This window comes from Rhodopseudomonas sp. (assembly GCF_013377015.1).
In the GTDB taxonomy this organism is placed as follows: Bacteria; Pseudomonadota; Alphaproteobacteria; order Rhizobiales; family Xanthobacteraceae; genus JARJEH01.
Genome location: NZ_JACABA010000002.1, coordinates 1348445 through 1404458, shown reverse-complemented (window position 1 = coordinate 1404458; position 56014 = coordinate 1348445). Strand labels below are relative to the sequence as shown.

Below are 56014 nucleotides of genomic sequence, written 5' to 3'. Positions count from 1 at the left end.
CATCTCGGTCTTCTGCAGCCGGTGGAACAGGATGATCTCGTCGACCCGGTTGAGGAATTCGGGGCGGAAATGCGCCCGCACCATCCCCATCACCGGCTCGCGCACCGCTTCGGTATCCTCGCCTTCCGGCTGGTTGACCAGGAACTCGCTGCCGAGATTCGAGGTCATGATGATCAGCGTGTTGCGGAAATCGACGGTGCGGCCCTGACCATCGGTCAGCCTGCCGTCGTCGAGCACCTGCAGCAGCACGTTGAAGACGTCCGGATGGGCTTTTTCGATTTCGTCGAACAGCACCACCTGATAGGGCCGACGCCGCACCGCTTCGGTGAGCGCGCCGCCCTCGTCATAGCCGACATAGCCCGGAGGCGCGCCGATCAGCCGCGAGACCGAGTGCTTCTCCATGTATTCGGACATGTCGAGCCGGACCATCGCGGTCTCGTCGTTGAACAGATATTCGGCGAGCGCCTTGGTCAGCTCGGTCTTGCCGACGCCGGTGGGCCCTAAGAACATGAACGAGCCCATCGGCCGGTTCGGATCCTGCAGACCCGCACGCGAGCGGCGCACCGCGGTCGCCACCGCATGGACCGCCTCGAACTGGCCGACCACCCGCTTGGCGAGCGAATCTTCCATCCGCAGCAGCTTGTCCTTTTCGCCTTCCAGCATCTTGTCGACCGGCACGCCGGTCCAGCGCGACACCACCTGCGCGATGTGGTTGGCGGTGACCGCCTCCTCCATCATCTCGCCCGAGCCGTCCTGGGCCTCGATGTCGGCGAGCTTCTTCTCCAGCTCCGGAATCCGGCCATAGGCCAGTTCGCCGGCGCGCTGATATTCGCCGCGGCGCTGCGCGTCGGCGAGTTCGATGCGCAACCCGTCGAGCTCGCTCTTCAGCTTCTGCGCGTTCGACAGCTTGTTCTTCTCGGCGCTCCAGCGCGCGGTCAACGCCTGCGACTTCTCCTCGAGCTCGGCGAGTTCAGCCGACAGCGTCTGCAGCCGGCTCTTCGAGCCGGGGTCGGTTTCCTTTTTCAGGGCTTCCTGCTCGATCTTGAGCCGGATGATCTCGCGATCCATCGAGTCCAGCTCTTCGGGCTTGGAATCGACCTGCATTTTCAGCCGCGCCGCGGCCTCGTCCATCAGGTCGATCGCCTTGTCGGGCAGGAAGCGGTCAGTGATGTAGCGGTTCGACAGCGTCACCGCCGCCACCAGCGCCGAATCGGAGATCCGGACGCCATGGTGCTGCTCGTACTTGTCCTTCAACCCGCGCAGGATCGAGACGGTGTCCTCGACGCTCGGCTCCGAGACGAAGATCGGCTGGAACCGGCGCGCCAATGCGGCGTCCTTTTCCACGTGCTTGCGGTATTCGTCCAACGTGGTGGCGCCGATGCAATGCAGTTCGCCGCGCGCCAGTGCCGGCTTCAGCAGATTGGAGGCATCCAGCGCGCCGTCGGCCTTGCCGGCGCCGATCAGCGTGTGCATCTCGTCGATGAACAGAATGATGCCGCCTTCGGCCGAGGTGACCTCGGAGAGCACGGCCTTCAGCCGCTCCTCGAATTCGCCGCGGTATTTCGCGCCGGCAATCAGCGCGCCGAGATCGAGCGACAGCAGCTTCTTGTCTTTCAGGCTCTCCGGCACGTCTCCATTGAGAATCCGCAGCGCCAAGCCTTCGACGATCGCAGTCTTGCCGACGCCAGGCTCGCCGATCAGCACCGGATTGTTCTTGGTCCGGCGCGACAGCACCTGGATGGTTCGGCGGATTTCCTCGTCGCGACCAATGACAGGGTCGAGCTTGCCATCACGGGCGGCCTGGGTCAGGTCGCGGGCATATTTCTTCAGCGCGTCGTAGGCGTTCTCCGCCGTCGCCGAATCCGCGGTACGGCCCTTGCGCAGCGCGTTGATCGCGGCATTGAGATTTTGCGGGGTGACGCCGCCCTTGCGCAGCAGCGCGCCGGCCTCGGAATCCTTGTCGAGCGCGAGCGCGAGCAGCAGCCGTTCCACGGTGACAAAGCTGTCGCCAGCCTTCTCGGCCGCCTGCTCGGCGGCGTCCAGCGCGCGCGCGGTATCGGGAGCCAAGTAGACCTGGCCAGCGCCTGCGCCCGAGACCTTGGGCAGCTTGTTCAGCGCCGTCTCGGTGGCGGTCAGGATCGCGCGGGAATTTCCGCCGGAGCGGTCGATCAGACCGCCGGCAAGGCCCTCGCTGTCGTCGAGCAGAACTTTCAGGATATGCAGCGGCGAGAATTGCTGATGGCCCTCGCGGACGGCCAAGGATTGCGCCGACTGAATGAAGCCGCGCACGCGTTCGGTGTATTTTTCAATGTTCATTTTTGAAGTCCCTCAGCCTGCCGCTCCGCCCCGAAGGCACGCAAACAGCATCTTCAATGGGTTTCCGCCGGCCGTGTTGACATTTCTCAACCGGAGACGGTCTTTCGCCGGTTGCAGCACCGGCTTGAGGCAAATGTGGGCATAGGCGTCCCGGAACGGAAGAGGCGCTTTCACATTTTCGTGCGGTGGCCGTCGCCGCCGGAATCCCTTAAGAATGAGCGATGATCGCCCCCGCAGCCACCATCGCCAGCATCTATCGCTATCCCGTCAAAGGCCTCACGCCGGAATCGCTGACCGAGGTGGCGTTACAGGCCGGGCAGACGCTGCGAGGCGACCGGGCTTACGCGATCGAGAACGGACCCTCCGGCTTCGATCCGGCCAATCCGGTCTGGAAGGCCAAGACGCATTATCTGATGCTGATGCGCAACGAGCGGCTGGCGGCGCTGCGCACGCGTCTCGACGACGCCACCCACACCCTGTCGATCAGCGCCGGCGGCGTCGAAGTGGCGCGCGGCGACCTCGGCAGCGCGCAAGGGCGCGCCGCGATCGAGGCGTTCTTCGTCGCCGGTTTCGCCGACGAATTGAAAGGGCCGCCGAAGCTTTTGGTCGGGGCCGGCTACAGCTTTTCCGACGTCGCCCGCAAGGTGGTGTCGATCATCAACCTGTCGAGCGTCGCCGCGCTGGAGCAGGTAGTCGGACGACCTATCCATCCGCTGCGGTTTCGCGCCAATCTTTACGTCAGCGGCTGGCCAGCCTGGCACGAATTCGACTTGCTCGGCCAGACGCTGGCGATCGGCGACGCCCGGCTCAAGATCGTGAAGCGAATCGTCCGCTGCGCCGCCATCAATGTCGACCCCGACACCGCCGCCCGCGACCTCGAGATCCCCGCAACGCTGCAGCGGTCTTATGGCCACGCCGATTGCGGGGTCTATGCCGAGGTGATCGACGGCGGCCGCATTGCCGCGGGCGATGCTGTCGAGGTCGAGGAAGCAAGACTGCTGTAGGACATCGTCACCCCTGCCCTCCACGCCGTGCATTGCGGCTGCGGCGATTAGCTGCAAGTCTGGCAGCTATAAATCGCCCGCCGGGAGACCCTTGAAATGCCGTTCGCCACCACTCCGGATCATGTAAAGCTGTATTATGAAGAAGCGGGCAGCGGCACGCCGATCCTGTTCCTGCACGAATTCGCCGCCGACTATGCCAGCTGGGAGCCGCAGCTGCGCTACTTTTCGCGCGGCCACCGCTGCATCACCTATTCGGCGCGGGGCTACACGCCGTCGCACGTTCCCGACAATGATTCCGACTACAGTTTCGAGCACATGCGCGACGACGCGCTGGCGTTGCTCGATCATCTGCAGATCCCCGCGGCGCATTTGGTCGGCCTGTCGATGGGCGCCTATTCGGCGCTGCAGGTCGGCCTGCACGCGCCGTCGCGCGTGCTATCGCTGACGCTGGCCGGCTGCGGCTCCGGCTTCGAGGCCGAGCGCTTACAGGCGTTCCGCGACAAGTGCCGCGCCGACGCAGAGGAATTCGACCGCGGCGGCTCCGAAGGGGTGGCGAAACTGGCCGGCCTGATGCCGGGCCGAATTCCGTTCCTGGTCAAGGACCCGCGCGGCTTTCGTGAATTCCACGACGCGCTGGCGCAGCACGACGCCGCGGGCTCCGCCCGCACCATGCGCGGATTCCAGGGCGCGCGCCCGCCGCTGTCGGAATTCGCCGGAGCGTTGCAGAAGCTCGCGCTGCCGACGCTGATCATCGCGGGCGACGAGGACGACGCCTGCATCGAGTCGAGCCTGTTCCTGAAGAGCCACATCGCCACCTCCGGACTGGCGATGTTTCCGAAGACCGGCCACGTCCTCAACCTGGAAGAACCTGCCCTGTTTAACGCAACGCTGGAACGCTTCCTGGCGCTGGCCGAAGCCGGCCGCTGGGGTCCGCGCGATCCGCGCTCGATCAGGGTGTAGCGCGGCTACGTCACCCGAGTCATTCAGGGGCGCGAGAGCGAAGCTCGCGCGAACCCGGAATCTTGCGGCATTGCCGCGTGGCGAGATTCCGGGTTCGCTTGCAAGATGCTCGCGCCCCGGAATGACGACACATGATCCGCTCGCTCGCGGTGCCAATTACGGACGATGATCGGCCTCGCCCTTCTTCTCCGCCCGGCTGAGCAGGAATACGCCCTGCTCGCCGAACAGATTCCAGAACCACCACGGCGCGTTCAGCCGCAGCGGCCGGCCGTAGCGGTCGAGCGCCACCGCGCGCTCCATCTTGACGTCGATCTCGCCGCACAGCAGCACGAAGTCCTTGATGGTACAGAAATGGATGTTCGGGGTGTCGTACCACGTCGCCGGCAGGTTTTCGGTGCGCGGCATCTGGCCGTTGATCAGCAATTGCCACCGCATGTTGACGTAGCCAAAATTCGGAAACGAGACGATGGCGCGGCGGCCGATCCGCAGCAGGTTTTCCAGCACCGTCTTCGGCTGTCGCGTCGCCTGCAGCGTCTGCGACAGGATCACATAGTCGAACGCATCGTCCGGATAGTTGACGAGGTCGGTATCGGCGTCGCCCTGCACCACCGCGAGGCCGCGGGAGACGCAGCGGTTGACGCCCTCGCGCGACAATTCGATACCGCGACCGTCGACGCCCTTGGTCTCCAGCAGTTGCAGCAGGTCGCCCTCGCCGCAGCCGACGTCGAGCACCTTGGAGCCGGCCTCGACCATTTGCGCCACCAGCAGATGGTCGGCGCGATACACCTTCGGCATCGGCGACGCGGACGGGCCGAACGGCAGGGTCTCCTGCACCGACATGTCAGCGCCCCGCCGGGGTCAGGCCGCGCACGGTGCCGGCGGAATGCAGGAAGGCGCGGGCGATATCGATGAATTCCGGCACGTCGAGCAGGAAGGCGTCGTGGCCGCGATCGGTTTCGATCTCGGCGAACGACACCCGGGCGCCGCCGGCGTTCAGCGCATGCACCACGGCGCGGGATTCCGAGGTCGGGAACAGCCAGTCGGAGGTAAACGACACCACGCAGAATCGGGTCGTGGTGCCGCGAAACGCTTCCGCCAACACGCCATTATGGTCGGCGGCGATGTCGAAATAATCCATCGCGCGGGTCAGATACAGGTAGCTGTTGGCGTCGAACCGATCGACGAAGGACGACCCCTGATAGCGCAGATAGCTCTCGACCTGGAAATCGGCGTCGAACGAAAACGTCGGCAGGTCGCGATCCTGCATCCGCCGCCCGAACTTGCGATGCAGGGCCGCGTCGGACAGGTAGGTGATATGCGCGGCCATCCGCGCCACGCCGAGCCCGCGGTGCGGCGTGGTGCCTTCCTCGAAATAGCGGCCGTGGCGCCAGTCCGGATCAGCCATCACCGCCTGACGGCCGAGTTCGTGAAAGGCGATGTTCTGCGCGGAGTGCCGGGTCGAACAGGCCACCGCCAGCGCGGAAAATACCCGATGCGGATAGGCCACGCTCCATTGCAGCGCCTGCATCCCGCCCATCGAGCCGCCGACCACGCAGAACAGCGTGTCGATGCCGAGACGGTCGAGCAGCATCGCCTGCGCGCGGACCATGTCGGGAATGGTGACGACCGGAAAATCCAGTCCCCATAATTTGCCGGTGGCGGGATTGGTGGAGGCCGGGCCGGTCGAGCCCATGCAGCTGCCGATCACGTTGGAACAGATCACGAAATAGCGGCTGGTATCGATCGGCTTGCCGGGGCCGACCAGGGTCAGCCAGCCGCCGGGCTTGGCGGTGATCGGGTGCACATTGGCGATGTGCTGGTCCATCGTCAGCGCATGGCAGACCAGGATGGCATTGGATTTGTCGGCGTTGAGCTCGCCATAGGTCTGGTAGGCAATCTGGAACGGCGCCAGATCGACGCCGCAATCCAGCCGCAGCGGCTGGTCGGCGCCGAACAGCGCCACTTGCGAACTCGGATGATCGGCCTCGTGCGCGCGCTCCTCGCTGGCAATCATCTGGTTCTTCACCGGTTGAACATTCATCATCTCGAACCCGGCCTCGTTGACGAGGTCACGCAGATCAACACTGGAATCGGGTCACAAAAAAACCCGGCCTGAACATCGTTCGGCCGGGATCAAAACTGTCCCCGGCCTGTTTAGCGAGTTGTTTAACGTGGCTGCAAGCCGGCCGGCTCAAATGACCACGGAATGGGTCATGAACTTAATATCCAGCCGGCGGCCCGTCAAGACGAGCATCCGCATTCGCCCGCAACCCGGAGCACCCCGTCATTCCGGGGCGCGTGAGCGAAGCTCGCGCGAACCCGGAATCTTGCTCCAGGCACTTACCCGGCCGCAAGATTCCGGGTTCGCTCGGCCTGCGGCCTCGCGCCCCGGAATGACGGCGCTTTGCGTTCGACCGCAGCCGGGCGATCTGGCATCGCAAACTGATAACGTTTGCTTTGCATTTGCCCGGCGCCTTACCTAATCAAGGCGCGCGGTTAACCGTCCGTGCGACCGCCGCCCCACCTTGCTTGACGGAATTCCACCATGTCGCCACCGCCCCCCTCGCCTCCGTCGCTGGCCGAGCTGCGCCGCGAAATCGACGGCATCGACGAGCAGGTCCACAATCTGCTGATGCAGCGCGGCGACATCATCGACCGGCTGATTTCGGTGAAGCAGACCCAGGAAGTCGGCTCGGCGTTCCGTCCGGCGCGCGAGGCCGACATGATGCGCCGGCTGGTGCAGCGGCATCGCGGCATCCTGCCGCTCGACACCGTCGAGAGCATCTGGCGCGTCATCATCGCCACCTTCACCTACGTCCAGGCGCCGTTTTCGGTCCATGCCGACCAGTCGCTCGGCGAATCCGCGATGCGGGATTCGGCGCGATTTCATTTCGGCTTTACCGTGCCCTACGTCCCGCATTTCAGCGCCTCGGCCGCGGTCGAGGCGGTGGCGCGCTCGAAAGGCGATCTGGCGCTGGTGTCGGCGACCTCGAGCAGCAATCCATGGTGGATCCCGCTGGAGTCCGCGGGCGTGCCGAAGATCATCGCCCGGCTGCCGTTCATCGAGCGCGCCGACCATCCGGCCGCCTTGCCGGTGTTCGTGGTGTCGCGGGTCGCCGACAGCGCGATGGTGACCGAAGTCGAAATGTGGAGCATCCGGGTGTCGGGCTGGAACGCCGAGATCGCCCGCGCGGTGTCGCCGCTGGCCGAGGTCGTCGCGGTGCCCGATACCGCTTTCGACGGCGCGGCGCTGCTGATCTCGATTGCGAGCACCAGCACCCTCGATGGCATCAAGGCTGCCCTGATCGCTGCGGGGGCCTCGGTGCGCTCATCGGCCCTCGTCGGCAGCCACGCGAAGCGCTATACGGTGCCCCCGACCGGCGCGCCGCGCGCCTGAACTGCCCGTTGATCCGGAGTTGATGATGTCCCGTCCCGTGCCGAAGCCCGGCATTCTCGATATTGCGCCCTACACCCCGGGCAAGAGCCCGGTCGCCGAACCCGGCCGCAAGGTGTTCAAGCTGTCCGCCAACGAGACCCCGTTCGGGCCCTCGCCGCGCGCGATCGAGGCCTACAAATCCGCCGCCGACCATCTGGAGGATTATCCGGAGGGCACCTCGCGGGTGCTGCGCGAAGCGATCGGCCGCAGCTTCGGGCTCGACCCGGACCGCATCATCTGCGGCGCCGGCTCCGACGAGATCCTCAACCTGCTGGCGCACACCTATCTCGGCCCCGGCGACGAGGCGATCTCGACCGCCCATGGCTTCCTGGTCTACCCGATCGCCACCATGGCGAACGGCGCCAGCAATGTGGTGGCACCCGAGGTCGACTTCACCTGCGACGTCGACGCCATCCTGAAGGCCGTGACGCCGCGCACCAAGCTGGTGTGGCTGGCCAATCCGAATAACCCGACCGGCACCTACATCCCGTTCGACGAGGTCAAGCGGCTGCGCGCCGGGCTGCCGCCGAACGTGCTGCTGGTGCTCGACGCCGCCTATGCGGACTACGTCTCGCGCAACGACTACGAATTCGGCATCGAGCTGGTGGCGACCACCGACAACACCGTCGTCACCCACACCTTCTCGAAGATCCATGGCCTCGCGGCGCTGCGGATCGGCTGGATGTTCGGGCCGGCGCAGATCGTCGATGCGGTGAACCGGATTCGCGGGCCGTTCAACGTCTCGACGCCGGCGATGCTGGCCGCAGTCGCGGCGATCGAGGACACCGCGCATCAGCAAATGTCGCGCACCCACACCGAGAAGTGGCGCAACGTGCTGACCGATGAAATCGGCAAGCTCGGCCTCAAGGTAACCCCGAGCGTGACCAATTTCGTGCTGATCCATTTCCCGACCACGCCGGGCAAGACCGCCGTCGAGGCCGACGCGTTCCTGACCAAGCGCGGCCTGGTGCTGCGCGCGCTCGCCAACTACAAGCTGCCGCATGCGCTGCGCATGACCATCGGCACCGAGGAAGCCAATCTGCTGGTGCTGGACGGGCTGCGCGACTTCATGGCGCAGCCGTGACCGCCACTACGCAGACCGCGCCACTGTTCAAGAGGATCGCGCTGATCGGCTTTGGCCTGATCGGCGGATCGATTGCGCGCGGCGCGCGGATTCAGGGGCTGGCCTCCGAGATCGTCGCCACCGCGCGTTCGGCGGCGACGCGCGCGCGCGTCGCGGAACTTGGCATCGTCGATCGGGTGCTTGAGAGCAATGCTGAAGCAGTCGCGGGCGCCGACCTGGTCATCCTGTGTATCCCGGTCGCAGCCAGCGGCGACGTCGCCCGAGAAATCGCGCCGCACCTGGCGCCGGGCGCGATCGTGTCCGACGTAGGTTCCGTGAAGGGATCAGTGCTGCGCGCGATGGCCGAGCATCTGCCCGCCAATGTGCATCTGATCCCCGCGCATCCGGTGGCCGGCACCGAGAATTCCGGCCCTGATTCCGGCTTCGCCGAATTATTCATCAACCGCTGGTGCATTCTGACGCCGCCGGACGGCGCCGACGCCGACGCGGTGGAGAAGCTCGCCGCGTTCTGGCGCGGGCTCGGCGCCAATGTCGAGATCATGACCGCCGATCACCACGACAAGGTGCTGGCGGTGACCAGCCATCTGCCGCATCTGATCGCCTATACAATCGTAGGCACGGCCGAGGAGCTCGAAGGAGTGACCCGCTCGGAAGTGCTGAAGTTCTCCGCCGGCGGCTTTCGCGACTTCACCCGCATCGCCGCGTCCGACCCGACGATGTGGCGCGACGTGTTCCTGACCAACAAGGACGCGGTGCTGGAAATGCTCGGCGAGTTCCAGGAGGACTTGTCGAAGCTGACCCGCGCGATCCGCCGCGGCGACGGCGAGGCGCTGTTCGACCACTTCTCCCGCACCCGCACGATCCGCCGTGGCATCGTCGAGATCGGCCAGGACGAAGCGGCGCCCGACTTCGGCCGCAAGCACGCGGCGCTGCAAAGGCCGGCGGAGTAACGTGGCTTCATAGCGCGGAAGAAGAAACCGAAGAAGAAGTGAACGGCTGCGCAATAACGAAGCGTATCGTGCAGATCCAAAGGCGGATTTCGCTGCGCTATTCCACACTCCGTGCTGGGTCGTGAGTGTCGGGCCTGCCAAAGAGTGGTCCTCCGCATCGGATCGTTGGGTTGCGCGCTAACGCGCCAACCCAACCTACGGAATCTCTTCGCTACATCACATCTCGACATATTCCGCGATGCTGGTCGGCGGCGGCACGGCGAGGCCGTCGGCTTTGAGACCTTCGATGTGGAACCGGATCGCATCGCGAATTTCGGTTTCGACCGCAGCGACCGTATCACCGGTGGCAACACAGCCCGGAAGATCCGGCACGTAGGCGGAAAAGTTTCCGGCGGCTTTCTCAATGATGATTGCGTATCGCATCAACGTCGTTCCTTCAGACCGGATTGCTTCAAGATACTGTTCAATGTGCCTGGCGCAAGGTCATCGGAAAGTTTGCCGGCGACGGTGACCCGACCCGGATGAACCGGATGCTTGAATTGCCGGTGACTGCCGCGCGTCGCAACCAGAAACCAGCCTTCACGTTCCAACAATTGGACGATGTCCTTGACCTTCATCGCAATGCCGTCTGCGCTTCATCCCTGCCGTGTCCGCGAGGCGCAGAAAACAACCCTACAACCACTTCTTCCACTTGAACAACAGATACGGCCCGACCGCGGCGCAGAGCATCATCACCAGCGCCATCGAGTAGCCGTGCGGCCATTCCAGCTCCGGCATGTTCTTGAAGTTCATGCCGTAGATCGAGGCGATCAGGGTGGGCGGCATCAGCACGACGGCCATCACCGAGAACAGCTTGATGATGTTGTTCTGCTCGAGATTGACCACGCCCAGCATGGCGTCGAGCGTGAAGGTGATCTTGTTCGACAAATAGCTGGCGTGGTCGGTCAGCGAGACGACGTCGCGCTGCATGGTCTTGAGCTGCGCGCGCATCTCCTTCGACCATTTGACGCCCTCGACCTCGGCGGTGACGAAGGTGACGAGGCGGCCGATCGAGACCAGGCTTTCCCGCACCTTCGAGACCAGATCGCCCTTGCGGCCGATGGTGATCAGGATGGTGGAATAGCGTTTGGCGTGGCCGGTGCGGGCGGCGCCCTCGGGCTCGAAGATATCGCGGCTGACGTCGTCGACGTCGGAGCCGGCGCGCTCCAGGATGTCGGCGCAGCGGTCGATCACGGCGTCGAGCAGTTCCAACAGCACGGTCTCGCCATTGGCGCCGGGCGCGATGCTGCGCGCCAGCTTGTTCTCCACCAGCAGGAACGGCCGCGGCGCGTCGTAGCGCACCGTCACCAGCCGATGGCTGGAGAGGATGAAGGTGATCGGGCTGATCCGCGGCGAATCGGTGTCGGCGGCGCACATCAGACTGGCGGTCATGTAGCGGGCGCCGTTCTCGATATAAAGCCGGCTGGAAATCTCGATCTCCTGCATGTCCTCGCGGGTCGGGATCGCGATCCCGGACAATCGCTCCACCGCGCGGTCTTCCTCCGGGGTCGGCTTTTCGAGGTCGATCCAGACCGCGTTGTCGGGCAGCGATTCGAGATCGACCGCGCTGGCCTTCTTCAATGCGGAATCGGCGAGGGCGAAGATCGAGATCATGAAGAACTCCAGAGGATCGGCGGTCGGCGGGAAGGCGGCCAACCTCCAGTGCGCAACTCCGCGGCGTTTGGCAAGCCTGCCGCCGGCATCGGCGTGAGGTATCCGTTTGCGGCGACGGCGTGGCGCCGGCGTGGCGAGGGTCCGCAGGCGCGGCAGAGGTGCCTGCAAATTAACCGCTGGATGCAAGACCTGCGGTAAAATTGCCACAGGCGGAATGCTGCGTAGCGAAGCAGTGATCTAAGCACTGGAAAAACGACGGATTTCAGCGATACTAAAGGCCAAGAATCGTAGTTTTGCGATGCACGGCTGTGCGCCTCGGGCGCCGGATCTCGATTGGAACTTTTTATGGCGTCTTTTGCAACGAAACTGGGATTACTGGCCGCAGGCGTGTTGCTGTCGGGTTGCATGCAGACGACGTATCAGGAGACGTCGCAGACCGTATTCAAGCCCCGCGACAAGGAACTGCTGGCCAAGGTGTCCTACGTCAAGACCCCGGTCGCCGAGCCGTTCCGCCGCGCCATCGTCGACTACCACCGTAAGGAAGCGCCCGGCTCGATCGTGGTCGATTCCGACAATCATTATCTTTATTTGGTGCAGGACGGCGGCAAGGCGATCCGCTATGGCATCACCGTCGGCGAGGAAGCGATGGCCTGGTCGGGCATCGCCAAGATCGGCGCCATGACGGAGTGGCCGCCCTGGCATCCGACCCCGAGCGAAATCTCCCGGCTCGGCGTGCCGAAATTCGTGGCGCCCGGTCCCGACAATCCGATGGGTTCGCGCGCGCTCTATCTCTATTCGGGTGGCAAGGACACCTTGTTCCGGATTCACGGCACCAATCAGCCGGAATATATCGGCGCGTCGATTTCGTCGGGCTGCATTCGCCTGACCAATGAGGACGTGATCGACCTCTACAACCGGGTCAAGCAGGGCGCGATCGTGGTCGTGCTGGAACCCAAGCACGGCGACTCGCCTTACAATTCGAAGATGGCCCTGCAGGGCGGCGGCAGCGCGATGCAATAACCGCGACGTCGCGGTCGTGAGTTTCAAAAGCGCCGGTTAATCCGGCGCTTTTTTGTTGCCGGCGGATCGGCCGGCCGTTCCATATCGGCCGGGTCGATGTCGTCTGGCTCCGCCTGCTGCGGCCCGGCTGGTTTGGCGGCCGGCTCGGCCGCTTCCTTGGTCGCTTCCCTGACGGCAACCTTTTCGCGCGGAGGCGCCTGCTCCGGCCGATCGGCCGGCAGCAACGGCGCCACCTGTGGCAGCGGGTCCCAGACGTGCCACTGGCAGATCCGGTAGTCGCCGCGCCGCAGCGCCAGATCGAGATGGATGTGGTCCTCGTGATACCAGTCCGATCCCGGCCCCAGCACCGTGGTGAACCGCGCGCACACCGATTGCAGCACGCTCTCGCGCAATTCGCGCGAGACGCCGCGATCGGTCAGCGAGATCGTCTGTCCGTTGCCGAGCTTGAGGCCACGGACATCGATCGCATTGGCGCGGCCGTGCTCCGACAATTTCGCGCCTTTGACGCGGTTGCGGCCGCGGCATTCGTAGGAATCGAAATTATCCAGATTACTCAGCGTGGTGTCGAGCGACGCCGCCAGCGGCGCGAGATCCGAGCGGACCCAGTCCGCCAGCGCGCTCGCCATCGTGCAGCGAAGGATCGCCGCCGGCTTCACCGCGACGCGGCTGTGGTCCGCCAGCACGATCGCTTCGAGCCGTACCAGGTCATCGCCGCCGCAGCCGCCGTCGCCCTTGATATCGGCGATACTGGGCGCGATCGCAACGGCGTCGGTCAGCGCCAGCCGGCAGGCCGATGGCGGCGGCGGCTCCGACTTGGCCGCCGCCTCGGCCGGTCTCGGCTCCGGAATCGGCGGAGTCGCCGCGACCGGATCGGAATGGCTGGCCGCCTCGGTCGGTTTGGCGGGCTCCGCCGCCGCGGCCGGCGCTCCGGCGGGGCGCGGTCGCGGCACGGCGGCGACGCGCTTGGCGGCGCGGCGCGGCGACCGCGAATCCTGAAACAGCGCATCCCAAGGCATGCTAATTCCGCTCCGCGCGGTGCGCGCCGCGGCCGGCGCTGAAAAAAGCATCAGCAAAACCGCGACGACGGTAACCATTGACGCTTCGCCGCGGAGCAAATCGCCACAAGACCATTTCCGGGCGGCCTTCGCCGCGCTAAAGTTGCCGCCAATCCCTGAGGGATAACAATGAGGAGGAGCGTTCGCATGCTTGGATTGATGCAAGATTGGCCTTTGCTTTGTCACCGGATTATCGAGCACGCGGCCCAGGTTCATGGCAACCAGGAGGTCGTGTCGCGCTCGGTCGAGGGGCCGATCGTTCGCACCACCTATGCGGAAATTCACAAGCGGTCGCTGAAGGTGAGCCAGATGCTGGACCGCGCCGGCATCAAGCTCGGCGACCGCGTCGGCACCATCGCCTGGAACACCGCGCGGCACCTGGAGTGCTGGTACGGCATCATGGGGATCGGGGCGATCTGCCACACCGTCAACCCGCGGCTGTTCCCGGACCAAATCGTCTGGATCGTCAATCACGCCCAGGACCGGGTGATGATCACCGACCTCACCTTCGTGCCGGTCCTGGAAAAGATCGCCGACAAGCTGCCCAGCGTCGAGCGCTACATCGTGCTGACCGACAAGGAGCACATGCCGCAGACCACGCTGAAGAACGCGGTCGCCTATGAGGAATGGCTGAAGGAGGCCGACGGCGACTTCCAGTGGAAGACCTTCGACGAGAACACTGCGGCGGCGATGTGCTACACCTCGGGCACCACCGGCGACCCCAAGGGCGTGCTGTATTCGCATCGTTCCAACGTCCTGCATGCCCTGATGGCCAACAACCCGGACGCGCTTGGCACCCGGGCCCAGGACACCATGCTTCCGGTGGTTCCTTTGTTCCATGCCAACAGCTGGGGCATCGCATTTTCCGCACCCTCGATGGGCACCAAGCTGGTGATGCCGGGCGCCAAGCTCGACGGCGCATCGGTCTACGAGCTGCTGTCGACCGAGAAGGTCACCCACACCGCCGGGGTGCCGACGGTGTGGCTGATGCTGCTGCAGCACATGCAGAAAGAAAAGCTGACGCTTCCCCACCTCAAGATGGTGGTGTGCGGCGGCTCGGCGATGCCGCGCTCGATGATCAAGGCGTTCGTCGACATGGGCTGCGAGGCGCGCCATGCCTGGGGCATGACCGAGATGAGCCCGTTGGGCACACTGGCCACGATGAAGCCGCCGTTCGACAAGCTCGAAGGCGAGGCGAAGCTCGACCGGCTCGCGACCCAAGGCTATCCGCCGTTCGGCGTGCAGATGAAGATCACCGACGATGCCGGCAAGGACGTGCCATGGGACGGCAAGACCTTCGGCCGACTCAAGGTGTCGGGACCGGCGGTGTCGAAGGCCTATTACCGGGTCGATACCGAGATTCTCGACGACGCGGGCTTCTTCGACACCGGCGACGTCGCCACCATCGACGGCGACGCCTATATGCGGATCACCGACCGCTCCAAGGACGTGATCAAGTCCGGCGGCGAATGGATCTCGTCGATCGATCTGGAAAACCTCGCGGTCGGCCATCCCAAGGTGGCGGAAGCCGCCGTGATCGGGGTTTATCACCCGAAATGGGACGAACGGCCGCTGCTGATCGTGCAGCTCAAGCCGGACCAGACCTGCACCCGCGAAGAGATCCTGCACTACATGGACGGCAAGATCGCCAAATGGTGGATGCCGGACGACGTGATCTTCATCGAGGCGATCCCGCACACCGCCACCGGCAAGATCCTGAAAACCTCGCTGCGCGATCAGTTCAAGACCTACGCCTTCCCCACCGCTGCGGCCTAACCGAAAGCCAAAGCTACCGACCTCTCCCCGCGTTCCGCCGGGAGAGGTCGCGTCGCTATTCCAGGTGCAGGAGCGCGTTCAATGGACGGCAACGCGCCGGCGATCCACCCGCAGCAATACGACGCCCCGCCCCAGCGCAACCGCGGCCTGGATGCATTGCGGGGCAGCGTCACCTTGCTGGTGCTGCTGCATCACACCGCCACCACCTACGGCGCGACCGGCGGTTGGTTTTATCGAGAGCTCCGCCCCGACGGATCGCCAAGCTCGCTGCTGCTGACGATCTTCGTGGCCGTGAACCAGTCGTTCTTCATGGGCCTGTTCTTTCTGCTGGCCGGCTACTTCACGCCCGCATCAATACGCGCCAAGGGGGCCCTGCGGTTTGCCCGCGACCGGCTGCGGCGGCTCGGCCTGCCACTGCTGGCGTTCGGTCTGGTGCTGGGTCCGGTCACCGTCGCGCTGGCGCAGACCAGCCGGGGCCGACCATTTCTCGATACCCTGCTGGCGGTCTGGCGCCAGGGCCGCTTTGTCGAAGGACCGCTGTGGTTCGCCGAAGCGCTGCTGATCTTCAGCGCCGCCGCGCTGCTCTGGCATCTCGCGGTTCGCCGCGGCAACGAGACTTCCGCCGAGACCAGTCTCAGCGCTTTTCCATCCAACCGAACGCTTGCCATCGCGGCGATCGTCACCGGCGGCGCGGCCTTTGCCTTGCGGCTGTGGTGGCCGGTGGGGGCCGACATCTGGGGCCTGCAACTCGGCTATTTCGCCGGCTATACGGTGCTGTTTGTCGCCGGTTGCATTGCCGCCGACCGCCGCTGGCTGGAGCGAATTCCGCCGGCGAGCGTCCGACTGTGGTCCCGCGTGGCGCTGATCTGCCTGCCGATCCTGCCCGCGGCCTTGCTGCTCGGCTCGCTTCTGCCGGCGTTGCACGAGCCGGCCGAGGGCGGCTTCAATGCGCAGGCTCTGCTCTATGCATTCTGGGAGCCGCCGCTGGCGTGGGGAATCATCCTGTGGCTCGTGGTCTTCTATCAGCGCCGCTTCCCGCGCCTGGACGGATTGTGGCGACAGCTCGCCGCCCGCGCCTACACGATCTACATTATCCATCCGCCGGTGCTGGTCGGCGTGGCGCTGGCCTGGCGCGACATTGCGGCTCCCGCCTTGCTGAAGTTCGGAGTCACCGGCTTCGCCACCTGCGCGATCAGCTTTTCATTGGCGGGGCTCATTTTGCGCATTCCCGGAGCCAAGCGCATCCTTTGAGCCGCCGCCATTCGACCCTTGAATTTCGCCGCTTTCCGTGGTCTCAAGCGGGCGAGTTTGCAGCGCAGCGCGACCAGCGCCAAGCGCGCTGCCCAACCCGGCAGAAGCACCCAAGATGGCCCGCAGGTTTTCCGCGCCCTATCAAACGGAACCGGTGTCGAGCCTCGCGTCCTGGGCGCGGCATCTGGCGGTGTTCGCCGCGGTCGCCGCTTTGGCCTCGATCCTCGTGGTACGGTTTGGTTTCCTCGAGGTGCGCCCGGCGGTAGCGACGTTCTTCGGCGCGCTGGCCTGCGCCGTTCTGTCGATCCTGCTGGCGCTGGCCGGCTTCGTCGCGATCTGGCAAAATGGTTCGCGCGGCATGGGACGGATCCTGCTGGCGCTGCTGATAGACGCCGCGCTGCTCGCCTACCCGGCCTATCTCGGGCTGCAGTACCGCAAGCTGCCGGCGATCCACGACATCACCACCGATTCGATTGATCCGCCGAAGTTCGACACGCTGGCGCGGCTGCGCACCGGCGACGGCGCCAACACCGCCGTCTATGCCGGCCTGTACTCCGCCGAACAGCAGCGGCTGGCCTATCCCGACATCGACACCGTGCAGCTCGATGTCCCGGCGCAGAAGGCCTACGACGTCACGCTGGCGCTGATCAACAAACGGAAGTGGCGCGTGGTCGACGCCCGCGCCCCGCAGCCGCCGCGCCGCGAAGGCCATATCGAAGCCGTGGCGCTGACTCCGATCATGGGCATCCGCGAAGACGTCGTGGTCCGGGTGCTGCCGGACGGCGACGGCTCGCGGGTCGACCTGCGGTCCTCGTCGCGCTATTTCGAAAGCGACCTCGGCAGCAACGCCGCGCGCATCGCCAAGCTGATCGAGGATATCAACGCCGCCGCCGAAGAAACGCCGGCGCCGAAAAAGCCGGCAGCTCCGGCGAAGGCCCCGGCGAAGGCGAAGAAGAAGTAGCGAACGGCTGACGCCATTCGGCATGCGCCATTCGCTAACTGGTCGCCAGCCTGTACCGCCCGCCGATCGCCGGATCGCCCTCGGTCGCCACGACGCCGCGCACCACCAGATCCTCGAGATGCGCCAGCACCGAATAGCCGGCCGCCGGCATCAGCCGCGGATCGATGCCGATATAGATCGCGCGGACGATGGTGGCGATGTCGGTCTCGCCCTTGCCGAGCCGGTGCAGGATCGAGGCTTCGCGGGCCTGCCGGTGCCGGATCAGGAACCTTGTGTAGCGCGGGCCTTCGGTGATCTGCGGGCCGTGGCCGGAGAAATACAGTTGCTCATCGCGGGCGGCGAGCTTGTGCAGCGAATTCATGTAGTCGACCATAGAGCCGTCCGGCGGCGCCACGATCGAGGTCGACCAGCCCATCACATGATCGCCGACGAAGGAGAGGTCGCGCTCCTTCCAGGCGAACGCCAGATGGTTGGCGCAATGGCCCGGCGTGGTGACTGCCTGCAGCGCCCAACCGTCGCCTTCGACCACATCGCCGTCGCCGATCTCGATATCCGGGCGGAACGCGCGGTCGGCGCCGGATTCGGTGGAGACGGTTTCGCTCTCGAAATACGGCCTCGCCGCCCGGTGCGCGCCCTCGGCATAGACCGGCGCGCCGGTCAGCGCCTTCAGCCGCGGCGTGTTGGGCGAATGGTCCTTGTGGGTGTGGGTGACGAAGATGTGCGTCACGGTCTCGCCGCGTACCGCGTCGAGCAGCGCCGCCGCATGGGCCTCGTCGTCGGGACCGGGATCGATGATCGCCACATTGCCACGGCCGACGATGTAGCTCACCGTGCCGCTGAAGGTGAACGGCGACGGATTGTTGCACAATACGCGGCGGACGCCGGGCACCGGCTCGTCGACCACGCCGGGGGTCAGTGCAAAATCGCGGTTGAACGGGACGTCGTCGGTGCTGCTCATGCGGGGGCCTAACTCAGCGTTCGTACATTGCGCGTGACCCGCCCAATGCTGTCATGCCCCGCGAAAGCGGGGCACCCAGTAATCGCCGACGGATGAGATAGCTCGCAACGCTCTGGAATACTGGGTCGCCCGCTTTCGCGGGCGATGACGGCAGAGCGCAGGGCGGCGTTCGTGCTCGACACTTACGAAAACGCCTGAATCCCGGTAATCGCCCGGCCGAGAATCAAGGCGTGGACGTCGTGGGTGCCCTCGTAGGTGTTCACGGTCTCGAGGTTCTGGGCGTGGCGCATCACGTGGTATTCGATCTGGATACCGTTGCCGCCGTGCATGTCGCGGGCGGTGCGGGCGATGTCGAGCGCCTTGCCGCAATTGTTGCGCTTGACGATCGAGATCATCTCCGGCGCCACCTTGCCTTCGTCCATCAGCCGGCCGACCCGCAAGCTGCCCTGCAGGCCGAGCGCGATCTCGGTCTGCATGTCGGCGAGCTTCTTCTGCACCAGCTGGGTCGCGGCCAGCGGCCGGTTGAACTGCTTGCGGTCGAGCGTGTATTGCCGGGCGCGATGCATGCAGTCCTCGGCGGCGCCCATCGCGCCCCAGGAAATGCCGTAGCGGGCGCGGTTGAGACAGCCGAACGGGCCCTTCAGGCCGGAGACGTTGGGCAGCAGCGCCTCCTCCGGCACTACCACGCCATCCATCACGATCTCGCCAGTCACGGACGCGCGCAGCGAGAGCTTGCCGCCGATCTTCGGCGCCGACAGCCCCTTCATGCCCTTCTCGAGGATGAAGCCGCGGATCTGGTTGTTGTGCTCGGGCGACTTCGCCCAAACCACGAACACGTCGGCGATCGGCGCGTTGGAGATCCACATCTTGGTGCCGGTCAGCCGATAGCCGTCGCTGACCTTCTCGGCGCGGGTCTTCATGCCGCCGGGATCCGACCCGGCGTCGGGTTCGGTCAGGCCGAAACAGCCGACCCACTCGCCGCTCGCCAGCTTCGGCAGATATTTCTTGCGCTGGTTCTCGTCGCCATAGGCGTAGATCGGATGCATCACCAGCGACGACTGCACCGAATTCATCGAGCGATAGCCGGAATCGACCCGCTCGATCTCGCGCGCCACCAGCCCGTAGGCGACGTAGCTGGCATTGGCGCAGCCATATTCTTCCGGCAGCGTAATGCCGATCAGGCCGAGTTCGCCCATCTCGTTGAAGATGGCGCGATCGGTCTTCTCTTCCAGATAGGCAGAGGCGATCCGCGGCAGCAGCTTGTCCTGCGCATAGGCCCGCGCGGTGTCGCGGATCATGCGCTCGTCCTCGGTGAGTTGCTCCTCGAGCAGGAACGGATCGTCCCACTGGAAATTCACCGGAACCGGCTTGTCCTTGGTCTGCGGGCGCACGCTCATCGAAAATCCTTTCACAAGGCTGCCGCCTAAAACGGATGAGAAGCCACGTTAGTGGCTGACAAACTAGCCTTCAAGATGCTCGTTGGAGACGATCTCGATGCCGAACCCCGACAGCCCCTTGTAGTCGAACTGCGACGAGGTGAGATGCCGAATCGAAGAGACGCCGAGGTCGCGCAGGATCTGCGCGCCGACGCCGATCTCGCGCCACTGCCGGTGCCGGTCGGCCTCGGCCGAGCTCGGCTCGTCGATCGGCGCGACCGGAACGCCGGCGGCGCCGTCGCGCAGATAGATCAGCACGCCGGAACCGTTCTTCTTGAAATGTTCCAGCACCGCCTGCATCCGCCGCGGCCCGGTGAATATTTCCTTGATGATGTTCGGCTTGTGGAACCTCGTCAGCACGTTCTTGCCGTCGCCGATGCCGTTGTAGACGAAGGCGACGTGGGCGATGGAATCGAACGGCGAGCGGTAGGCATAGCCCTGCAACTGACCGATCGGGCTCTCCATCGGAAAGGTGGCGACGCGTTCGATCAGCTTCTCGCGCGCCTGACGATGCGAGATCAGGTCGGCAATGGTGACGCGCTTGAGCTTGTACTTCTCGGCGAAGGCCGTCACCTGCTCGCCCTTGGTGACGGTGCCGTCGTCGTTCATCAGCTCGGAGATCACCCCGACCGGCGGCAGGCCCGCGAGCTTGCACAGATCGACCGCAGCCTCGGTATGGCCGGAGCGCAGCAGCACGCCGCCCTCGCGTGCGATCAGCGGAAAGATGTGGCCGGGGCGGGAGAAATCGGCGGCGCCGGCGTTCGGATTGGCCAGCGCGCGGCAGCACGAGGCGCGCTCGTCGGCGGAAATCCCGGTGCCGTTGTCGGGCTTGTAGTCGATCGAGACGGTGAAGGCGGTGGTGTGGTTGGAATCGTTGTGCGCCACCATGGGGTCGAGCCGCAGCCGGCGCGCCTCCTCCACGGTGATCGGCGCGCAGACGATGCCCGAGGTATGGCGGATGATGAACGCCATCTTTTCTGCAGTGCAGAGCGAGGCCGCAACCACCAGATCGCCCTCGCCCTCGCGATCGTCGTCATCGGTGACGACGACGATTTCGCCCGCGGCGAAGGCTTGCAGAACTTCCTGGATCGGATGGGCCATGATCTGGTCTCTGGTCTGGTCTCGCGACGATGACCCGACCATATGGCGCAGAGCGCCCGGCGACGCAACCCGCGCCCGAACCGGGGCCGGCGTGCTACCGCACAGCGGAATTCACGCCACCTTGCCGGCCCCGGCCTTTTGCGCGAACTGATCGTAGGCTTCGACCGCCTGCGCGGCATACATCACGCTGGGGCCGGCGCCCATGTAGATCGCCATGCCCATCGTCTCCATCACCTCGTCGCGGGTCGCGCCGTGCTTGACCGCGGCCTCGGCGTGAAAGCCGATGCAGCCGTCGCAGCGGGTGGCGACAGAGATGGCGAGTGCGATCAGCTCCTTGGTCTTGGCGTCGAGCGCGTTGGCCTTCAGCGCCGCCTGGGCGATCGCGCTGAAACCCTTCATCACATCCGGTGCCCCGCCGCGCACTTCCTTCAGTGCAACCGAGAGATCGCCGGTCATTTCAATCCAATTCTTGTACATTGCCTTCACCTAGACCTTTGCTGAAAAGCAGCTCCCGGGGGCGAGGCTTGCTCGCCCCCGGGAGCTCTAGAAATCAAAACCGGTTCGCCGTCAATTCTGCTTGGCGGGGCAGGTCTTGATGCCGAGCAGCGTATAGGCCGGGCAGAAGCCGACCGCAGCGGTCAGCAGCGGCACGACGCCGATCCACGCCCAGATCGGACCGCCGGTCAGCGCCCAGTAGATCAGGCCGATCCCGACGATGGCGCGCAGCACCCGGTCGATCATTCCAACGTTCATGGTCATGTGCATTCCCTCTCTTGGTTGCGTGACTTGAGTTAAGTGACCTTGCCTGTCTATGTCGTGTCGCGAAGGCGGTCTGTGACGAAGTCACCGCCTCGAATAACTCACCGCCCGGGGCGGGCCGCCGCGGCGCGGAGCGGCGCGGCATTGCGCAGTTCGACACGGCCGCGCCCAAGGCTGATCCAGCCGCGCCGCTCGAACGCTTTCAGATGGCGGCTGACCACCTCGCGGGCGGTACCGATTTCGGCGGCCAGTTGCTGGTGCGTGATCGACAGTTCATGGCCGTTCGCCGCCAGCGTCAACAGCCGCGCCGCCAGCCGGGAATCGATCGATTCAAACGCGACGTGCTGGATCACCGTCATCAGATCCGCCATCCGCGCCGCCTGGGCGTGGAATACGAAGCCGCGGAATTGCGCCGAGCGCGCCATCAAATCGTTGAAGGTCGCCGCCGGCAGCCCGACCGCCTCGACCGGCGTCTCGGTGACGGCGAAGGCGCTGTAATTTTCCGAGGCCAGCAACGCCAGCGTGGTCAGGATGCAGATACTGCCGGGGCCGAGCCGATACAGAACGATCTCGTTGCCTTCGCCGTCGAGCTGGTAGACCCGGACGTTGCCGCTGCACACCAGAATGAAGAACCCGCAGGGCTGATCCGGCGCGAACACCGTGGCGCCGGCCGGCAGTTTCATCACCATTGCGCCGTCGCGCAGCGGCGCGCACTCATCGGCCGGCAGTCCGGCGAGAGCCGGAAAGCGCTGCAACCAGTCGGTGTCTGGCAGACTCATCGCGATGACAGGTTCCAGAGAAAGTGCAACCTGTCGCTGTATGCGGCATGGCCGAAGCCGGCCCATTGATCCTGGTCAATGGCGGCGGGCGTCATGGCGTCGCGGACGTGCCGCATCCCGGCGGCGCGCGCCGCGCTCTTGCGCGGTTCACTGCTAGGCTACAAGTCTTGCTCTGCAATGATCGAGGCGTGGGAAGGCCGCGCTCGCCTGCCGCAATCGGAGCCGACACCATGAGCGACCCCACCGCCTACATTCCGCCGAAGATCTGGACCTGGAACAAGGAGAGCGGCGGCAAGTTCGCCAGCATCAATCGCCCGATCGCCGGACCGACCCATGACAAGGAGCTGCCGATCGGTCGCCATCCGATGCAACTGTACTCGCTGGCGACGCCGAACGGCGTCAAGGCCACGGTGATGCTGGAAGAACTGCTGGCGCTCGGCCATAGCGGCGCGGAATACGATGCCTGGCTGATCAAGATCGACGGCAACCAATTCAGCAGCGGCTTCGTCGCCGTCAACCCGAATTCGAAAATCCCGGCGCTGATGGACCGCAGCGGGCCGACCCCGATCCGGGTGTTCGAATCCGGCGCGATCCTGATGCATCTGGCCGAGAAGTTCGGGGCGTTGCTGCCGGCCGGCGGCGCGGCACGCGCCGAATGCCTGTCGTGGCTGTTCTGGCAAATGGGCGCCGCCCCCTATCTCGGCGGCGGCTTCGGCCATTTCTACGCCTACGCGCCGATCAAGATCGAATACGCCATCGATCGCTTCGCCATGGAGGTAAAGCGCCAACTCGACGTGCTCGACCGTCGTCTCGCCGAAAGTCCGTACTTGGCAGGCGACTACTATACGATCGCCGATATTGCGGTGTGGCCGTGGTATGGCGGCCTCGTCAAGGGCGTGCTGTACGAGGCCGGTGAATTCTTGCAGGTCCAGGACTACAAGAATGTGCGGCGCTGGGCCGACGCGATCGGCAAGCGCCCGGCGGTGCAGCGTGGCCGGATGGTCAACCGCACCTGGGGCGATCCGGCCAGTCAGTTGCACGAACGTCATGACGCCAGCGACTTCGCCACCAAGACCCAGGACAAGGTCGCAAGCGACAAGCCCGCCGCCGCGGAATGATGCCGCGGCGTCTTGGTCAGCGGCCCTGCGGCAGCGTCTGCTGGTGGCGCCAATAGCGCGCCCGCAGACGCGGTGCGATCATCCAGGCCAGCGGCGCCGAGACCACGAAGCTCGCCAGCACCACCGCCGGAACCAGTTCGAAGGCAAGGCGCGACAGGGCCGGAATCGACAGCACGGACACAATTCCAATTCCGAACATGACGGCGTTGATCATCATGAACACCATCGAGGCGATCTGAAAGCGGATCGACATGGCTGCACTCCTGTTGGTTTTGCTGACAATGCAGGATCAGCCGACTGGTTCCTGGTTCCCTCCCGGCAATGGCCGACTCGCGGCAGGTTCCGAGCGCACCGCATCCATGCACTTTTGGCCGGTCGGCTTTTGCCGTACAGCTTCGGCGCGCGCAGGCGGGCGCGAGATTGAGAAGGATGCGGAGACATGGAGAAGGCGTTGCGGCAATGGCTGGATAGCCATGGCATCGGGACGATCATCGCCGCCGTGCTGGGCGTGATCCTGGCTTTGGCGGTCATCCTGGTGGTCGGCGGCTATTGGCTGGTGACGCCATAGATGCCCGGGCAACACTACTGTGTTGACTTATTCCCAAATTGGGAACATTTTTTCGGCCATGAGGATCATCGCCTGGAGCGTTCTGTCGGCCTATGCGACCGAGCACCCTGAAACGGCGGTCCCTCTCAGCCGGTGGCGTACCCTGGTCAGAGCCGCGCGGTGGGGTTCGATGGACGAGCTCCGACAGGCCGCACCGAACGCCAAGATCTTGGGCGGCGATCGCGCCAGGTTCGAGGTGGCGGGCGGCAACTACCGTTTGATCGCGGCGTTCGATTTCGCCCGGCAGATCGCCTTCGTGAAATTCATCGGAACGCATGCCGAATACGACAGGATCGACGCTTTGACGGTTTCGAGATTCTAGAGAACGACCTTCATGAACATTCGCCCGATCCGAAATGATGACGACCACGCCGCAGCGCTTGCCGAGATTGAGAAACTATGGGGCGCGGCCGCAGGCTCCGACGATGGCGACAAGCTCGACATCCTCGCCACCCTGGTCGAGAAATATGAAGACACCCGCTGGCCCGTTGACGACAGCGCCGATCCGATCGATCTGCTGCAATTCGCGATTTCGGAACTCGGACACAGCCAGGCTGAGCTGGCGGAATTGCTCGGCTCGCGCTCCCGCGCCTCCGAGGTGCTCAATCGCAAGCGCGCGCTGACCGTCGAGATGATCCGCACGATCAGCGCAGCCTGGAAAATTCCCGCCGATCTGCTGGTACGGCCGAGCCGGGCGGCGGCCTGAGCGCCAATCCGCACAGCTTCAGTAGCGATTTCGCGCAGAAAGGCTGGCGAAGCCTGACAAAAACCGGCAAGTGTCTGAAATGCTTGGTCGGAGTGGCAGGATTTGAACCTGCGACCCCTGCGTCCCGAACGCAGTGCTCTACCGGGCTGAGCCACACTCCGACAAGTTGCCGGCTTATAGCCTTGGGTTTCGCCCACCGCAAGAAGGCGAATTGAGGAATGGACTCTTGATGACGGTGCGGCTGTCGACCCATTTCCTGAAAGCCGGCGACGCCGCAGTGGCGGCGGCGGCGCGCTGCCTGCGCGACGGCGGGCTGGTGGCGTTTCCGACCGAGACGGTCTACGGGCTCGGCGCCGACGCCGGCAACGCCGAGGCGATCGCGCGGCTGTATCGCGCCAAGGGCCGACCGTCGTTCAACCCGCTGATCGCCCATGTCGGCGATCTCGAATCCGCCCGGCAAATTGCCAGCTTCAATCCGCAGGCGCTGGCGCTGGCCGAGGCGTTCTGGCCCGGGCCGCTGACGCTGGTGCTGCCGAAAGCGCCCGGCTGCGCCGTGGCCGATCTGGCCACCGCCGGGCTCGACAGCGTGGCGATCCGGGTGCCGTCGCATCCGGTGGCCCGCGCCATCCTGCGCGCCTTCGGCGGCGCCGTGGTGGCGCCCTCGGCCAATCTGTCCGGCCACGTGTCGCCGACCACCGCCGCGCACGTCAAAGCCGACCTCGACGGCCGGATCGACCTGATCGTCGATGGCGGGCCGGTCGCGGTCGGGGTCGAATCCACCATCGTCGGTTGTCTCGATGCGCCGATGCTGCTGCGGCCGGGCGGGCTGCCGCGCGCCGAGATCGAGCGCGTGCTCGGCCGCAAGCTAGCCGACGTGATCGATGAGGCCGACGCCGACGCGAAGCCATTGGCCCCGGGTATGCTGGTGTCGCATTATGCGCCGCGCACCAAGGTGCGGCTCGACGCCGACCGGCTCGAGCCCGGCGAAGCGCTGCTGGCGTTCGGCCCGGTGGCGATGCCCGGCGCGGAGGCTGCTTCGGCCGTGCTGAACCTGTCGGAGCGCGGCGACCTCAACGAAGCCGCCGCCCATCTTTTCAGCTATCTTCGCGCGCTCGATGCCAGCGGCGCGCGTGGCATCGCGGTGATGCCGGTGCCGCAACACGATCTCGGCGAAGCGATCAACGACCGGCTGCGCCGCGCCGCGGTGCCGCGGGACTAAGGGACGATTTTGCTTAGTCATTGCGAGCGTAGCGAAGCAATCCAGGGCGGCTAAGAACTGGATTGCTTCGTCGCTTCGCTCCTCGCAATGACGGCGGAGGAAACAGAATGAACATCAACACGCCATCGCCTCGCCTGCTGTCGCCGGAGCAGATCGCGCAATTCAAAGCGATCGTCGGCGACAAATACGCAGTGACCGAGCAAGCCGAGATCGCGCCCTATGTCACCGAAGACCGCAATTTGTTTCACGGCTGCTCGCCGCTGGTGCTGCGCCCGGGCTCGACCGCGGAAGTATCCGCGATCTGCAAGCTCGCCTCCGAGCACCGCATCGCTTTGGTGCCGCAGGGCGGCAACACCGGCCTGGTCGGCGGCCAGACCCCGCTCAACGGCGAGGTGGTGATCTCGCTGCGGCGGATGGACCGCGTGCGCGAGAGCGATGTCGAGTCAAATACCATGACGGTGGAGGCCGGCCTGATCCTGCAGAACGCGCAGGCGCGCGCCGCGGCGATCGACCGACTGTTTCCGCTGTCGCTGGCGGCGCAGGGCAGCTGTACCATCGGCGGCAATCTGTCGACCAATGCCGGCGGCACCGCGGCGCTGGCCTATGGGCTCGCCCGCGACATGGCGCTCGGGCTCGAAGTGGTGCTGGCCGACGGCCGCGTTCTCAACCTGCTGTCGAAGCTGAAGAAGGACAACACCGGCTACGACCTGTGCAATCTGTTCATCGGCGCCGAGGGCACGCTCGGCATCATCACCGCGGCGACGCTGAAACTGTTTCCGAAGCCGCGTGCGGTGGCGACCGCGTTCGTCGGACTGCAATCGCCGGCCGCCGCGCTGAAGCTGCTGCAGATCGCCCGCAACGAGGCCGCGGGCAGCCTCACCAGCTTCGAACTGATCGCCGACATCGCACTGGATTTTTCGGTGCGCCACGGCATCGGGATTCGCGATCCGCTGCAGAGCAAGCATCAATGGTACGTGCTGATCGAATTGTCGTCGTCGCGCGACGACGCCGGCGCCGCGCTGGAGGCAATTCTCGAACACGGCATGGAGGACGGCATCGTCGACGACGCCGCGATCGCGGCCTCGATCCAGCAGCAGGAAGCGTTCTGGAAACTACGTGAGGAGATTTCGCCCGCGCAAAAGCCGGAGGGCGGCTCGATCAAGCACGACATCTCGGTGCCGGTCGCCGCGGTGCCAGACTTCATCGAGGCCGCCAATGCCGCGGTGGTGCAACTGATCCCGGGCGCGCGGCCGGTGCCGTTCGGCCATCTCGGCGACGGCAACATCCACTACAATATCAGCCAGCCGATCGGCGCCGAGACCGCGGCGTTTCTGGCGCAATGGCATGAGGTCAACGCCGTGGTATTCGGTATCGTGCTGAAGATGGGCGGCTCGATCTCCGCCGAACACGGCATCGGCGTGCTGAAGCGCGACGAACTACCCGCGGTGAAGGACAAGGTGGCGATCGAGTTGATGCGCGGCATCAAGGCGATGCTGGACCCGCTCGGGATCATGAATCCGGGCAAGGTGCTGTAGGTTGGGATCGCGGTGACAGACCAGACCAGGCCCCGCCCCTCGCTGCGCAATATTCCAGCCGGAATCTGGGCGTTGGGATTTGTCTCGATGCTGATGGACGTCTCGTCGGAGATGATCCACGCATTGCTGCCGGTGTATCTGGTCACGGTGCTTGGCACGTCGATGACGACGGTCGGCGTGATCGAAGGCGTCGCCGAGGCGACCGCGTCGATCACCAAGATATTTTCCGGCGCGCTGTCGGACTGGCTCGGCAAGCGCAAATTGCTGGCCGCGCTCGGCTACGGCCTGGCGGCTTTCACCAAGCCGGTGTTTCCGTTGGCGCCGACGGTTGGCTGGCTGGTGGCCGCCCGCTTCATCGATCGCGTCGGCAAAGGCATCCGGGGCGCGCCGCGAGACGCGCTGATCGCGGATATTGCCCCGGCGCAACTGCGTGGAGCAAGTTTCGGCCTGCGGCAATCGCTCGATACTGTTGGTGCGTTTGTCGGCCCCTTGCTTGGCATCGGCCTGATGTGGTGGACCTCCGACAATTTCAGAGCGGTGTTCTGGTTTGCCGTGATCCCTGCATTTCTGGCGCTGGCGCTGATCATTTTTGCGGTGCGCGAACCCGCGCGGCCGCAAGGCCTGCGCCAGGTGCGCAATCCGATCAGCCTGACCGAGATGCGCAATCTCGGCGAAGCCTACTGGCTCGTGGTGGTGATCGCGACAGCGTTCACGCTGGCGCGGTTCAGCGAAGCCTTCCTGATCCTGCGGGCGCAGAGTGTCGGGCTGCCGATCATGCTGGTGCCGGCGGTGCTGGTGGTGATGAATGTGGTCTACGCCGCGGCGGCCTATCCGGCCGGCGTTCTTTCGGATCGCATCAACCGCACCAGCGTGCTGGCGATCGGCATCGTGCTGCTGATCGCAGCCGACATCGCGCTGGCCGCGATGCCGTCGATCACCGGCGTCGCCATTGGCGTGGTGCTGTGGGGCCTGCACATGGGGCTGACGCAGGGGCTGCTGGCGACCCTGGTCGCGGACACCTCGCCGCCGGAACTGCGCGGCACCGCCTACGGATTTTTCAACCTCGCCGGCGGCCTGGCGATGCTTGCCGCCAGCGTGACCGCGGGGGCGCTCTGGGATATCGCCGGACCGCAGGGCACTTTCCTGGCTGGCGCCGGATTCGCGCTGCTGTCGCTCGCGGGCCTGCTGATGGTGCAAGGTCGCATCGGCGTAACAACGAAAGCGCCTTCGACCTGATGGCTTGAGGCTGGGGCCGGCAGATGCGGCGCCCTCAGAACAACGAGCCCTGCCCGTGGCCACCCGAGGACGGCGGCATCGCCTTGCGCGAGATCGCCTTCTTTGCGGGCTTCGGAGCCGCGGACGGCGTGTGGTCTTCCGCCGCCGCGATGTCTTCCGCCGCGATCGGCAGCAGCAGTTGCGCGTTGTCATTGGCGACGCGGTTGACCGCGGTCGAGACCGGATGCCAGACGAATCCGCCCTCCTCGGGCGGATGCAGCAGCGCGACGGCGGTTTCGGCGTCGAAGTTGGTGCAGTCGAGCCAGCGCTCGTAATCCTTCGGCGCGATCGTCACCGGCACCCGGTGATGCAATTGCGCGAGATCGCCGCTCGCCGCGGCGGTCAGGATCGCCACGGTGTCGAGTTCCTCGCCGTTCGGCCCGACCCAGGTTTCCGCCAGCGCGGCGAGGCCGATCGGGCCGCCGTCGCGCGGATGGATGAAATACGGCTGCTTGCGTTTGCCGGCGGTCTGCCATTCGAAATAGCCGTCGGCCGGAACTAGGCAGCGCCGCCGCTTGATCGCGGCGCGGAACGCCGGCTTCTCCAGCACGGTCTCGCTGCGCGCATTGATCAGCAGGGTGAATTTACCCGGGTCCTTGACCCAGGACGGCAGCAGGCCCCAGCGCATCAGCCGGAACCGCCGCGCGCCATGCTCCAGCATCACCACCGGAATCGGCTGGGTCGGGGCGATGTTGTAGCGCGGCGGGAAATTCGGCTGGTCGACATAGCCGAACGCCAGCCGCACCGCCGCGGGAGGCGAAGTGATTACAAAGCGTCCGCACATTCGGGGCTCCAAGCCGGTAATATATTCAGACCCTCTTAACCCCAACCGTCAACAATGCCGCGGATGTCAGTCTCGAATCCAGATCCGACGCTTTCCGCGCGCCAGACGCCGCTCCGCGTCGACGCGGAAGGCGCCGCGCGGGCCGCCGAGCTCGCCGCCGCCAATATCAATCCCAAAACCGGCCTCGCCACGGATTACCTGAATCATTTCAACGAGGCCGTCATGCTGCTCGAGATGATTCCGGACATGCCGGAATGCTCGGAGGATTTTCTCGGCTGGCAGCCTTTGTCCTATGCGGAGCATTTCCACGCCTCCAATTTCAAGGCCCGCGACCTCGCGATCGAGGCCTATGACAGCGCCGACGCCAGAATCCGGGCGGATTTCGACAGCATCACCGACACCATGACCTCGATTCTCACCGCGGTCGGCGCCGCGATGCGCGATGTCCGGCAGGACAGCACCCGCGCCAAATTGGCCGAGCAGGCCGCCGACTGGGTCAAGCCGCTGGTCGCCAGGGCCGGCGGCATCATCAACGGCCAGGGTAGCGAAGCCGACGTCGACTACATCATGGCGCACTGACCGCCGTGCCGTCGTCCGCGCCAGGCCGCCCCCAGCTCGCCGTCAGCGCCGCGATCTTTCGCGGCCATGAGCTGCTGCTGGTGCGCCGCGCGCGCTCGCCGGGAAAGGGCTTCTATTCGCTGCCCGGCGGCCGGGTCGAATACGGCGAATCGCTGACCCAGGCGCTCGAACGCGAGATCGCCGAAGAAACCGCGCTCACCATCGCCATCGCCGCGCTGGCGGGGTGGCGCGAGGTGCTGCCGGGACCGACCAATCCTGGACATTACGTGATCCTATCGTTCGCGGCGCGTTGGATCGACGGGGAACCGGTGCTGAACGAGGAACTCGACGAGTTCCGCTGGATCGCGCCCGACGCGATCGGCGATTTCAAGACCACCGACGGGCTGTTCGACATCATCCGCGCCGCCCGCGGACTGGTCGGAGCCTGACACCGCCCGCGGTTGCGCGCCTTGCGCGGCTCCCGCCGAAAAGGCATATCAGGGCGCTGTTGGACCGGTTCATGTCGAAATATCTGTTGGCCATCCTGATTGTTGTAGCGAGCTGCGGCCTTGGCCCTAACCTTGGCCCGGCACGGGCGCAGGATGCCGCCGCGCCGTTCGACAGCGACCTGCAGCGGCTGGCGGAAATCCTCGGCACGCTGCATTACCTGCGGGGCATCTGCGGCGCCAACGAGGGCACCAAATGGCGCAACGAAATGCAGGCGCTGGTCGATGCCGAAACCCCGTCCGGCGAGCGCCGGACCCGGATGATCGTCAGCTTCAACCGCGGCTATAACGGCTTCCAGCAGACCTATCGCACCTGTACGCCGGCCGCCGATATCGCGATCCGCCGCTACCTCGAAGAGGGCTCGAAGATCTCCCGCGATCTGACCGCGCGCTACGCGAATTAGCGTTTCCCGACCGCCATTAACCTTTCCTAAAGAACTGGCCTAGCCGGCCGCGGCACGCGTGCTAACAGTTACGCATTCGACGCGCTCCGCAGTGGATCGCGCCCCAGCCTGTTGAGTTTCATGAGCCAGCAATCAGAGTTCACCACCGCCCGCGACCCGCTGCCCGATCACGAACAGAAGCAGGCTGCGCTCAGCTATCTCAACGAAGCCTGGGCCGAGGCCCTGCATGACGGCATCGACGGCGACTGCCTGGCGCAGGCCAGCCTGTTCACCGCCTTCGCCGAACTGGTCAGCACCTATGGCGAGGACGCGGTGGCGAAATTCGTCGAGGGCCTGCCGGTCAGGGTTCGCAACGGCGAGTTCTCGATCACGCTGGCAAAGCAGTAGCCGGCTGAAATTCTGAAATCTTCTGGTTTCATTCCGGAGTTATTCCGGAGCGCGCGTGCGCAGCACGAGCGCATCCGAAATCTCGCCACAAGGCGGATCGCAAGATTCAGGGTTCACCCGCAGCTTGCGCTGCGCGTGCCCGGGAACGACGACCACATCAGCTGCGCGCGACCGCCTGCAGGCCCTTGAAGGTGAGCCGTTTCGGGTCTTTCACCCCGGCCAGATAGAGCCGGCGGATGAAGTCTGCGACCATTGCGCGGTCGCAGCCGGTCAGCGCAACGATCGCGTCAACTGCGGTCTTCTGGGCTTCCATTGCAATCCCCTCCATCGATCAACCACCGGCCATTAACCAGTCTTAACGACTGTAGAGCTCTTCGATTGATCGTCCGTTAACCACCCTCTGCGGCGAATATCGCCGATTCGTAGGGCTGTTGGGGATACGCGAAATAACGCATGGAGGTTCGATGCGGTCGGGAATTTCCCGGCGCTGAGCGGCTTTGACACCATCATCGCCGTGCGGCCAGGACCGCATTCCCAGCCTCAACGCCGGAGGCCTGAAGCCGTTCAAGCGCGTGGTAGGTTGTTGCCGACAACCGACCCTGGAAGGTCAGCGTGTCACGGTGAGCACAAAAAGCACGCCACGGATTGTCGTGGAGTCAGCTTCGGACAGCGGACGCATCAGCCAATCGCACCCAGCGTCTCCAGGAACCGCACCGGCTCGCCGCGCGACGGCGTCAGCAGCTCGCCCTGCCACATCACCCGGGCGCCGCGCACGAAGGTGCCGACCGGCCAGCCGGTGACCTTCACCCCATCATACGGCGTCCAGCCGGCGCGCGAAGCGGTCCATTCATTGGTGATGGTCTCGCTGCGCTTCAGATCCACGATGGTGAAATCGGCGTCGTAGCCGGCGGCGATCCGGCCCTTGCAGGCGATGTTGAACAGCCGCGCCGGCCCGGCGCTGGACAGATCGACAAAACGGGCCAGCGACAATTTGCCGGCGTTGACGTGGTCGAGCATCAGCGGCACCAGCGTCTGCACCCCGGTCATCCCGGACGGCGACGCCGGATAGGTTTTCGCCTTTTCCTCCAGCGTGTGCGGGGCGTGGTCGGAGCCGAGCACGTCGACGATGCCCTGCGCGATGCCGCGCCAGATGCCGTCGCGATGGCTGGCGTCGCGCACCGGCGGATTCATCTGGGCGCGGGTGCCGAGCCGCTCGTAGCAGTCCGGCGCCGCCAGCGTCAGATGATGCGGCGTCACCTCGACCGAGGCGACATCCTTGTGGTCGCGCAGGAACTCTATCTCCTGTTTGGTCGAGACATGCAGCACGTGAATCCGCTTGCCGGTCTCGTGCGCCAGCGCGACCAGGCGCTGCGTCGCGGTCAGCGCGGCGATCTCGTCGCGCCACACCGGATGCGAGCGCGGATCGCCCTCGATCCGCAACCCCTTGCGTTCGTTCAGCCGATACTCGTCCTCGGCGTGAAACGCGGCGCGGCGCTGGATCACGCTGAGGATACTGCGGATGCTGTCATCATCCTCGACCAGCAGGCTGCCGGTGGAGGAGCCGATGAACACCTTGACCCCGGCGCAGCCGCGGGCGCGCTCCAGCTCCGGCAGATCGGCGACATTGTCGCGGGTGCCGCCAATGAAGAACGCGAAATCGCAATGCATGCGGTGGTTGCCGCGCTTCACCTTGTCGGCGAAGGCGTCCGCCGTGACGGTGAGCGGCGCGGTGTTCGGCATCTCGAACACCGCGGTGACGCCGCCCATCACCGCGCTGCGCGAGCCGCTTTCGAGGTCTTCCTTGTGGGTGAGACCGGGTTCGCGAAAATGCACCTGGGTGTCGATCACGCCGGGCAGGATATGCAGCCCCGTGCAGTCGATCACCTCGGCGGCCGAGGCAGCGCCCAGCGCGCCGAGCGCGGCGATCCGGCCGGCCTTGATGCCGATGTCGCCGACCCCCTCGCCATCCTGGTTGACGATGGTGCCGGATTTCAGAATCGTATCGAATGTCGTGGTCATCGGTCCTCGAAGTGCCGGCACCGGACAGCGGCGCGGTTCTTGCAGCCTTGTTGGCGGCACCTTAGCCGCTTACGTTGCGATGTAACATCCAGCACCGGCGTTTCCGCAACCAGGTTCCGAGCTGGCGCCAGGAAAGAATTCGACATGAAGGCAGCGTTTCTTCCCGATCGGGGCGTGATCAAGATCAGCGGCGACGACGCGCGGCATTATCTCAACGGCCTCGTCACCACCGATATGACCAAGCTGAGGCCCGGCGACGGCCGATTCGGCGCGCTATTGACGCCGCAGGGCAAGATCATCGCGGATTTCTTCATCACCGAGGCCGCGGCGGACGACGGCGGCGGCTTCCTGTTCGACTGCTCTCGGGCGCTGGCGCAACCGCTGGCCGACAAGCTGAAATTCTACAAATTGCGCGCCAAGGTGCTGGTGGAAAACCTATCCGACCGGCTCGGCGTGCTGGCGGCGTGGGATGGCGCGATGCCGACAAGGCCCGACCTGAGCTTCGTCGATCCGCGCGGCGACAAGCTCGGCTGGCGGATTTTGCTGCCGCAAGAGCTATTGCAGAAGACCATCGACCTGATCGGCGCGCAGCTGGTCGACGTGGCCGCCTATGAGGCGCACCGGATCGGCTGTGGCGCACCGTCGGGCGGCGTCGATTTCAGCTATGGCGATGCGTTTCCGCACGAGGCCAATATGGACCGGCTGCACGGCGTTGATTTCGACAAGGGCTGCTATGTCGGACAGGAAGTGGTGTCGCGGATGCAACATCGCGGCACTGCGCGGACGAGGATCGTGCGGGTGCTGCTCGACGGCCCGCGACCGGAACCGGGCCAAGAGATTGTCGCCGGCGACAAGAGCGTCGGCGCGATGGGCTCGTCGGTCGACGGCGTCGGTCTGGCGCTGGTCCGGGTCGACCGCGTCGCCGACGCGCTGGCGGCGGCGTTGCCGCTCAGCGCCGGCGGCGTCGCGCTGCGTCTGGTCGACGCCGACGAGTTGGCGCAGCTGCCGAAGAAGACCGTGGCATGACGCGGGCGCGGCTGCACGACGACGGTCTGACCCGCTGCCCGTGGCCGGGCGACGATCCGCTCTACATCGCCTATCACGACACCGAATGGGGCGTGCCGGAATATGACGACCGCGCGCTGTTCGAGAAGCTGATCCTCGACGGCTTCCAGGCCGGGTTGTCGTGGATCACCATCCTGCGCAAGCGCGACAATTTCCGCCGCGCCTTCGATGATTTCGAGCCGGCTAAGATCGCCCGCTATGACGCCGCCAAGATTCACGCGCTGATGAACGACGTCGGCATCGTCCGCAACCGCGCCAAGATCGAGGGCGCGATCAACAGCGCGAAAGCCTACCTCAAGATCATGGAGCAAGGTCCGGGCTTCTCGAAATGGCTGTGGGACTTCGTCGGCGGGGCGCCGAAGGTCAACGCCTTCAAGACCACCGCCAGCGTGCCGGCCTCGACGCCGCTGTCGATCAAAGTGTCCAAGGAACTGGCAGCGCACGGTTTCAAATTCGTCGGCCCGACCATCGTCTACGCCTTCATGCAGGCCACCGGCATGGTCAACGATCATCTGGCGAGCTGCCATTGCCACGACACCTGCGGCAAGGCGAAGAAGCCGGGGCGGAAAGCGAAACGCTGAGCACCGTCATTCCGGGTTAGCTCGAGCTGCGCTCTCGCGCCCCGGAATGACGGAGCTAGGGCTCAGTCTCAGTCGCCGCCGCAATCGCCGCCGCCATCACCGCAATCGCCACTCGAGCTGAAGTCGAGATCGCCGCCCGAGCCATCGGCGCGGCCGCGGAAATGCCATGCCAGCAAGCAGCAGATCGCCATCGTGGCGCCGAACAGCAGCAGCGTGCCGGAATGCTGGGTGAGCCAGCCGGACAGCGGCGCATTGGTGTTTGGGAACAGGCTGAACATCACCCCGAAGGCTAATCGCACGCCGCTAACAAAGATTTAGCGGAATGCCGAGAATCGCGGGATAACGGCGCGAACCTGACCGGATGCAGTCCCGCCCCATGACCACTGCAAAATCGAAATCCTCCGCCGTGTCCGGCCGGGTCTGGCAGCGAATGCTGTCGGGGCGGCGGCTCGATCTGCTGGACCCCTCGCCGCTCGATATCGAGGTCGCCGACATTGCGCATGGGCTGGCGCGGGTGGCGCGCTGGAACGGCCAGACCAACGGCGCGCACATCTTCTCGGTGGCGCAACATACGCTGCTGGTGGAAGCGGTGATGCGGCAGCGCAGCCCGCGGGTCGACCATTCGCTGCGGCTCGCGGCGCTGCTGCACGACGCGCCGGAATACGTCATCGGCGACATGATCTCGCCGTTCAAGGCGGTGATCGGCGGATCCTACAAGATCGTCGAGAAGCGGTTGCTCGGCGCGATCCACATCCGGTTCGGATTGCCGCCGGTACTGGAGGACGCGATCGAACGCCAGATCAAGGCCGCCGACCGAGGCGCGGCTTACCTCGAAGCAACCTCCCTCGCCGGCTTCACCGTGGCCGAGGCGAAGCTGCTGTTCGGCAGCGACCCCGGCCTGCCGGATGCAACGCGGGAGGATTATCTGACGCCGTGGTCGGCCGGCAAGGCAGAGAAACGGTTCCTCGCTCGCTTCAATGCAGTGCACGATTGACGTCGGATCTGGCCTCAGGCGTTTCATCAAGCTTTCGTCGGCTGCTGCGCAGGATTATGATCGCCCCAACCTCAGGACAGCCATGATTCACGTCTGCTCGCTCGCCGCTTTGCATCCGACCGTCGAGGCCACCGGCGCCAGCCATATCCTCACGGTGATGGCCAACGTCGCCCAGGTGCAGCGGCCGGCCTCGGTGCGCGAGGCCAATCATCTGCGGGTGCAGATGGACGACATCACCGAGCAGATGGACGGCTTCGTGGCGCCGTCGGATCAGCATATCGAGCAGGTACTGGATTTCGTCCGCGCCTGGGACCGCAGCGCACCGCTGGTGGTGCATTGCTATGCGGGGATTAGCCGCTCCACCGCGAGCGCCTTCGCCGCGGCCTGCATGCTCAATCCCCATCGCGACGAGGCCGCAATCGCGCGGCAGATCCGCGCGGCCTCGCCGACCGCGTTCCCGAACCGGCTGATTGTGGCCCTGGCCGACCGCGCGCTCGGCCGCGACGGCCGCATGCTGCGCGCGCTGGACGAGATCGGTCCAGGCAGCATGACGATCGAGGGCCAGCCATTCCGTGTCGATCTCGACTGACATGACCGAAGCCGCATGAGCGACAAGCTGCCGATCCCGATCGAGATCGGGCTAACTGCGGCGATCGTCGCGATCGAGAACAACGAGCCGCTGATCCTGACCGCCCCCGGCGGCGAGACTCTCACCGGCCTGCCCTACGGTCCGTTCGAAGCTGTGACCCACCGCACGTTCGAAATCGGCCTGCGCGCCTGGGTCGAGGAACAGGCTGGGTTGCGGCTCGGCTATGTCGAACAGCTCTACACCTTCGGCGATCGCGGCCGGCACGCGCGGATCGGCGACACCGACGTCCATGTCGCTTCGATCGGCTATCTGGCGCTGACCCGCGCCGCCGACAACGCCACCCGCGCGCCCGGCGCCACCTTCGAGCCATGGTACCGCTATTTCCCGTGGGAGGACTGGCGCGCGGCGCGGCCGGAGATCATAGCGCGCGACATCCTTCCGGAGCTGACGGCGTGGGCCGCGCAGGCCGAACAGCCGGAAACCGCGCGCGCGCTCGGCCGCAAGGATCGGGTCCGACTGTTCTTCGGCGTCGACGGCGCGCAATGGGACGAGGAGCGCGTGCTCGATCGCTACGAACTGCTGTACGAAGCCGGCCTGATCGAGGAAGCGCGGCGCGACGGCCGCCCCGCGGCGCTGGCGCGCAAGCCGGGCCCCGCGCTCGGCGTGCCGATGCGGTTCGACCATCGCCGGATCCTTGCCACCGCGATCGCGCGGCTGCGCGCCAAGCTGAAATATCGTCCGGTGGTGTTTGAACTTTTGCCGCCCGAATTCACACTCACAGACCTGCAGCGCACCGTGGAAGCGATCTCGGGCCGGCATCTGCACAAGCAGAATTTCCGCCGACTGGTCGAAGCCGGCGCCCTTGTGGAGCCGACCGGTGAGATGTCGACCCAGACCGGCGGGCGGCCGGCGGCGCTGTTTCGTTTCCGCCGCGAAGTGCTGCAGGAACGTCCGGCGCCTGGCCTGCGGGTGCGCGGGCGGCGCTGATCACACCGCGAAGCGCCCTCGGGCCGATCGCCTGGAGGTCCGATGCTTGAACTGCTATCGATCCTGATCGCGATTGCGGCGCTGGTGATCGCGCGCAAGACGCGCGACCAATTACAGCAACTACGGCTGCGGCTGGAGTTGCTGGAAATCGGCCAGCCGCTGACGACAACCACACCGCTCGCGCGCGCAGCGATCGATCGACGCGCAGACTCACGACCCGCCGCCCCGGGCGCCGGTGAGTCGCCGAACCTGGCTCCCGACGTCGACGTGGCGGCGCAAGCCGCAACGACCGACGGCGTTGCATCCTCCGCTGCCGCAACCAGCGAAGCTGCGCAAGCTGGGCCTGTGGTCGCGCCGCCGAGCAGTCCGGGCTTCGAGGAACGCATCGGCACCCGCTGGGTGGTGTGGGTCGGCGGGCTGACGCTGGCGCTCGGCGGCTTCTTCATGGTGCGCTATTCGATCGAGCAGGGTCTGCTCGGCCCCGGCGTGCGGACCATCCTCGGCGGGCTGTTCGCGCTGGCGCTGCTAGCGGCCGGCGAATGGACGCGGCGCAAGGAAAGCACCTCGGCGATCGCCGCGCTGCCGATCGCCAATATCCCGGCGATTCTCACCGCCGCCGGCACCGCGGTGGCGTTCGCCACCGTCTACGCGGCTTACGCGCTGTACGATTTCCTGGCGCCAGCGACGGCGTTCATTCTGCTCGGCATGGTCGCACTCGGAACGCTGGCCGCGGCGCTGCTGCATGGCCCGGCGCTGGCTGGCCTCGGCATCGCGGCGGCCTTCGCCACGCCGGTGCTGGTGTCATCCAGCGAGCCTGACTACTGGGCGCTCTATGTCTACCTCGCCGTGGTCACCGCGGCGGCGTTCGGTCTGGCGCGGATCCGGCTATGGCGCTGGCTCGCCGTCACCACCATCGCGCTGGCTTTCGTCTGGACCCTGCCGTGCCTCGACTGCGGACCGGCGATGGTCGCGCCGCACGGCTTCCATGTCATTGCCGGATTCAGCCTCGCGGCGTTGCTGGTGGTGTGCGGACTCCTGTTCGGCCCGCCGCTGGAGCCGGGTCGGATCGAGTCGGTGTCGTCCGCCTCGCTCGCCGCCTATCTGTTGGCCGCGACGCTGATCGTGCTGTCCAGCGGCCACGCTGACGCGGCCTTGATGGTGTTCGAGATTCTGGTCGCCGCCACCTTGCTGGTGGCGTGGCGCGCCGCGGCCGCGACCGCCGCGATCGCCGTCGGCGCGGGTCTGGTCGCGCTGGTGTTTCTGGCCTGGGCGATCCGCGGCAATCCCGACATGCTGGTGCTGCCGGGCGGGCCGCTGCCCGGAATCGGGGCGAGTCCGATCGAGGGCTCCGTGACCGCACATCTGATCGCCGCGGCGATTTTCGCGGCCGGCTTCGGCGTCACTGGATTCCTGGCGCAGGGCCGCTCCGTCAACGCCATCGTCCCGGTGATCTGGGCGGCATCGGCGGTGTTCACGCCGCTGGCGTTGCTGATCGCGCTGTATGCGCGGATCGCGCATCTCGACCGCTCGATTCCATTTGCGATCCTCGCCATAGCGCTCGCCGCGGCGTTCGGCGCCGCCACCGAGATTCTTTCCAAGCGGGAGACCCGGCCCGGCGTCGCGATCTCCGCCGCCTTGTTCGCCACCGGCACGCTCGGCGCGCTGGCGCTGGCGCTGACCTTCGCACTGGAGAAAGGCTGGCTGACGATCGCGCTGGCGCTGATGGCGATGGCTAACGCCTGGATCTCGCTGCAACGGCCAATTCCGTTCCTGCGCTGGCTCACCGCAATTCTCGGCGGCATCGTCGTATTGCGGATCGGCTATGAGCCGCGGATCGTCGGCGACGCCGTCGGCGCCACGCTGTTTTTCAACTGGTTGCTGTGGGGCTATGGCGTCCCGGCGCTGTCGTTCTGGATCGCAAGTTTCTGGATGCGCCGACGCGGCGACGATGTCCCGCTGCGGATGGTGGAGTCCGCGGCGATACTGTTCACGGTGCTGCTGGCGTTCATGGAAATCCGCCACGCCGTCAATGACGGTGACGTCTACCGCGCCAGCGCCGGACTGACCGAAGTCGCGCTGCAGGTTTGCGTCGCGCTGGCGATGGCGATCGGACTGGAGCGGTTGCGGCTGCGCAGCGGCAGCGTCATCCACAACGTCGCCGCGATCCTGCTCACCGTGTTCGCGGGTCTCGCCACCGTGGTCGGCCTGCTGGTGCTGGAGAATCCACTGCTGAACCGGGTCGATGTCGGCGGCGCGATCTTCAATCTGATCCTGCTCGGCTACGCGGTGCCCGCGGTGCTGGCGCTGCTGCTGTCCTACGCAGTCGCGGGCCGGCGTCGACCCGCCTATGGCAACACCATCGCCGGCTTCGCCCTGATGCTCGCGCTGGCCTATGTCTCATTGGAGATCCGCCGGCTCTATCACGGCCCGATCCTGCCCAGCGGCAGCACCAGCGATCTCGAGCAATACACCTACTCGATCGCCTGGCTGGCGTCTGGCGTCGTACTGCTCGGCGTCGGCGTGCTGTTCAATTCGCAGCGCGCGCGGCTGGCCTCGGCGGTGGTGATCGGCCTGACCATCGTGAAGGCGTTCGTGATCGATATGTCGACGCTGACCGGGGTCTACCGCGCGCTGTCATTCATGTGCCTGGGACTGGTGCTGGTGGCGATCGGCTGGCTGTATCAGCGCATTCTGTTCCGCCAGCGCACGGTGCCGAGCGAGCCCGGCATCACGCCACCGCCGGCGTGATCGTTCAGTCGGTCGATTGGCGCAGTTCGGAAGCGCCTTCGACCCTTGCCGACCCGGTGGTCGCGGGCTCGCTCTTCACCGGCTCGATCTTCGCCGTCTCCACCCGCGGCGTCTCGACCCGCGCCGACACCTGGGTGCGCAGCGGCTCGGTGGCCTGGATCGATCGCGGCGCGCGCAGCGAATGCGGATGCGCCATGGCCCGCGCCATCAGCATGCGGCCGGCGCCCTGATGTTGGAAATCGCAATAGGCGAAGCCCATGCCCGACACCGAGCCGCGAAAGCTGGCCTCGTCCTTCTTGATCAGGTTGAAGCAGGGTTCGAAGGGGATGCCCTTGATCGAGGCGCAGATTGCCTGGCCGCGGACCTGAAGCGTATTGCCGGGAAGCCGCATGTGGCGGCTCGGACCGGAGCCGGAAAACTGCACCGCGCCCGCCGCCCCGCCATCGTCGAACACCCGACCGGCGCCCTTGGTGCCATCAAAACAGGTGAAGGCGAACACCTTGCCGGCGACGAATCTGCGGGCTTCGTCCGCGCTCATCGATCCGGCCAGTGCCGGCGCGACCATCGCACCGACCGCAAAGGCTCCCAACACAAGACGCACAAACATGCTCAAACTCCGACCTACTGGGCTCGGGTGACTAACTTTACCCGATCCTTACCATACAAACCGTGGCAACATTGGCGCAGCTTGGTTGGTAAAGTCTGAACGCGTTACAGAATTTTTACCACGATTCGCCCGCGAACCTGGCCTTCGAGCACCCTGGCGCCCGCCGCGATGACCTCGTCCAGATTGATTTCCTGAGTAATTTCAGACAATTTTCCGTGGTCGAGGTCGCTCGCCAGGCGTCCCCAGGCCTGTTTGCGCAGTTCGATCGGACACATCACCGAATCGATGCCGTAAAGACACACGCCGCGCAAAATGAACGGCGCTACCGACGATGGCAGATCCATGCCCGCGGCCAGACCGCAGGCCGCGATCGCGCCGCGATATTTCGTCATCGACAACAGATTGGCCAGCGTGGTGGAGCCGACGCTGTCGATGCCGCCGGCCCAGCGCTCCTTCGCCAGCGGCTTGGCGGGGCCCGACAACTCGCTGCGGTCGATCACTTCGGCGGCGCCGAGGTCTTTCAGATACGGCGCTTCCGCCATCCGGCCGGTCGAGGCGATGACGTGATGGCCGAGCTTCGACAACACCGCGATCGCGATCGACCCGACGCCGCCGGCGGCGCCCGTGACCACCACCGGTCCATCCTTCGGCGTTAGACCGTGCTTCTCCAGCGCCAGCACCGCCAGCATCGCGGTGTAGCCGGCGGTACCGATCGCCATCGCGTCCCGCGCCGACAATCCGTCCGGCAGCCGCACCAGCCAGTCGCCCTTGACCCTCGCCCGCTCGGCATAGGCCCCGAGATGAGTCTCGCCCATGCCCCAACCGTTGCAGATCACCTTGTCGCCAGCCTTCCAGTCCGGATGCGACGATTGCGTCACGGTGCCGGCTAGATCGATGCCGGCGATCATCGGAAACCGCCGTACCACCGGCGCCTTGCCGGTGACGGCGAGGCCGTCCTTATAGTTCACGGTGGACCATTCGACCGCAACGGTGACGTCGCCGTCCATCAGCTCGGCCTCGTCGAACTGGGTCAGCGCGACGCTGGTGCCTTTTTCCGCCTTGTCGATCCTGATTGCCTTGAACATTGCCACCGCGCGCTCCCTGAATGCGTTTTGATTTCCCGAACGAGTTACGGAAAGCCGGGGGTGCCTGTAAAGCGCGCTGCGCAACGACAATGCATTTCCGGCGATCAGGTCTGACGATTTATCAATTTTGAGCTCTGGGGGCACCCCGAGGAGCATACGATATCTATTTTACTCATTATGAGCATATCATGGCCATTCCTGGCGCCCCACGTCAAGGCAATCAACGAGGTGAAGCGCGAGCGCGACGCGGTGATCCTGGTACAACCGACGATGTCGTGATTGTCGGCGCCGGGCTTGCCGGCCTGTTCCGTGCGCTGAAGACTCGTATGAGCCGCCGCCGTTAGCGCCGCACCGTGGCGTCGGACATCTCTGCTGAACTATGCGCGGCCTCTGCCAGTTTCGCCGAAATTGCCGCGGTCTCGGCCTCGGTACCCCAGCTTGGCGCCTCGCTGCCGTCGCCCCAGGCGCGCGGGCGGTAGAAGGTGTGGACGCCGAATTTGTACAGCTTCTTCATCTCGTTCACCCAGGACGGCCGCACCCAGTAAGCATGGTAGTGCGTCGACTTCGCGACTTCCGGCAGCCACAGCTTGCCGTCCAGCATCGCCTTGGCGATCTTTTGGGCGCGGTCCCACATGTCGGGTTCGCGCACCACGTCGGCGACGTTGTCGCAGGCGAAGGTGAACTGGCAGGCCAGATGGCGGTGCTTGTTCTGATACACCACGCCGCACACCGTGTTCGGGTAGAACCCCGAGAATGCGCGGTTCAACACCACCTGCGCAACCGCGATCTGGCCGCGCACCTTTTCGCCGCGGGCCTCGAAATAGATCGCGTCGGTAAGACACTTCTCCTGCTTGGCACGCAGCTTCTCGTCGAGCAGGCCGAGCCGCTCGGCCGGCGTCTTGACGCGCTGATTGTCGGCATTGACCTCGCCTTTGCTGGCGATGCTTTCGCCGGCCGCCGTCGGCTCCACCGCCGCGAGAGGCAACGACGCCGTCGCCTTCATGTCCGGATCGAGCGCGGTGGGCAGCACGATCACCGGCTCTTCGCCAGGCTGCCAGCTTTCCAGCGACTCGCCGGGCGATCCGAGCGAACCGGTCCCGAAGAACAGGCTGGCGGTCTTGAACGCGAACGGATCGCGGCGCGGCGCGGTCGCGCCTTCGCCGACGCCGATCTCGTCCTTGCCATCGTGCAGCGGATCGCCTTCCAGCGACATCGAAACGTCGTATTGCGGCAGCGGCGCCGACCGCAACGCCTCGGCCAGTTCGGCATCGAGCGGCGCGGCGCTGTTGTTGGGGATCCGTTCGACGGTCTTGGCGCCCATGACGTTGGGAGACGAAGCGCCCTCGGCCGACGAAGGGGCGTTTTCCGGTGACGCCAGCTCCGGCGTCGCGATCGTGAGGCGGTCGCCCTTCAGGGTGCGGTCGACGGTGGGAAAATCCGCCGCGCGGTAGCGCGGCAATGGCTGCTCCAGTGGATTGCGCGTCACCGAGCCGGTGATGTCGATGCCCTGATTGTCGAGGCTGGCCAGCCGGTAGGCCGCGCTTGGCGGCGTGGAGGTCCCGATCGGACGGCCGAACGAGAAGGTCGCAACCTGGATGGTGGTGAACGCGGAAGCGAACATCCGCTGCTGCCAGCGCTCGGCAACCCCCGGCTGCCGCGCCAGCAGCGATGCGATATCCTGATATCCGACTTCTGTCGGGATCCCGGCGAAGACGCAGAGACCGAGGCCGAAGGACGCAAGACGCGCGCCCCTCGGCCGGTTACGCATGACTGACATGGATACGCTCACGCAACGCTACACATACGCGATCTTGCCCTATATCCGGACAATCCGATCGGTTCTGTTGATATCCAATTAAAGTTGCGGGGGGGTTAATCGGCGATGCCCGCGCGCAACACGCAAGTTCCGCATGCGAGATCGCGAGGCGTTCGCAAACCTTGGTGAATCAGCACTTGAGCGAAGTAGTAAACATCTTGTCAACGCGGATGCTGAACAACCTCTTGCGACGGCTCCGCGAGCGGTGACGCATCACGCAGATGGAACCGTTTGATCAGCGCGTAGATCGCGGGGATTACGATCAGCGTCAGCAGCGTCGAGGACACCATGCCGCCGATCATCGGCACCGCGATCCGCTGCATGATTTCGGAACCGGTGCCGGTGCTCCACATGATCGGCAAGAGCCCGGCCATGATCGCCACCACCGTCATCATCTTCGGCCGCACCCGTTCGACCGCGCCCTTCATGATCGCGGCAGCAAGATCCTGCCGGCTCACGCCGATGCCCTGCGTAGCGCGCAACGCGCGGATTTCGTCGAGCGCGTGATTGAGATAGATCAGCATCACCACGCCAGTTTCCGCGGCGACGCCGGCCAGCGCGATGAAGCCGACCACCACGGCGACCGACAGGTTGAAGCCGAGCGCCCACATCAGCCAGATCCCGCCGACCAGCGCGAACGGCAGCGACAGCATCACGATCAGCGTATCGGCGACCGAGCGGAAGTTGAGATAGAGCAGCAGGAAGATGATCAACAACGTCACCGGCACCACGATCTTCAAGCGCGCCGCGGCGCGCTCGAGATATTCGTACTGCCCGCTCCAGACCACATAGGAGCCGGCCGGAAACGCGATGCTCGCCTTCACCGCAGCTTGCGCATCGGCGACATAGCCGCCGAGATCGCGATCGCGGATGTCGACATAGATGTAGATCGCAAGCTGGCCGTTCTCGGTGCGGATCGAGGTCGGCCCGCGCGTCGGCGCGATGGTCGCGACCTCGCCGAGCGGCACCGCGCCGCCATTCGGCATCGGCACCAGCACGTCGCTGCCGATCGCCTGCGCCGAACTGCGCAGGTCGCGCGGATAGCGCATGTTGACCGAGAAGCGCTGCCGGCCCTCCACCGTTGTGGTGACGGCCTGGCCGCCGAGCGCGGTGGCTATCACGTCCTGGACGTCCTGGATCATGATGCCGTAGCGCGCCAGCGCGGCGCGATCCGGCGTGATGTCGAGATAGTAGCCGCCGAGCGCGCGTTCGGCATAGGCCGACGAGGTGCCGGGCACGGTCTTGATCACCTGCTCGACCTGCTTGGCGAGCTTGTCGATTTCGACGAGATCCGTGCCGATCACCTTGACGCCGACCGGGGTGCGGATTCCGGTCGACAGCATGTCGATCCGCGACTTGATCGGCATGGTCCAGGCATTCGAGACGCCTGGAAACTGCAGCGCGCGATCCATCTCGGCGGTGAGGCTGTCGATCGTCACGCCCGCGCGCCACTGCTCTTTCGGCTTCAGGTTGATGATGGTCTCGAACATCTCGGACGGCGCCGGATCGGTAGCGGTGGAGGCGCGGCCGGCCTTGCCATAGACCAAGGACACTTCCGGGAACGAGTGGATGATGCGGTCTTGGGTCTGCAACAGTTCCGCGGCCTTGGTGACGGAAATGCCCGGCAGCGTCGTCGGCATATAGAGCAGCGTGCCTTCGTTGAGGCTCGGCATGAACTCGGTGCCGAGCTGCCGCGCCGGCCAGATCGTGACCGCGAGGACCGCCACTGCCGCGAGGATTACGACCAGCTTGGCATTCAGAACCGCCTTGATCACCGGCCGGTAGATCCAGATCAGGAAACGATTGATCGGATTCCTGTGCTCCGGAACGATCCGGCCGCGGACGCAGATCACCATCAAGGCCGGCACCAGCGTCACCGACAGCAGCGCCGCCGCCGCCATCGAAAACGTCTTAGTGAAGGCGAGCGGGCTGAACAGCCTTCCCTCCTGCGATTCCAGCGTGAAGATCGGCATGAACGACACGGTGATGATCAACAGGCTGAAGAACAGCGCCGGCCCGACTTCGGCCGCGGCCTCGATCAGCACCTCGACCCGCGAACGACCGGGCTCGGCGCGCTCCAGGTGCTTGTGGGCGTTCTCGATCATCACGATCGCGGCGTCGATCATGGCGCCGATCGCGATCGCGATGCCGCCCAGACTCATGATGTTGGCGCCGAGGCCGAGCAGCTTCATGGTGGCGAACGCCATCAGCACGCCGACCGACAGCATGATGATCGCCACCAGCGCGCTGCGGACATGCAGCAGGAACACAATGCAGACCAGCGCCACCACGATGCTTTCCTCGACCAGCGTGCTTTTCAGCGTGGCGATCGCGGCGTTGATCAGGTTGGAGCGGTCATAGACCGCGACGATCTCGACCGATTTCGGCAAGCCCGAGGCAATCTCCTTGAAGCGCTTCTTGACGTTGTCGATCACGTCGAGCGCGTTGACGCCGAAGCGTTGCAGCACGATGCCGCTGGCGACCTCGCCCTCGCCGTTCAGTTCGGCGATGCCACGGCGCTCGTCAGGACCCAATTCGACGCGCGCGACGTCGCGCAGCAGCACCGGCGTGCCGCCGGCGCTCTTCAGCACGATGTTGCCGAGATCGTTGATGCCCTTCAGATAGCCCTTGCCGCGAATGACGTATTCGAATTCGGAGAGTTCGACGGTGCGGCCGCCGACGTCGGCGTTGCTGGCGCGGATCGCATCGCGCATTTTCGGCATGGTGATGCCGAGGTCGCGCATCCGCTGCGGATCGAGAATCACGTTGTACTGCCGCACGAAGCCGCCGACGCTGGCGACTTCGGCGACGCCTTCCGCCTTCGCCAGCGCAAATTTCAGATTCCAGTCCTGGATCGTGCGGGTGTCGCCGAGGTTCAACTCCTTCGACATCACGGCGTATTGGTAGACCCAGCCGACGCCGGTGGCGTCGGGGCCGATCGTCGGCGCCACGCCGGTCGGCAGCCGCGAGGCGGCGCTGTTGAGGAATTCCAGCACCCGCGAGCGCGCCCAGTAGATGTCGGTGCCATCCTCGAAGATTACGTAGACGAACGACACCCCAAAGAATGAGAACCCGCGCACCACTTTCGAGCGCGGCACCGTCAGCATCGCGGTGGTCAACGGATAGGTGACCTGATCCTCGATCACCTGCGGCGCCTGCCCGGGATATTCGGTGTAGACGATCACCTGCGTATCGGAGAGATCGGGGATGGCGTCGAGCGGCAGATGGCTCAACGCATAGATGCCCGCCGCGGCGGCAAAGCCGGCGCCGAACAGCACCAGCAGCAGGTTGCGCGCCGACCAGGCGATCAGGCGGGCGATCATGGCTTCGCTCCGGCGTCCGAAAAGCCCTTCAACGCAGCGTTCAGATTGCTCTCGGCATCGATCAGGAAATTCGCCGAGACCACCACCGGTTCGCCTTCGGCGAGGCCATCGCGGATCTCGACATAGCCGCCACCGCGATGGCCGAGCTTGACCTCGCGCGGCTCGAACCTGCCCTGGCCTTTCTCGACGAACACCGCCTGGCGGCTGCCGGTGTCGAGCACCGCACTTTCCGCCACCGACAGCACCGGCCGCGCGCTGCCGGTGTCGATCTCGGCGTCGACATACATTTCTGGTATCAGCGCCAGATCGGGATTATTGAGCTCAATCCGGATCCGCGCCGTGCGGGTCTCCTTGTTGATCTGCGGATAAATCAGCTTCAGCTCGCCGTTGAATGCGCGACCCGGATAGCTGCGGGCGCGAACGATCACCTTCTGGCCGAGCGAAAGCGCACCGAGATCGCGTTCGGCGACATCGATCGTCGCCCACAGCAGCGAAATATCGGCGATGCGGAACAGCACGTCGCCGGGATTCGCCCGCATGCCTTCAACCGCGTTGCGTTCCAACACGACGCCGTCGCGCGGCGCCGACCATTCGAGCACGAGCGGCACCGTCCCGGTCTTTTCCATCGCTACGATCGCGGCGTCCGGCACGTCGAGATTGACCAGCCGCTGCCGCGAGCCGCGGCCGTAGGATGCAACGCCGCCAATGGTCTTCGAGTTGATAGTGGCGATGTATTCGGCCGCGGCGGTCGAAATCGAGGAACTGTAGACCTGCATCAGCGGCTGGCCCTTGGCGACCCGGCTGCCGGTGGTGACGTCGGCGATCTTCTGGACAAAACTCTCCGACCGCATCGCGATCACCGAGACCCGGCGTTCGTCGAGCTGAATCACGCCGGGCGCGCGAATCATCGTGCGAATGACGCGCAGGCCGGCCGCTTCCGATTTGACGCCAGTGCGCTGGATCTTGCCCGGCGACAGCTTCACCGAACCGTCGTCGCTGTCGTCCCCATCATAGACCGGGATGTAGTCCATCCCCATCGAGTCCTTCTTCGGCACCGGCGAAGTATCGGCCAGCCCCATCGGATTGCGGTAAAATTTTATCTTGCGGTCGGTCGCCATCGGTGCCGGCGGCGGCGCGGCGGACGCATCGTCGTCGAAATTCAGATCGGCGCTGGCTGGCACGGCGAGATAGTCGCGGCCGTCCGGCGTCTTGCGCGGCGTCAGCGAATAGGACGGCTTGCCGTCCGGGTCCTGGTAGTAGACCGGCTCGTCGCCAGCTTGCGCCGCCGCTGGCGTCACCAACGCGACACCCGGCGCGGCCTTGACACGAAGGTGCTCGCGGACACCGAAAATGCCACCGCCCACCGCCGCTATCGCAGCGGCGGTGACGATCGCGAGCGTAGCACGCTTCACTTGTTCGCCGTGATGACGAGCTTGCTTTCGACCGAGCCGGTCTCGCCCTGCACCTTGGCGCCGAGCGACAGCGTCCAGCGGCCTTCCATGCCGAACGCGGCCTTGAAGCGGTAGCTGCCCGGCTCACCGCCCGGCTCGCGCACGATCTTGGTCGACATTTCCGGCATGCCGTCGGCGCCCATGTCGAGCCGGGTGGCGAAGATCACCGCGTCGGGCACCGGCTTGCCGGTGGTCTTGTTGATGAGCTGGACGGTGACGATCTTGTCCTTGCCGACCGCGACGGTCGGCTCTGTGAGACGGAATTCGTAGTCCTTGATGTCGGCACGGGAGATCGTGGTCGAGCCAACAATGGCAACGGCGATTAACGCGGCCTGAGCGGCGCGCGAGAACTGGGTCTTCATCTTGAATAACCTCGAAAGAGTGGGGCTGGTCGAAACGCGGCATACGTCGCGTCGCGCGAAAAGATCACGCGACGGCGGGCGGCGCGTCAGCGCCGCTCAGACCAGGATTCGAGGGGGGTGTTCGGGCGGTGGATGGCCGAGGCCGTCGCGCCGGAAATCGTTGGTCAACAACGCGACGCGGTCGGAGGCGACGGGAAGCGGCAACACGATCGCCGTCGGCATCCCGGTCAGGAAGATCGACATGCAGCCGGCCATCGTGACGCACTTGTCGCAATCGACCGGTGCAGGCGCCTTCGACGGGCAGCACGGCATTTCGGCCACGTCGTCTGCCATCGCGGACATCTCGTCCATCACATGCCCGGCCATCGCCTGCATCGGCGCATCCGCCGGCATGCCGGCCATCACCGGCCGGGACAGCGGCGCCAGCACAAGTCCCGCGATCATCAGGATCGCGAGCAGCCGGCGTATGGCGAAGATGCAGTTCACCGCAGAACCATCGCATATTCGGTGGATGATGAAAAGCCGCGGGCAATCCCGCAGGCCGACCGAGCCTGGAGGCCGGCGCTCCAAACGAAAATGGCCCGGACGGTCCGGGCCATTTCCTGAAGCTATCACAACAGATTAGAGCACTACGCCTGGCTCGATACTGCCTTGCCGAGCGCGGCCTGCGCCGCCGCCAGCCGCGCGATCGGCACCCGGTAGGGCGAGCACGACACGTAGTCCAGCCCGACCTCGTGACAGAACGCCACCGAGGCGGGATCGCCGCCGTGTTCGCCGCAGATCCCGACCTTGAGGTTGGGCCGGGTCTTGCGACCGCGCGCCACCCCGATCTTCACCAATTCGCCGACGCCGTCGCGATCGATGCTGATGAAGGGATCGACCGTCAGGATACCGCGGGCGATGTAGGTGCCGAGGAAGCTCGCGGCGTCGTCGCGGCTGATGCCGAAGGTGGTCTGGGTCAGGTCGTTGGTGCCGAACGAGAAGAACTCGGCGGTTTCGGCGACCGCGCCGGCCATCAGACAGGCCCGCGGCAGTTCGATCATGGTGCCGACGCTGTAGGCGAGCTTGACGCCGGTCTCGCGCGTCACCGCATGCGCGGTGCTATCGATCCGGTCCTTGACCAGATCGAATTCCATCTTGGTAGCGATCAGCGGCACCATCACCTCGAGACCGACCGCCTTGCCGGTGCGTTTGCCCGCCTCGACCGCGGCCTCGAAGATAGCGCGGGCCTGCATCTCGGCGATTTCCGGATAGGCGATCGCGAGCCGGCAGCCGCGGAAGCCGAGCATCGGATTGAATTCGGCCAGTTCGCGGGCACGGTCGGCAAGCCGGCGCGGATCGGTATTCATCGCGCGCGCGACTTCTTCGATCTCTGCCTGGCTGTGCGGCAGGAATTCGTGCAGCGGCGGGTCAAGCAGCCGGATTGTCACCGGCAGGCCCTTCATGATCTCGAACAGCTCGACGAAATCCGCGCGCTGCATCGGCAGCAGCTTGGCCAGCGCGGCGCGGCGGGCCTGTTCGTCCTCGGCGAGGATCATCTCGCGCACGGTGCGGATCCGGGTTTCCTCGAAGAACATGTGCTCGGTGCGGCACAGGCCAATGCCCTCGCCGCCGAACTTGATCGCGGTGCGGGCGTCGTCCGGGGTGTCGGCGTTGACGCGAACCCCGAGCTTGCGCACATGGTCGGCCCAACCCATCAGCGTGTTGAACTCGCCGGACAGTTCCGGCTCGATCATCGGCATCCGCCCGGCCAGCACCTGGCCGACCGCGCCGTCGATGGTGATGATATCGCCGGTCTTGAAGGTGCGCGAACCGATCGTCATGGTGCCGCGGCCGTAATCGACCCGAATCGAGCCGCAGCCGGAAACGCAGGGCTTGCCCATGCCGCGCGCCACCACGGCGGCGTGCGAGGTCATGCCGCCACGGGTGGTGAGAATGCCTTCGGCGGCGTGCATGCCGTGGATATCTTCCGGCGAGGTCTCAATCCGCACCAGGATGACCTTGTGGCCGTCGGCCTGCAGCTTGGCGGCCTCGTCCGAGGAGAACACGATCTCGCCTGAAGCCGCGCCAGGCGACGCCGGCAGGCCGGTGGCGATCACGTCGCGCTTGGCGGCGGGATCGATGGTCGGGTGCAGCAACTGGTCGAGCGAGGCGGGATCGATCCGCGACACCGCGTCGTTCTTGCTGATCACGCCCTCGCTGGCGAGTTCGACCGCGATTCTGAGCGCCGCCTTGGCGGTGCGCTTGCCGCCGCGGGTCTGCAGCATCCACAGCTTACCCTGCTCGACGGTGAACTCCATGTCCTGCATGTCGCGGTAGTGCTTCTCCAGCAGCGTGTAGATCCGCGTCAGTTCCTTGAACGCGGCCGGCATCGCCAGCTCCATCGATGCCTTTTCGGAACCGGAAGCCTGCCGGGCATATTCGGTGATGTCCTGCGGGGTGCGGATGCCGGCGACGACGTCCTCGCCCTGCGCATTGATCAGGAATTCGCCGTACAGCCGGCTCTCGCCGGTCGAGGGATTGCGGGTGAAGGCGACACCGGTGGCCGAGGTTTCGCCCATATTGCCGAACACCATCGCCTGCACATTGACGGCGGTGCCCCAGGATTCCGGAATGTCGTGCAGCTTGCGATAGGTCACCGCGCGCGCGTTCATCCAGGATGAAAACACCGCACCGATCGCGCCCCACAATTGCGCATGCGGGTCCTGCGGGAATTCTTCGCCGGTCTCGCGGGCGACCGCTTCCTTGTACTCGCTAACCACCTCGACCCAGTCGTCGCCGCACAGGTCGGTATCGAGCGCGTAACCCTTGCTGTCCTTGAAGGTATCGAGAATGTCCTCGAAGTGATGATGTTCGAAGCCGAGTACCACGTCGGAATACATGGTGATGAAGCGGCGGTAGCTGTCGAAGGCGAAGCGGCGGTCGCCCGACTTCTCCGCCAGCGCTTCGACGGTGACGTCGTTGAGTCCGAGATTGAGCACGGTATCCATCATGCCCGGCATTGAGGCGCGGCCACCGGAGCGCACCGACACCAGCAGCGGATTCTTGGCGTCGCCAAAGCCCTTGCCGGCGAGCTTGCCGACATGTGCCAGCGCTTTCTCGACCTGGGTTTTCAGCTCTTTCGGATAGGTCTTGTCGTTGGCGTAGAAGTAGGTGCAGACCGAGGTCGGGATCGTGAAGCCGGGGGGTACCGGCAGGCCGAGATTGGCCATCTCGGCGAGATTAGCACCCTTGCCGCCGAGTAGGTCGCGCATCGCGGCCTTGCCCTCGGCCTTGCCGTCACCGAAAGTGTAGACCCACTGGCCGGGCTTCGGCGCGCTGACGGCCTTGACCGCGGCGGCCTTGGTTGCGACGGCCTTGACCGGCTTCGCGATGGGCTTGGCAGCGGACTTCTTGACCGGCTTGGCAACGGCTTTCGCCGCCGCCTTCTTGGCAACCTTGGCCGCCGACTTCGGCGGGCTCTTGACCAGCATCTTGCGGGCATTGCCCGAGACTGCGCCCTTTCCCCGCGAGGGCGCGGAAGGCTTTGATTTCGCGACGATCTTTTTGGTCTTCGAAGCGGCTTTGGCCATGGCTTTCAACAGTCCGCAAGAGGGAAAAGAGTGGCCGCCATACACCACGTTTTGGCGACCACGCGCAAGCTGGCTTGCCGTTGCTCAAGACTAAAGGTGGAAGAACCGAAGCACGCCGAGGCCGATCAACCCGATGCAAATCAGATAGATAGCGACCACGAGATTGAGCAGCCGCGGCATCACCAGGATGAGAATGCCGGCGATCAGGGCGACGATCGCCGGAATGTGGGCGCTAGTAATGGTCATATGAGTCTCCAACTAAAATTGAGGCGGGGAGTGATGTCGAATCGTATGGCGGTTTTAGCGGTCCGACGGGTCGCGGGATAGCAGCCGCCCGATGACACGCGTCTGACCGTCCCGGGTTCCATGCGCCGACAGATTGCCAGATATTGCAGCGACCGATCACGGAGATTTTCGGGAACATCGCGGCCGCCGGCGCGTTGCGTCGATAACCTTCGAAAAACCGAATCGTTCAGGCCAGCGAGAAATTCGCCCGGACGAGGCTCAGGCGCAACGACTGCGACTGAGACAGGAGAGCCCCGCCCCGTCCCCCCGCCGGGCGGGGCTTTTCTCTGCGCGTCCTGTTATGCGCTTTTCAGCATCGACAGCAGCGACCGGGTCGATTTGTAGCTTTGTACGGCGTTGTCGCGGAACGCCGGTGTCCAGTTCGAGGCCTGGCGCTCTTCGTCGCTCATCGCCGAATAGGTATTGAGGATCCCGAGGCTGAGCTGGGTCGGATCGCCCGAGCTCTGGCTCTGCTTCAGCGCGGCCAGGATGCTGGCGCGGTTGCGCGAACCAAGCTCCTGCTTGGCGGCGAAGCTTTCCTGTGGCGAGAACAGCTGATCCTGGTTCAGCGACACCGCAGACAGCGAGCGATTGTCGATCGACGACAGGTCGACGAGTTGGCCGGTTTTGCGACCGGAATCGAATACCAGTTCCTTTCCGGCCGCCGTCGCGGCGCTGGCCTGGGCGTCGAGCGCGGCGCGGACCGCCTTGGCGACGCTGGAGAAGTCCTGCGTTGGAGCGGCGCTGCCGGCGGAGTCTTGCGCCAGATAGGTAGCGACCGGATCGTTGGCGATTCCCGACGGGGCCTTGGTGGGGTCCTGCTGCGTCGCCTGGACGCCCTTTACCACCGCGGCGCGCTGCGCCGACCACGCGGCGGTGGCCTTCTCCTCGCTGCTGGCGCCGTCGAGATAGGTCAGCGCGGCCTTGTAGATACCGCTGAAATCGCCGGTCAGTTTCGCGGTCGCGGTGGCCGGCGCCAAGGCCGCGTTGAAGCGGCCGCCAAGTTCGGTCGCGGCCACGCTTTGCTCGGCGGCGGTGAATTTTCCGGCGTTGTTTGTGGCAATCGCGAACAGCGCACGGCGATCCAGCTTAGCCAGATCGATGCTCGGCTTGCCATCGCTGCCGATCGGCCCGCTCACCTTGGCGGCGGCATAGAGGCCATCGAGCGTGGTCCGCGCCTGCGCGGTGACCGTGGTGAAGTCCGGTAGCGCCGCGGCGTTGGCCAGCTGGGCGCGCGCGGCGTCCGACAGCGTCAGATTGGTCGCGGCGTTGGAGCTCAATGCCTCCTCGTTACCGGCAAGGATATTGGCCAGCGATGGCTGCGTCGCCGCGGCGCGGGCATAGGCCGAGCCGTATTGCGCATATGGATTGAGACTGCTGCCGACCGTGGTCATCGGATCCCCGCCTGGTCTGGACGCAACGATTAAGAAACCGTTACCGGCGGCGACCTTTCCAGCTCATGGTTAACGCGGGGTAAATATTTCCGGATGTGTCGGGGCATTTCTGGGGAGCCACACATTGACCGCGGTCATTCCGGGGCGCGCACGGCGAAGCCGTAAGCGAGCCCGGAATCTTGCGGCTCGGCCGTGGGGCGAGATTCCGGGTTCGCGCGCGCTACGCGCTCGCGCCCCGGAATGACGGGCCTTGGCGATGCCGCGTCCTCAATCCTGAATCTTCGAAAAGTCCGCCACCGCGCGCGTCGCTTCGCGGATTTCGTTGAGCAGCTTCAGGCGATTCTCGCGCACCGCGGGATCGTCGTCGTTGACCTTGACGTGATCGAAGAACTCATCGACCGCCGGACGCAGCTTCGCCATCGCGCTCATCGCGGCGGCGAAATCTTCCCTGGCGACCGCGGCGGAAGCGTCCTGCTTCACCACGATGATCATGTAGGCGAGCGCCGACTCGGCGGCTTCGCTGTAAAGGGATTGATCCGGCGCGCCGTCATAGCTGCGCGCGTCCTTCTTCTCTTCGATGCGCAGAATATTCGCCGCGCGCTTGACGCCGGCCAGCAGATTCTTGCCGTCGTCGGTGGCGAGGAAGGCCGCCAGCGCCTCGACCCGGCGTACCACCATCAGCAGATCGTCCTGGCCACCGAGCGAGAACACCGCATCGACCAGATCATGCCGCGCGCCCTGCTCGCGGAGTTGGACTTTCAGGCGATCGGCGAAGAACGACAGCAAGTCGCCACGCAGCGCGAGCGCGATGCCCTGCTCGCGCTCGAGAATGATTCCGCCCTTGGCGTTGATATAATCGTTCCAGCGGTCGCGCAGCCGCAATTCCCGCATATCCAGGCGCTCATTGAGCTTGTCCCAGAGGTCGTTGTTCTCGGCGGCTTCCCGGCGGACTTCGACCACTCGGAACGGAAGCAGGGCATCGAGCACGATGTCGCCCAGCCGAACGCGGTGGCCGCTGTCGACGATCAGCCTGATCACGCCCAGCGCCGCACGGCGCAGCGCGTAGGGGTCCTTGCTGCCGGTCGGCTTCTCGTCGATCGCCCAGAACCCGACCAGCGTGTCGATCTTGTCGGCCAGCGCCACCGCAATGCTGACCGGATCGATCGGCACCCGATCGGCCGGGCCTTGCGGCTTGTAGTGCTCCTCGCTAGCCGCGGCGACGCTGGCGTCTTCGCCCTGCGCCAGCGCGTAGTATTTACCCATCAGGCCTTGCAGCTCTGGGAATTCGCCGACCACTTCGGTCAGCAGGTCGGCCTTACACAGGGTCGCGGCGCGCTTGGTCTTCTCGACATCGGCGCCGATCAGGGGTGCGATCTCGGCGGCGAGCCGCACGATCCGTGCGATGCGTTCACCCTGGCTGCCGAGCTTTTCGTGAAACACGATATTGTCGAATTTAGGCAGCCGGTCTTCCAGCTTCGTCTTCAGATCGGCCTCGTAGAAGAACTTCGCGTCGGAGAGCCGCGCGCGGATCACCCGCT

The 56014-nt window shown here is 65.4% G+C and carries 55 protein-coding genes, 1 tRNA gene and 1 riboswitch (2 of these 57 cut by a window edge); of the genes, 26 read left to right on the top strand and 30 right to left on the bottom strand.

Annotation, left to right across the window (positions count from 1 at the left end; translation table 11 throughout):
* A protein-coding gene (clpB, locus tag HXX15_RS15095) for an ATP-dependent chaperone ClpB (protein WP_296516872.1) crosses the window boundary here: on the bottom strand, nt 1–2316 show its 5' portion. Its footprint begins 321 nt before the window's first position; only the first 2316 of its 2637 coding nucleotides appear in the window; the start codon lies at nt 2314–2316; its stop codon lies beyond the left edge, outside the window.
* Nucleotides 2317–2537: 221 nt separating this feature from the next.
* Between clpB and HXX15_RS15090 the strand changes: the two genes are divergently transcribed.
* Together HXX15_RS15090 and HXX15_RS15085 are read left to right on the top strand one after the other, a co-directional pair.
* A complete protein-coding gene (locus tag HXX15_RS15090; RefSeq protein WP_296516871.1) occupies nt 2538–3320 on the top strand; it encodes an MOSC domain-containing protein in 783 nt (260 codons plus the stop codon).
* 96 nt (nt 3321–3416) lie between these two features.
* The gene (locus HXX15_RS15085; RefSeq protein ID WP_296516870.1) at nt 3417–4280 is read left to right on the top strand and encodes an alpha/beta hydrolase; all 864 of its coding nucleotides are present in this window, start codon (nt 3417–3419) and stop codon (nt 4278–4280) included.
* A 156-nt stretch (nt 4281–4436) separates the two neighbouring features.
* Here the strand turns inward: HXX15_RS15085 and metW are convergent, their stop codons facing one another.
* Both metW and HXX15_RS15075 read right to left on the bottom strand, forming a co-directional pair.
* Nucleotides 4437–5120, bottom strand: a complete 684-nt coding sequence (metW, locus tag HXX15_RS15080; RefSeq protein ID WP_296516869.1) for a methionine biosynthesis protein MetW — start codon at nt 5118–5120, stop codon at nt 4437–4439.
* A gap of 1 nt (nt 5121) precedes the next feature.
* A complete protein-coding gene (locus HXX15_RS15075; protein WP_296516868.1) occupies nt 5122–6324 on the bottom strand; it encodes a homoserine O-acetyltransferase in 1203 nt (400 codons plus the stop codon).
* Between the two features lie 89 nt (nt 6325–6413).
* Nucleotides 6414–6493: riboswitch (SAM riboswitch) on the bottom strand.
* Between the two features lie 332 nt (nt 6494–6825).
* Between HXX15_RS15075 and HXX15_RS15070 the strand changes: the two genes are divergently transcribed.
* From HXX15_RS15070 to HXX15_RS15060, 3 genes are read left to right on the top strand one after another with little or no spacing between them, the layout of a single operon-like run.
* Entirely contained in the window at nt 6826–7677 is an 852-nt protein-coding gene (locus HXX15_RS15070) for a chorismate mutase (protein ID WP_296516867.1), read from the top strand.
* Between the two features lie 25 nt (nt 7678–7702).
* Nucleotides 7703–8800 carry a histidinol-phosphate transaminase gene (gene hisC / locus HXX15_RS15065; RefSeq protein ID WP_296516866.1) on the top strand — a complete coding sequence of 366 codons (1098 nt, stop codon included), beginning with the start codon at nt 7703–7705 and terminating at the stop codon, nt 8798–8800.
* A 23-nt stretch (nt 8801–8823) separates the two neighbouring features.
* Complete coding sequence (locus tag HXX15_RS15060) at nt 8824–9750, top strand: prephenate/arogenate dehydrogenase family protein (protein WP_296516968.1); 927 nt, start codon at nt 8824–8826, stop codon at nt 9748–9750.
* Between the two features lie 216 nt (nt 9751–9966).
* Here the strand turns inward: HXX15_RS15060 and HXX15_RS15055 are convergent, their stop codons facing one another.
* From HXX15_RS15055 to HXX15_RS15045, 3 genes are read right to left on the bottom strand one after another with little or no spacing between them, the layout of a single operon-like run.
* Nucleotides 9967–10173 carry a type II toxin-antitoxin system HicB family antitoxin gene (locus HXX15_RS15055; RefSeq protein WP_296516865.1) on the bottom strand — a complete coding sequence of 69 codons (207 nt, stop codon included), beginning with the start codon at nt 10171–10173 and terminating at the stop codon, nt 9967–9969.
* Nucleotides 10173–10367, bottom strand: a complete 195-nt coding sequence (locus HXX15_RS15050; RefSeq protein ID WP_296516864.1) for a type II toxin-antitoxin system HicA family toxin — start codon at nt 10365–10367, stop codon at nt 10173–10175. The genes HXX15_RS15055 and HXX15_RS15050 overlap by 1 nt, the downstream gene beginning before the upstream one ends.
* A gap of 55 nt (nt 10368–10422) precedes the next feature.
* Nucleotides 10423–11403, bottom strand: coding sequence for a magnesium transporter CorA family protein (locus HXX15_RS15045; RefSeq protein WP_296516863.1), 981 nt, complete (start codon nt 11401–11403; stop codon nt 10423–10425).
* Nucleotides 11404–11748: 345 nt separating this feature from the next.
* Between HXX15_RS15045 and HXX15_RS15040 the strand changes: the two genes are divergently transcribed.
* Nucleotides 11749–12423 carry a L,D-transpeptidase gene (locus HXX15_RS15040; RefSeq protein ID WP_296516862.1) on the top strand — a complete coding sequence of 225 codons (675 nt, stop codon included), beginning with the start codon at nt 11749–11751 and terminating at the stop codon, nt 12421–12423.
* A 23-nt stretch (nt 12424–12446) separates the two neighbouring features.
* On the opposite strand, the gene HXX15_RS15035 is transcribed toward HXX15_RS15040, so the two are convergent.
* Nucleotides 12447–13439 carry an extensin family protein gene (locus tag HXX15_RS15035; RefSeq protein ID WP_296516861.1) on the bottom strand — a complete coding sequence of 331 codons (993 nt, stop codon included), beginning with the start codon at nt 13437–13439 and terminating at the stop codon, nt 12447–12449.
* A gap of 186 nt (nt 13440–13625) precedes the next feature.
* Here HXX15_RS15035 and HXX15_RS15030 point away from each other — a divergent pair, with 186 nt between their 5' ends.
* The 3 genes from HXX15_RS15030 (at nt 13626) to HXX15_RS15020 (ending at nt 17466) form a co-directional block, all read left to right on the top strand.
* Nucleotides 13626–15254: a fatty-acid--CoA ligase gene (locus HXX15_RS15030; protein ID WP_296516860.1), complete on the top strand. Its 1629-nt coding sequence runs from the start codon at nt 13626–13628 to the stop codon at nt 15252–15254.
* Between the two features lie 81 nt (nt 15255–15335).
* The gene (locus tag HXX15_RS15025) at nt 15336–16505 is read left to right on the top strand and encodes an acyltransferase (protein ID WP_296516859.1); all 1170 of its coding nucleotides are present in this window, start codon (nt 15336–15338) and stop codon (nt 16503–16505) included.
* A gap of 115 nt (nt 16506–16620) precedes the next feature.
* On the top strand, nt 16621–17466 hold the full coding sequence (locus tag HXX15_RS15020) for a DUF1499 domain-containing protein (RefSeq protein WP_296516858.1): 846 nt from the start codon (nt 16621–16623) through the stop codon (nt 17464–17466).
* A gap of 34 nt (nt 17467–17500) precedes the next feature.
* Here the strand turns inward: HXX15_RS15020 and HXX15_RS15015 are convergent, their stop codons facing one another.
* From HXX15_RS15015 to HXX15_RS14990, 6 genes are all read right to left on the bottom strand, one after another.
* A complete protein-coding gene (locus tag HXX15_RS15015; protein WP_296516857.1) occupies nt 17501–18424 on the bottom strand; it encodes an MBL fold metallo-hydrolase in 924 nt (307 codons plus the stop codon).
* Nucleotides 18425–18606: 182 nt separating this feature from the next.
* On the bottom strand, nt 18607–19821 hold the full coding sequence (locus HXX15_RS15010) for an acyl-CoA dehydrogenase (RefSeq protein ID WP_296516856.1): 1215 nt from the start codon (nt 19819–19821) through the stop codon (nt 18607–18609).
* A 63-nt stretch (nt 19822–19884) separates the two neighbouring features.
* The gene (gene ribB / locus HXX15_RS15005; protein ID WP_296516855.1) at nt 19885–20961 is read right to left on the bottom strand and encodes a 3,4-dihydroxy-2-butanone-4-phosphate synthase; all 1077 of its coding nucleotides are present in this window, start codon (nt 20959–20961) and stop codon (nt 19885–19887) included.
* Nucleotides 20962–21072: 111 nt separating this feature from the next.
* Nucleotides 21073–21438 (bottom strand): carboxymuconolactone decarboxylase family protein, encoded by a 366-nt coding sequence (locus HXX15_RS15000; protein ID WP_296516854.1) that lies wholly within the window; start codon nt 21436–21438, stop codon nt 21073–21075.
* A 90-nt stretch (nt 21439–21528) separates the two neighbouring features.
* The gene (locus HXX15_RS14995) at nt 21529–21720 is read right to left on the bottom strand and encodes a DUF2892 domain-containing protein (protein WP_296516853.1); all 192 of its coding nucleotides are present in this window, start codon (nt 21718–21720) and stop codon (nt 21529–21531) included.
* Nucleotides 21721–21821: 101 nt separating this feature from the next.
* On the bottom strand, nt 21822–22499 hold the full coding sequence (locus tag HXX15_RS14990) for a Crp/Fnr family transcriptional regulator (protein WP_296516852.1): 678 nt from the start codon (nt 22497–22499) through the stop codon (nt 21822–21824).
* A gap of 230 nt (nt 22500–22729) precedes the next feature.
* Between HXX15_RS14990 and yghU the strand changes: the two genes are divergently transcribed.
* Nucleotides 22730–23617, top strand: a complete 888-nt coding sequence (yghU, locus tag HXX15_RS14985) for a glutathione-dependent disulfide-bond oxidoreductase (RefSeq protein ID WP_296516851.1) — start codon at nt 22730–22732, stop codon at nt 23615–23617.
* Nucleotides 23618–23633: 16 nt separating this feature from the next.
* Here yghU and HXX15_RS14980 read toward each other — a convergent pair whose 3' ends face one another.
* The gene (locus HXX15_RS14980; protein WP_296516850.1) at nt 23634–23870 is read right to left on the bottom strand and encodes a hypothetical protein; all 237 of its coding nucleotides are present in this window, start codon (nt 23868–23870) and stop codon (nt 23634–23636) included.
* Nucleotides 23871–24056: 186 nt separating this feature from the next.
* On the opposite strand from HXX15_RS14980, the gene HXX15_RS14975 reads away from it, so the two are divergent.
* From HXX15_RS14975 to HXX15_RS14965, 3 genes are read left to right on the top strand one after another with little or no spacing between them, the layout of a single operon-like run.
* Nucleotides 24057–24185, top strand: a complete 129-nt coding sequence (locus HXX15_RS14975) for a hypothetical protein (RefSeq protein ID WP_296516849.1) — start codon at nt 24057–24059, stop codon at nt 24183–24185.
* Between the two features lie 58 nt (nt 24186–24243).
* Nucleotides 24244–24546, top strand: a complete 303-nt coding sequence (locus HXX15_RS14970; RefSeq protein WP_296516848.1) for a type II toxin-antitoxin system HigB family toxin — start codon at nt 24244–24246, stop codon at nt 24544–24546.
* A gap of 12 nt (nt 24547–24558) precedes the next feature.
* Entirely contained in the window at nt 24559–24930 is a 372-nt protein-coding gene (locus HXX15_RS14965; RefSeq protein ID WP_296516847.1) for a helix-turn-helix domain-containing protein, read from the top strand.
* 84 nt (nt 24931–25014) lie between these two features.
* Here HXX15_RS14965 and HXX15_RS14960 read toward each other — a convergent pair.
* Nucleotides 25015–25091 (bottom strand) — tRNA-Pro (locus HXX15_RS14960).
* Between the two features lie 68 nt (nt 25092–25159).
* On the opposite strand from HXX15_RS14960, the gene HXX15_RS14955 reads away from it, so the two are divergent.
* The 3 genes from HXX15_RS14955 (at nt 25160) to HXX15_RS14945 (ending at nt 28920) form a co-directional block, all read left to right on the top strand.
* Entirely contained in the window at nt 25160–26149 is a 990-nt protein-coding gene (locus tag HXX15_RS14955; protein WP_296516846.1) for an L-threonylcarbamoyladenylate synthase, read from the top strand.
* Nucleotides 26150–26256: 107 nt separating this feature from the next.
* Entirely contained in the window at nt 26257–27684 is a 1428-nt protein-coding gene (locus HXX15_RS14950; RefSeq protein ID WP_296516845.1) for an FAD-binding oxidoreductase, read from the top strand.
* Nucleotides 27685–27696: 12 nt separating this feature from the next.
* Nucleotides 27697–28920 carry an MFS transporter gene (locus HXX15_RS14945; RefSeq protein ID WP_366558587.1) on the top strand — a complete coding sequence of 408 codons (1224 nt, stop codon included), beginning with the start codon at nt 27697–27699 and terminating at the stop codon, nt 28918–28920.
* A 34-nt stretch (nt 28921–28954) separates the two neighbouring features.
* Here HXX15_RS14945 and HXX15_RS14940 read toward each other — a convergent pair whose 3' ends face one another.
* Entirely contained in the window at nt 28955–29743 is a 789-nt protein-coding gene (locus HXX15_RS14940) for an SOS response-associated peptidase (protein ID WP_296516844.1), read from the bottom strand.
* 63 nt (nt 29744–29806) lie between these two features.
* Between HXX15_RS14940 and HXX15_RS14935 the strand changes: the two genes are divergently transcribed.
* The 4 genes from HXX15_RS14935 to HXX15_RS14920 all read left to right on the top strand — a co-directional run bounded on the left by HXX15_RS14935 (nt 29807) and on the right by HXX15_RS14920 (nt 31598).
* Nucleotides 29807–30322, top strand: coding sequence for a hypothetical protein (locus HXX15_RS14935; RefSeq protein ID WP_296516843.1), 516 nt, complete (start codon nt 29807–29809; stop codon nt 30320–30322).
* Between the two features lie 5 nt (nt 30323–30327).
* Complete coding sequence (locus HXX15_RS14930; RefSeq protein ID WP_296516842.1) at nt 30328–30750, top strand: NUDIX domain-containing protein; 423 nt, start codon at nt 30328–30330, stop codon at nt 30748–30750.
* 71 nt (nt 30751–30821) lie between these two features.
* Nucleotides 30822–31211, top strand: coding sequence for a TIGR02301 family protein (locus HXX15_RS14925; RefSeq protein WP_296516841.1), 390 nt, complete (start codon nt 30822–30824; stop codon nt 31209–31211).
* A 120-nt stretch (nt 31212–31331) separates the two neighbouring features.
* Nucleotides 31332–31598, top strand: coding sequence for a hypothetical protein (locus HXX15_RS14920; RefSeq protein ID WP_296516840.1), 267 nt, complete (start codon nt 31332–31334; stop codon nt 31596–31598).
* Between the two features lie 157 nt (nt 31599–31755).
* Here HXX15_RS14920 and HXX15_RS14915 read toward each other — a convergent pair whose 3' ends face one another.
* Together HXX15_RS14915 and HXX15_RS14910 are read right to left on the bottom strand one after the other, a co-directional pair.
* Nucleotides 31756–31911 (bottom strand): hypothetical protein, encoded by a 156-nt coding sequence (locus HXX15_RS14915; RefSeq protein WP_296516839.1) that lies wholly within the window; start codon nt 31909–31911, stop codon nt 31756–31758.
* Nucleotides 31912–32276: 365 nt separating this feature from the next.
* A complete protein-coding gene (locus HXX15_RS14910; protein WP_296516838.1) occupies nt 32277–33617 on the bottom strand; it encodes a dihydroorotase in 1341 nt (446 codons plus the stop codon).
* Between the two features lie 144 nt (nt 33618–33761).
* Here HXX15_RS14910 and HXX15_RS14905 point away from each other — a divergent pair, with 144 nt between their 5' ends.
* Both HXX15_RS14905 and HXX15_RS14900 read left to right on the top strand, forming a co-directional pair.
* Nucleotides 33762–34643 carry a folate-binding protein gene (locus HXX15_RS14905; RefSeq protein ID WP_296516837.1) on the top strand — a complete coding sequence of 294 codons (882 nt, stop codon included), beginning with the start codon at nt 33762–33764 and terminating at the stop codon, nt 34641–34643.
* Nucleotides 34640–35263 (top strand): DNA-3-methyladenine glycosylase I, encoded by a 624-nt coding sequence (locus HXX15_RS14900; protein WP_296516836.1) that lies wholly within the window; start codon nt 34640–34642, stop codon nt 35261–35263. Before HXX15_RS14905 ends, HXX15_RS14900 begins: the two co-directional genes overlap by 4 nt.
* A 68-nt stretch (nt 35264–35331) precedes the next feature.
* On the opposite strand, the gene HXX15_RS14895 is transcribed toward HXX15_RS14900, so the two are convergent.
* Nucleotides 35332–35562 carry a hypothetical protein gene (locus HXX15_RS14895; protein WP_296516835.1) on the bottom strand — a complete coding sequence of 77 codons (231 nt, stop codon included), beginning with the start codon at nt 35560–35562 and terminating at the stop codon, nt 35332–35334.
* A 77-nt stretch (nt 35563–35639) separates the two neighbouring features.
* On the opposite strand from HXX15_RS14895, the gene HXX15_RS14890 reads away from it, so the two are divergent.
* From HXX15_RS14890 to HXX15_RS14875, 4 genes are all read left to right on the top strand, one after another.
* The gene (locus HXX15_RS14890) at nt 35640–36257 is read left to right on the top strand and encodes an HD family hydrolase (protein ID WP_296516834.1); all 618 of its coding nucleotides are present in this window, start codon (nt 35640–35642) and stop codon (nt 36255–36257) included.
* 82 nt (nt 36258–36339) lie between these two features.
* The gene (locus HXX15_RS14885; RefSeq protein WP_296516833.1) at nt 36340–36846 is read left to right on the top strand and encodes a protein-tyrosine phosphatase family protein; all 507 of its coding nucleotides are present in this window, start codon (nt 36340–36342) and stop codon (nt 36844–36846) included.
* 15 nt (nt 36847–36861) lie between these two features.
* Nucleotides 36862–37833, top strand: a complete 972-nt coding sequence (locus HXX15_RS14880) for an NAD regulator (RefSeq protein WP_296516832.1) — start codon at nt 36862–36864, stop codon at nt 37831–37833.
* A gap of 42 nt (nt 37834–37875) precedes the next feature.
* Nucleotides 37876–40581: a DUF2339 domain-containing protein gene (locus tag HXX15_RS14875; RefSeq protein ID WP_296516831.1), complete on the top strand. Its 2706-nt coding sequence runs from the start codon at nt 37876–37878 to the stop codon at nt 40579–40581.
* A gap of 4 nt (nt 40582–40585) precedes the next feature.
* On the opposite strand, the gene HXX15_RS14870 is transcribed toward HXX15_RS14875, so the two are convergent.
* The 11 genes from HXX15_RS14870 to glyS form a co-directional block, all read right to left on the bottom strand.
* Complete coding sequence (locus HXX15_RS14870) at nt 40586–41188, bottom strand: hypothetical protein (protein ID WP_296516830.1); 603 nt, start codon at nt 41186–41188, stop codon at nt 40586–40588.
* 104 nt (nt 41189–41292) lie between these two features.
* Nucleotides 41293–42279, bottom strand: a complete 987-nt coding sequence (locus tag HXX15_RS14865; protein WP_296516829.1) for an MDR family oxidoreductase — start codon at nt 42277–42279, stop codon at nt 41293–41295.
* 334 nt (nt 42280–42613) lie between these two features.
* Nucleotides 42614–44050, bottom strand: a complete 1437-nt coding sequence (locus tag HXX15_RS14860; protein WP_296516828.1) for a cell wall hydrolase — start codon at nt 44048–44050, stop codon at nt 42614–42616.
* 200 nt (nt 44051–44250) lie between these two features.
* Nucleotides 44251–47412, bottom strand: coding sequence for a CusA/CzcA family heavy metal efflux RND transporter (locus tag HXX15_RS14855; RefSeq protein WP_296516827.1), 3162 nt, complete (start codon nt 47410–47412; stop codon nt 44251–44253).
* Nucleotides 47409–48824, bottom strand: coding sequence for an efflux RND transporter periplasmic adaptor subunit (locus HXX15_RS14850; protein WP_296516826.1), 1416 nt, complete (start codon nt 48822–48824; stop codon nt 47409–47411). The genes HXX15_RS14855 and HXX15_RS14850 overlap by 4 nt, the downstream gene beginning before the upstream one ends.
* Nucleotides 48821–49225 (bottom strand): FixH family protein, encoded by a 405-nt coding sequence (locus HXX15_RS14845; RefSeq protein ID WP_296516825.1) that lies wholly within the window; start codon nt 49223–49225, stop codon nt 48821–48823. The genes HXX15_RS14850 and HXX15_RS14845 overlap by 4 nt, the downstream gene beginning before the upstream one ends.
* Nucleotides 49226–49321: 96 nt before the next feature.
* On the bottom strand, nt 49322–49711 hold the full coding sequence (locus tag HXX15_RS14840; RefSeq protein ID WP_296516824.1) for a hypothetical protein: 390 nt from the start codon (nt 49709–49711) through the stop codon (nt 49322–49324).
* Nucleotides 49712–49854: 143 nt separating this feature from the next.
* On the bottom strand, nt 49855–52797 hold the full coding sequence (gene ppdK / locus HXX15_RS14835; protein WP_296516823.1) for a pyruvate, phosphate dikinase: 2943 nt from the start codon (nt 52795–52797) through the stop codon (nt 49855–49857).
* Between the two features lie 90 nt (nt 52798–52887).
* Complete coding sequence (locus HXX15_RS14830) at nt 52888–53043, bottom strand: DUF3096 domain-containing protein (protein ID WP_296516822.1); 156 nt, start codon at nt 53041–53043, stop codon at nt 52888–52890.
* A gap of 338 nt (nt 53044–53381) precedes the next feature.
* Nucleotides 53382–54476: a hypothetical protein gene (locus tag HXX15_RS14825; RefSeq protein ID WP_296516821.1), complete on the bottom strand. Its 1095-nt coding sequence runs from the start codon at nt 54474–54476 to the stop codon at nt 53382–53384.
* A 267-nt stretch (nt 54477–54743) separates the two neighbouring features.
* A protein-coding gene (glyS, locus tag HXX15_RS14820) for a glycine--tRNA ligase subunit beta (protein ID WP_296516820.1) crosses the window boundary here: on the bottom strand, nt 54744–56014 show its 3' portion. The gene runs 970 nt beyond the window's last position; 1271 of the gene's 2241 nt are visible here — the last part of the coding sequence; its start codon lies off the right edge, out of view; it ends in the stop codon at nt 54744–54746.

Bases quoted from the DNA above. Each gene is read 5' to 3' on its own strand.
- HXX15_RS15090 (WP_296516871.1), top strand. From the start codon at position 2,538: ATGATCGCCCCCGCAGCCACCATCGCCAGCATCTATCGCTATCCCGTC.
- HXX15_RS15085 (WP_296516870.1), top strand. From the start codon at position 3,417: ATGCCGTTCGCCACCACTCCGGATCATGTAAAGCTGTATTATGAAGAA.
- metW (WP_296516869.1), bottom strand. From the start codon at position 5,120: ATGTCGGTGCAGGAGACCCTGCCGTTCGGCCCGTCCGCGTCGCCGATG.
- HXX15_RS15075 (WP_296516868.1), bottom strand. From the start codon at position 6,324: ATGATGAATGTTCAACCGGTGAAGAACCAGATGATTGCCAGCGAGGAG.
- HXX15_RS15070 (WP_296516867.1), top strand. From the start codon at position 6,826: ATGTCGCCACCGCCCCCCTCGCCTCCGTCGCTGGCCGAGCTGCGCCGC.
- hisC (WP_296516866.1), top strand. From the start codon at position 7,703: ATGTCCCGTCCCGTGCCGAAGCCCGGCATTCTCGATATTGCGCCCTAC.
- HXX15_RS15055 (WP_296516865.1), bottom strand. From the start codon at position 10,173: ATGCGATACGCAATCATCATTGAGAAAGCCGCCGGAAACTTTTCCGCC.
- HXX15_RS15050 (WP_296516864.1), bottom strand. From the start codon at position 10,367: ATGAAGGTCAAGGACATCGTCCAATTGTTGGAACGTGAAGGCTGGTTT.
- HXX15_RS15045 (WP_296516863.1), bottom strand. From the start codon at position 11,403: ATGATCTCGATCTTCGCCCTCGCCGATTCCGCATTGAAGAAGGCCAGC.
- HXX15_RS15040 (WP_296516862.1), top strand. From the start codon at position 11,749: ATGGCGTCTTTTGCAACGAAACTGGGATTACTGGCCGCAGGCGTGTTG.
- HXX15_RS15035 (WP_296516861.1), bottom strand. From the start codon at position 13,439: ATGCCTTGGGATGCGCTGTTTCAGGATTCGCGGTCGCCGCGCCGCGCC.
- HXX15_RS15030 (WP_296516860.1), top strand. From the start codon at position 13,626: ATGCTTGGATTGATGCAAGATTGGCCTTTGCTTTGTCACCGGATTATC.
- HXX15_RS15025 (WP_296516859.1), top strand. From the start codon at position 15,336: ATGGACGGCAACGCGCCGGCGATCCACCCGCAGCAATACGACGCCCCG.
- HXX15_RS15020 (WP_296516858.1), top strand. From the start codon at position 16,621: ATGGCCCGCAGGTTTTCCGCGCCCTATCAAACGGAACCGGTGTCGAGC.
- HXX15_RS15015 (WP_296516857.1), bottom strand. From the start codon at position 18,424: ATGAGCAGCACCGACGACGTCCCGTTCAACCGCGATTTTGCACTGACC.
- HXX15_RS15010 (WP_296516856.1), bottom strand. From the start codon at position 19,821: ATGAGCGTGCGCCCGCAGACCAAGGACAAGCCGGTTCCGGTGAATTTC.
- ribB (WP_296516855.1), bottom strand. From the start codon at position 20,961: ATGGCCCATCCGATCCAGGAAGTTCTGCAAGCCTTCGCCGCGGGCGAA.
- HXX15_RS15000 (WP_296516854.1), bottom strand. From the start codon at position 21,438: ATGTACAAGAATTGGATTGAAATGACCGGCGATCTCTCGGTTGCACTG.
- HXX15_RS14995 (WP_296516853.1), bottom strand. From the start codon at position 21,720: ATGACCATGAACGTTGGAATGATCGACCGGGTGCTGCGCGCCATCGTC.
- HXX15_RS14990 (WP_296516852.1), bottom strand. From the start codon at position 22,499: ATGAGTCTGCCAGACACCGACTGGTTGCAGCGCTTTCCGGCTCTCGCC.
- yghU (WP_296516851.1), top strand. From the start codon at position 22,730: ATGAGCGACCCCACCGCCTACATTCCGCCGAAGATCTGGACCTGGAAC.
- HXX15_RS14980 (WP_296516850.1), bottom strand. From the start codon at position 23,870: ATGTCGATCCGCTTTCAGATCGCCTCGATGGTGTTCATGATGATCAAC.
- HXX15_RS14975 (WP_296516849.1), top strand. From the start codon at position 24,057: ATGGAGAAGGCGTTGCGGCAATGGCTGGATAGCCATGGCATCGGGACG.
- HXX15_RS14970 (WP_296516848.1), top strand. From the start codon at position 24,244: ATGAGGATCATCGCCTGGAGCGTTCTGTCGGCCTATGCGACCGAGCAC.
- HXX15_RS14965 (WP_296516847.1), top strand. From the start codon at position 24,559: ATGAACATTCGCCCGATCCGAAATGATGACGACCACGCCGCAGCGCTT.
- HXX15_RS14955 (WP_296516846.1), top strand. From the start codon at position 25,160: ATGACGGTGCGGCTGTCGACCCATTTCCTGAAAGCCGGCGACGCCGCA.
- HXX15_RS14950 (WP_296516845.1), top strand. From the start codon at position 26,257: ATGAACATCAACACGCCATCGCCTCGCCTGCTGTCGCCGGAGCAGATC.
- HXX15_RS14940 (WP_296516844.1), bottom strand. From the start codon at position 29,743: ATGTGCGGACGCTTTGTAATCACTTCGCCTCCCGCGGCGGTGCGGCTG.
- HXX15_RS14935 (WP_296516843.1), top strand. From the start codon at position 29,807: ATGTCAGTCTCGAATCCAGATCCGACGCTTTCCGCGCGCCAGACGCCG.
- HXX15_RS14925 (WP_296516841.1), top strand. From the start codon at position 30,822: ATGTCGAAATATCTGTTGGCCATCCTGATTGTTGTAGCGAGCTGCGGC.
- HXX15_RS14920 (WP_296516840.1), top strand. From the start codon at position 31,332: ATGAGCCAGCAATCAGAGTTCACCACCGCCCGCGACCCGCTGCCCGAT.
- HXX15_RS14915 (WP_296516839.1), bottom strand. From the start codon at position 31,911: ATGGAAGCCCAGAAGACCGCAGTTGACGCGATCGTTGCGCTGACCGGC.
- HXX15_RS14910 (WP_296516838.1), bottom strand. From the start codon at position 33,617: ATGACCACGACATTCGATACGATTCTGAAATCCGGCACCATCGTCAAC.
- HXX15_RS14905 (WP_296516837.1), top strand. From the start codon at position 33,762: ATGAAGGCAGCGTTTCTTCCCGATCGGGGCGTGATCAAGATCAGCGGC.
- HXX15_RS14900 (WP_296516836.1), top strand. From the start codon at position 34,640: ATGACGCGGGCGCGGCTGCACGACGACGGTCTGACCCGCTGCCCGTGG.
- HXX15_RS14890 (WP_296516834.1), top strand. From the start codon at position 35,640: ATGACCACTGCAAAATCGAAATCCTCCGCCGTGTCCGGCCGGGTCTGG.
- HXX15_RS14885 (WP_296516833.1), top strand. From the start codon at position 36,340: ATGATTCACGTCTGCTCGCTCGCCGCTTTGCATCCGACCGTCGAGGCC.
- HXX15_RS14880 (WP_296516832.1), top strand. From the start codon at position 36,862: ATGAGCGACAAGCTGCCGATCCCGATCGAGATCGGGCTAACTGCGGCG.
- HXX15_RS14875 (WP_296516831.1), top strand. From the start codon at position 37,876: ATGCTTGAACTGCTATCGATCCTGATCGCGATTGCGGCGCTGGTGATC.
- HXX15_RS14870 (WP_296516830.1), bottom strand. From the start codon at position 41,188: ATGTTTGTGCGTCTTGTGTTGGGAGCCTTTGCGGTCGGTGCGATGGTC.
- HXX15_RS14860 (WP_296516828.1), bottom strand. From the start codon at position 44,050: ATGTCAGTCATGCGTAACCGGCCGAGGGGCGCGCGTCTTGCGTCCTTC.
- HXX15_RS14855 (WP_296516827.1), bottom strand. From the start codon at position 47,412: ATGATCGCCCGCCTGATCGCCTGGTCGGCGCGCAACCTGCTGCTGGTG.
- HXX15_RS14845 (WP_296516825.1), bottom strand. From the start codon at position 49,225: ATGAAGACCCAGTTCTCGCGCGCCGCTCAGGCCGCGTTAATCGCCGTT.
- ppdK (WP_296516823.1), bottom strand. From the start codon at position 52,797: ATGGCCAAAGCCGCTTCGAAGACCAAAAAGATCGTCGCGAAATCAAAG.
- HXX15_RS14830 (WP_296516822.1), bottom strand. From the start codon at position 53,043: ATGACCATTACTAGCGCCCACATTCCGGCGATCGTCGCCCTGATCGCC.
- HXX15_RS14825 (WP_296516821.1), bottom strand. From the start codon at position 54,476: ATGACCACGGTCGGCAGCAGTCTCAATCCATATGCGCAATACGGCTCG.